This window comes from Streptomyces sp. NPDC012835 (genome assembly GCF_042900885.1).
Taxonomy (GTDB): Bacteria; Actinomycetota; Actinomycetes; order Streptomycetales; family Streptomycetaceae; genus Streptomyces.
On the sequence record NZ_JBIBBW010000005.1, the window covers coordinates 57672 to 112393 of the forward strand.

Consider the following 54722-nt stretch of genomic DNA (forward strand, 5'->3'; position numbering starts at 1 on the left):
CGAACAGCGCGGCCGGCACCATCGGGACCAGCAGCCAGGGCAGGAAGGCGAGCAACTGCGGTACGGGCGTGACGCCGTCGGTCCCCAGGACCCGGCAGCCGACGAGAACGGTGGCGCCGACGAGGAACAGGCCCGTGACGCCGGTCAGGAACCGCTCGTGGAGGGGGCGGGAGGTGGGGGCCCGGGCGGCGGGCTCCTGGGCGTCGGGCCCCTGGGCGTCGGGCCCCTGGGCGTCGGGCGGGGGCGTGGCGGGCGGCTGGCGGTCCTGGGCGTTCACGGGGATGTGCCTCTCGCTCGACGGCCTCGACGGCCTCGACGGGTCACGACGGGCCTCGTCGTGACCTCACATCGTCGTCCGGTCAGACGCCGTGCGGCGCGCGGCAGTTGTACGGGCGGGGCGGTGGCGGAAGACACATACGTACGCGCATACGGGGACAACGACAACGGCCGCTGTTCCCGTATGCGCGTACGTGTGGGTCGGTTAGGAGGGTTGGGGAGTTGGAGTTGGAGTTGGAGTGGGAGTGGATGCAGGGGTCGGAGTCGGCGTGGACTGTGGTCGGCGTCAGGTTCTGGCGCCGGATCGAAGTCCGCCCCGCTCCGAGGCCAGCGCCCAGATCATGAACGCCGACAGGGCCATGCCCACACCCGCCCAGACCGGCTGGTACGGCAGGTACATGAACTGCGCGACCAGGTTCAGCGCCGCGAGTCCTATACCGATGTACCGGGCCCAGCGGTGGCGGGTCGCGAGAAGCGCCAGACCCGTGACGGCGAGCAGGACGCCGATCCCGAGGTGAATCCAGCCCCACGAGGTGAGGTTGAACCGGTAGGCGTAGCCGGTGACGGTGTTGAGGAAGGCGTCGCTTCTGATGCCTGTGACGCCCTGGAGGATGTTTGTCGCCCCTGTGACCAGCAGCAGGACACCGGCAAGGATGCTGCCGCCGACTGCCCAGGCGGCCTTTCGCTCGGCATGCGAGCCGGTTCCCGCGCCGTAACCGGTGCCGGTACCGGACGTGCCCATGCCCCTTCCTGTGCCAGCGGTTGTGCCTGTGCCCATGCCCGTGCCTGATGTGGTGGGGGGCCTGTGTGCTGTGTTCTGGCTCATACCCACCATGGTGCTCCATATGGAACAAAAGGGATATTCGGTCGGGTGGTATCGGCATAAAGATTCAGTAAAGTCCGGCGCGTACGCTTCTCACCTGCGGATACGTCCGCCGCCCACCGCCCGCGTGGAGGAGCATCAGGCAGCGGACCGTCAGGCGCCGGGCCATCAGGCGCCGGGCCATCAGACAGCGGGCCATCAGGCGCCGGGCGTCCGGGGTCACCTGGGGCAGGGTCATCTGGAGCGGGGGTCACCTGGAGCGGGCATGCCACGCGCCCCGGAGCCGCCCGCTGAGCCACGTACCGACGGCCAGCACGAGCCCGGCGGCCAGCACGGACCAGGCCGTCATCCGGAGCGACGCGGTCAGCGCGTCGAAGATCGCGCGGGCCGCTGACCGGTCGCCGTTGTCCGGCAGGTCCGCGAGAACCGAGCCGCGTGCAGCGGCGACCGCGACGACCAACAGCCCGGCGCCGATGGCGCACGCCGTACCGACGCCGATCAGCGCCCGCGCCCGGCCGCCGCGCCCGGCGGCCAGCACGGCCACGGCCGCCGCCACCACCGTCCCGACGGCCGGCCAGATCCCGGCGGCGCGGAGCCCCCGCGCGACATCGCGCCAGACCCCGAGCCCGTTGGCCTCCAGGACGGTGATCTCGGCGTGCCGTACGGGGATGCGGTCGGAGAACGGCACGTTGTCCGCCATCAGTTGCTTCTTCACCTGTTCGGTGATGGGCGCCAGATCGATCGTCACCGTGTCGCCGCCGCTGCTCAGGACCTGCTCGGCGGCGGCGTGGGCGGCACGGACCGCCGTACGCCAGGCGTTCCTGAAGGCGTCGGTGGTCGCGAAGGAGAGCACGGCGTCGTGCAGGAGGTTGCGGACGCCCTGCTGGAGCGGGCCCACCTTGACCTCGGCCATGACCTCGTCGGTGATCCGGTCCGCGACCGCCTGCTGGACGTGGACGTCGGAGGCGAGCGGCGCCATGGTCGAGACGAAGCGTCCGGTGTCGCCGATCTCCAGATCGGACCAGGCGGCGACCGCGCTGACGGGCGTGAGGACGGCCAGCAGGACGATCAGGGTCGCCGAGAGGGCCGAGAGGACCCGGGACAGCGCGGAAGGGTGAGAGCGGGGAGAGGCAGGGGGGCGCGAGGGACCGGCAGGCGCCGGAGAGGACGAGGGAGACGAGGAGGACGAGGAGGACGAGGAAGAGGAGGACGACGGAGGAGTGGAGGCGAGGCGCGAGAGGCGAGAGATCCGAGAGGTGCGCACTCCTCTAGGGGATGGCGCGCGCACGGCCGACGCGAGCGGTGCTCCGCCGACCCGGTGAGCGCGCTGGGCGTTGGGGTTGACGTGCGTGACCGGCGGGTGTGCTCTGGAGAGAAGGGAAACGGGGTGAACGGGGGCAATGGGGGGACACCGGGGGGCGTAGGGAAGGAGTTCCCCACCATGGCCACACCCGTCCGGATGCCGCCGCGCCACCGCGCCTCCTGGCTCCGCGCTCCCCACCCGACGGCCGCCCCCGGGCGGCGCCGGACCGGCCCGCAGGGCGCTTCGCGGTACGACGCCTCGCGGGCCACGCGCGCCGCCTCCGCCCAGGGCGCCGCACCGGCCGTCGCGCACGGCACGGGCCGCCGGCTGTCACCGCTCGCGCTGGGCGTGCCGCTCGTCCTCGCCATCATCTACGGCGCGTACGCGGCGGCCATCGCCCGGGACGGCGGCCCGGCCACGAACGGCCAGCTCGTCCTGGCGCTCGTCGCGGGGGCGGCGCTGCTCGCGCTGCTGGTCGGCCTCCTCCTCGTACAGCACGCCCTGCCGCGCGAGATACGCGCCGCGGCCTGGGGCGCGGTGACCGGAGCCCCGATCGGTTTCCTCATGTGCCTCTCCGGGCACAGCGTCTTCTCGTCGTCCGGACTCGGACTCTTCATCGCGGCGTGCACCACGGCGGCGGTGTACTACATGCTGTACACGAGAGAACCCTGAGCAACGCCCCGCCCGGGGAACCTCGGGAACCTCCGGGGAACCCCGCCTGAGCCGGCCACGGGCAGATCCGTGGCCGGCCGCACGGGCATGACCGGAAGGCCACCGCTCCCGCTGACGTTCGGCACGTTCGCTCGGGGCTCGGGGCTCGGGCTCGGGCTCGGGCTCGGGCTCGGGCTAGGCGATGACCCGCCGTGTCGGTCCCGCGTCGGTCCGCGTCGGTCCCGCGTCGGTCGCCTGTCGGGGTGGTCGGTCGGCTGTCGGCGGCCTGTAGATGTGGTCTGGAACCTTGCGAGAGATCGCTGCCGGTGCCCATCCGGCAGGCGTCCACACGCGAGGAGCCACCATGACCACTTCCGAGGTCACGATCATCGGCGCCGGACTCGGCGGACTCACCCTGGCCCGTGTCCTGCACGTCCACGGCATCCCGGCCACCATCTACGAGGCGGAGCCCTCCCCCATGGCGCGTACGCAGGGCGGCATGCTCGACATCCACGACTACAACGGCCAGTTGGCCGTCGAGGCGGCGGATCTGATGGACGAGTTCCGCGCCATCATCCTGGAGGGCCGCCAGGCGCTGCGCATCCTCGACCGGGACGGGAACGTCCTGGCCGACAAGGCCGACGACGGTACGGGGGGACGCCCCGAGGTGCAGCGCGGCGAGCTGCGGCGCATCCTGATCGACTCGCTCCCGGCCGCCACCGTCCGCTGGGGCCACAAGGTCAGCGGTACGCGTGCCCTCGGCGAGGGCCGTCACGAGGTGACCTTCGCCGACGGCAGCACCGTCGTCACGGGCCTGCTGGTCGGCGCGGACGGCGCGTGGTCGCGGGTCAGGCCGCTGCTCTCGGACGCCACGCCCGAGTACACCGGTACCTCGTTCGTCGAGACCTATCTGTTCGACGCCGAGTCCCGGCATCCCGCCGCCGCGAAGGCGGTCGGCGGCGGGTCCATGTTCGCGGTCGACCCGGACGGGGGCGAGAGGTCGATCGGGGCTCACCGGGAGAGCGGCGAGACCCTCCACACCTACGTGGTGCTGCCCAGGCCCCTGGACTGGTTCGCCGCCGTCGACTTCACCGATAGGGCGGCGGCCACCGCGCGGATCGCCGAGGAGTTCGAGGGCTGGGCCCCCGAGCTGACCGCCCTGATCACCGACAGCGACACCGCGCCGGTCCTGCGCTCCCACCACGCGCTGCCGATCGAGCACCGCTGGGACCGGATACCGGGGGTGACCCTGCTCGGCGACGCCGCCCACCTCTCGCCCCCCAGCGGCGAGGGCGCCAACCTGGCCATGCAGGACGGCGCCGAACTCGGCCGGGCCATCGCCGCGCACCCCGGGGACATCGAGGCCGCGCTCACCGCGTACGAGCAGGCGCTGTTCCCCCGCAGTGCCTCGGCCGCCGCCGAAGCCATGGCCATGAACGACAGCTCACCGCAGGACATGGTGGACTTCTTCCTCCGAGAGGAGTGACCCTCACGGACCGCATGCCGTCCGCTCTCCGGCGGCCCTGGACCCCACCGGAGGGGCGGCTCGGGTCTCCGGCGGCCCTGGAGCCGCCGGAGCGGTTCAGCCCTTGGGCTGCGTGAAGCGGATGCGGTTGCCGAAGGGGTCGCGCAGGCCGCAGTCGATGCCGTACGGACGCTCGGTGGGCTCCTCGGTGAACTCCACACCCCGCCCCACCAGCGTCTCGTACGTCTTGCGGCAGTCGCTCGTGCTGAGGATGAGCCAGCCGCCCATCGCCCCCTTGGTCACCAGCTCGCGCACCTGCTCCGCCGTCTCCTCCGACATTGCCGGGGCGCCGGGCTTCTCCAGCAGGATCTGACGCTCGGGATGACCGGGAACGCTGACGGTCAGCCAGCGCATGAACCCGAGGTCGACATCAGCGGCGACCTCCAGGCCGAGCTTGCGGACGTAGAAGTCGTGGGCCTCGTCCTGGTCCAGGACATATATCTGTGACTGCGTGATGGCGTTGAACATGGACCTCACGTTACTGAGCGGCCGGCGCGAGAACTTATCCGAAACTGCTCAGTCGGCGAACGGCCGGGCGGACGGACGGACGGACGGGCGGACGGGCGGCTCGGTCAACCGGCCGGCCGGCCGAGTGCCTGAACCCGTGCCGGCCGAGCCGCCCGGCACGGGTTCAGGCACTCGGCCGGGTCCACGCCATCGTGAAGCACGTCGGCACGCCGGCTGCCGCCTCGGCTTCCTTGCGGTACGTACGCGGCGACCGGCCGACGATGTCGTGGAACGTACGGCTGAAGGTGCCGGGGCTGGTGAAGCCGACCTCGAAGCAGATGTCCGTCACGCTCCGGTCGGTGTCCCGCAGCAGGGTCATCGCCCGCTCGATACGGCGTCGTTGCAGATAGCGGTGCGGGGTCTCCCCGAACGTGGCCCGGAAGGTACGCGTGAAGTGCGCCGGTGACACATGAGCGATCCGCGCCAGGGCCGGAACGTCCAGCGGCCGCGCGTAATCGCGGTCCATCGCGTCGCGTGCCCGGAGCATACGGCGGTTGGTCTCTTCTGCGGCGCGGCTCACCGCGCCATCCCATCACGGCGCTCCCCCAACCGACATGCCTGATCCTCAGCGGGAGCCGGTGGCGGTCGATGGCGGCCGGCGGCGGCCGGCCGCGTTGGTGCGGGGATCGCGGGGGATCGCGGCAGACGGATGGCTGTCCGTGCCCCTGCTGTCGCGGCAGGACCGCGGGCTGTCGCGGCAGGACCGCGGGGCGACCTCAGCCGCCGGTCACCGCTGTACGGTCCGGCTCGGCGGACGCTCAGCCCGGCGGAGGCTCAGCCCGGCGGAGGCGGCGGAGGCTCGGTGGGGTCAGCGGCGAAGGTGCGCGTCCAGCATGCGCATCAACTCGCCAACTCTTCCGCCGCCCCCCGGCGCAGCCGGATAGCGCTTGAGCACATCAATGACAACCGGTGTCGCACGACGCCCCGCTCGCTCGACCTGTTCGGCACCCACGGTCCGGTCATCGCCCGCGACAAGCTCGGCGGCTCTGGCCGCGTGAGCGCCCGCCCCGAGGATGTGCTTGACCTGGGTGGCCTTGGCCAACGGATGCACGTAGGCGGCGCCTGCCGCGGCCATCGCCGCCCACGCCGCCTCGCGCGCGGCAGCCGTCTCCGTGTCCTTGGCCGCCTTGAGCGCCGCCCAGGCCGTGTCGCGCAGGGCTTTCCCCCGCTCGCCGCCCCGGGCGAAATCCCACGCGGCACCCATCGCGTCCCGTGGCCGCGGATCGTCCGGCTGATCGGCCTCGAATATCCCCAGCACCGTCGCCGCGCACCCTGCGGCGAACGCGCATACCTCACGAAGATCACTCTTGCTCAGAACGATCTCGGTCGATTCCCCATCCATGGGCCTATCCTCGCCTGCCGAACCCCACCCGCCTTCATCCAAAAGGGACTTGTTGCGCGGGCGGCGCCAACATTAGGTTTGCCTTACTTGGTCCGGAAGACTCCGGGCTGCCGTCAGGGAGGCCCCACCGTGCCCAGAACCTTCACCGGCCGCATCACCCTGGCCGCCGCCGTCGCCACCGTCACCACCGCACTCGCCGTCACGCTCACCGCGTGCGGCGGCGACCACGACTCCCCGGCCGCCAAGGGCGCCACCCCCGGCGGCGCGGGCAGCGCGGGAACGCACACCGTCAAGACGGCCATGGGCGACGTCCAGGTCAAGAACGCGCCCGAGCGGGTCGTCGTCCTGGACACCGACTCGCTGGACTCGGCCGTCACCCTGGGGATCACCCCGGTAGGGGCCACCACGGTCGCGGACAAGGCGCCCTTCTCCGCCTACCTCCCCGCCGGCAAGCTCAAGGACATCAAGCCCGTCGGGGTCATCGCCGCGCCGAACCTCGAAGCCATCAACGCGCTCAAGCCGGACCTGATCCTGAGCAGCAAGGTCCGCGACGAGAAGAACTACAAGTCGCTCTCCGCCATCGCCCCCACCGTCTTCTCCGAGACCACCGGCGGCCCGTGGCGCGCCAACTTCGAGCTGCACGCCGACGCCCTCGGCAAGAAGACCGAGGCGAAGCAGGTCGTCACCGACTACACCGCCCATGTGGAGCGGGTCACCGAGGCGCTGGGCGGACCGGCGAAGGCGGCACAGACCAAGGTCGGCTTCGTACGCTTCGTGGAAGGCGCCGACACGCGTCTCTATCTGAACGACACCTTCGTCGGCTCTCTCTTCAAGGACCTCCAGGTCGGCCGGCCGGCCAACCAGGACAAGGACGGCTTCTCGATCGACGTCAGCCCCGAGCAGATCGACCGGGCGAACGCCGACGTCCTCTTCTACTCCACCTACGGAGACGCGAAGAAGGCCAAGGAGACGGACACCATCGGCGGGCCGCTGTGGAAGAACCTCGGCGCCGTGCGGAAGAACAAGGCGTTCAAGGTGGACGACAACCTGTGGATGCTCGGCATCGGCTACACGGGCGCGGGCCAGATCCTGGACGCGATCGAGAAGGACCTGGCGTCGACGTCGTAGTACGGGGTCATAACCTGCCCCACCCACGACGGCACGGGAGTCGGGCCGCGCGTACGGTCACGAGGACCGGCGCGCGGTGGCAGCGGCAGGTGTACGAGTACGACGGGCCCGCCGCCTCGCCCCCCCCACCGGGCCGGACGCACACGGGGGTTCCTGCGTCACAGGGTGCGCGAAGCGGCACTGAGGACACACGAACCGTCCAACTGAGGACACACGAACCGTCCAGAGGGCCACTCACGTCATGTCCACCCGGCGGTCGACGCCGCTCTCGTAGCCGTCGAAGGCCGCCGCGTGTCGGCGAAGAGTTCCCCCGCAGGCGGCTCGACGCGGCGCGGCAGCCGGGAGGCTGTCCCGCGACTGCTGGAAGACCGTGCCTCGAAGAGGATGGGAGATTGAGGAACGATCGTTCTTGACTGATCGTTCCTCAACTGTCTACTCTCATGGCCATGGGCAGGCCGAGAGCATTTGACGAGGACGAAGCGGTGCGAGCCGCCGTGGGCCTGTTCGGCGAACGCGCGTATGACGGTGTGTCCGTCGACGATCTCGTCAGCCACCTCGGCGTGCACCGCAACAGCCTGTACAAGACGTTCGGCAGCAAGCGCGGCCTCTACCTGATCGCTCTGCGCCGCCATCTCACCGACGACGTCCGCCCTTTGCTCGACGCCCTCGCCGGCGCGTCGGATGCCACGGCCGCGCTGCGGCTCGTCACGTCGGCCGACCTCCGCCTGCTGCTGCTCGCGGCGATCGAACGCGCACCGGCCGACGAGGAGGTCGCCTGCGAGGTGAAGGCCGCGTTGGCCGCCGTCGACCGGGCGATCGCCGACGCCCTCGGCGTTCCCGCCGACCTGGCCGCCGCCCTCACCGCCGCCGCGCTGGGCATCCTCCTGCGTGGCAACCCCGACAACGCCACCACCGCGCTGACCCGACATCTCGACCCACTCCCCTGAAAATGGAGGCCGACATGGCACTGATACGTATCGACGGCGACGACCTCGTCGTCGTGATCGAGGGTCTCGACAAGCTCTGGTCCTTCAAGGGCAGCCTGACCATCCCGCTGGCCAATGTCCGTGGCGCGACCGCCGACCCCGGTATCGCCACCGGCCCCAAGGGAATCCGCGCGCAGGGCTCCCACGTACCCCGTGTGATCACCGCCGGCACCTTCCATCAGGATGGCGAGAAGGTCTTCTGGGACGTCAGAGATCCGTCGAAGGCGGTCGTGGTCGAACTCGCCGACGAGAAGTACGCACGCCTCGTCCTCCAAGTCGACGACCCGCGCGCCACTGTCGCCCTGGTCGAAAACGCCCTTGCCTGAAAACCCTTGCCTGAAAAAGGAGGTAGGCCCATGTTTCGCCACTTGGCAGCGGCTTTAATGGCCCTGGCCGTCGTCACCGCCACCCCGGCCGCGGCGACGCCCGCTCTCGTCCCTGCCGCCGACCGTGAGGTCGTCTTCACGGCCGACGGTACGACCGTGTACGGCACCCTGCACGTTCCCGAGCATCGTGCCGGGCAACGGCTGCGGGCGGCACTGCTGCTGCCCGGCAGCGGACCCACCGACCGCGACGGCAATCAACCGCCCGCGTACTCACCGGACACCCTGGCACAGGTGGCCGACGCGCTCGACGGGGACGGAATCGCCACGCTGCGGTTCGACAAGTACGGCACCGGCCGCACCGGACTCGGTGCCTACCAGGACCACCCGGAAAGGCTCGACTACCCGGCGTTCGTCCGCCAGGCACGGGCCGCCTACGCGTCGTTGCGCGATCAGCCGGAGACCGACCCGCGCGCGCTGCTGCTCGTCGGGCACAGCGAGGGCGCGATGACGGGGCTGCTGCTGGGTGGCACCGTCCGCCCGCGCCCGGTCGGCCTGGCGCTTCTGCAACCGCAGGCGATCCGCCTGCTGGACCTGGTCACGCTCCAGCTCAAGGCCCAGGTCGCCGAAGCGACCCGGCAGGGCCAGTTCACGCCGGAGCAGCAACGCGCGGTCAACACGGCCATCGATGCCGCCGTCATCTCCCTGCGCGAACGCCGACCGGTCGACACCACCGGCCTGCCCCCCGCGATCGCCCAGCTCTTCGAGGCATTCCAAGGCCCCAACGCCCGGTTCGTGCTGAGCGACGACGCGGTCTACCCACCGGACACCGCCGCCGCGCTCCGGCCGGGAACCAAGGTGCTGCTGACGTGCGGCACGAACGACGCCCAGGTCCCCTGCGCCACAACGAACGCCCTGACGACCGCCCTGCGTCACGCGCATACCGGTGGACCGGGCCGAGTGGTGCTGCCGGAAGTGGACCATCTGCTGCACGACGCCGACCACCCGGACACGCTCGCGCCGCCCGTACTCGACGCCCTGCGCCGGTTCGCCCGGCACTGACGCCAGCCGACTGCTCCTGACGCTACGTCGAGGCACACCAGGGCGTCCACGCACGACCGCGACTATGCGCGATGTTGCATAAACACGGGCCCTGGATCACTCTCACGGGCACCGCCGCGTATCCGCCTCCCGCAGCAGGAGAGCCACCGGCCCCATCCCGCGCGTCTCTCCAGCGGTCCGGCAGACCTTCACGGCCCTCGTCGGGCGCCGGTGGACCCGGTGTCCGGGCGTCACCGGAGGTTTCGGTGACGCCCGGACGTGTCGATCGGAACGGGAGCGGACTCAGTCGCGCTGCGCGTTCGCCGGGAGCTTGCGGAGCTTCATGTCCTTCGCGGCGTCCGAACCGAACCCGTAGTCCAGGATCTTCGCCGCGTCGCCGTACCGGTCGGTGCTGTTCAGGACCGTGCCGATGAGGGTCTTGTCGTCACGGGTGGCCGCGAAGACCAGGCATTCGCCCGCCGGGGTCGTCGTGCCGGTCTTGATGCCGATGACACCGTCGTACGAACCGAGCAGCTGGTTCGTGTTGTTCCAGGTGTAGTAGCGCGTACGGCCGTTGGCGGCCGGAGCCTCGGCCTTGTACTGCTTGGTCGCGACGACCGTACGGAAGGTGTCGTTCGTCATCGCGTACCGGGCCAGCTTCGCCAGCTCGGTCGGGGTGCTGGAGTCGGTGCCCACGCCGTCGAACGAGTCGAACTCGGTCTTCGGGAGGTACAGCTCGTCGGCCTTCGCGTTCATCTGGGAGACGAAGGACTCGGTCCGCTCCTCGGCGGTGTCACCGATGCCGAAGGTGTCGGCGAGGGCGTAGCCGGCGTCCGCGCCGGAGGGGAGCAGCGACGCGTACAGAAGCTGGCGGACGGTGAGCTTGTCACCGGTCTGGAGGTCCGCCGTGCTGGTGCTGTGCTCGGTGACGTAGTCGCGGTACTCCTGCTTGACGGGCACCTGGCGGTCCAGGTCGGCGCCCTTGTCGAGTACCACGTACGCGGTCATGATCTTCGCCGTGCTGGCCATGGGGCGGACGGTGTCCGCGTCCTTGCCGTAGAGCGTCTTCCCGCTGTCGCCGTCCATCAGGGCGGCGCCCTTGGCGGTGACGGTGGGTTCGGGCTGGGCGGCGGCCGCGGCGGTCTGGGTGACCAGTGGGGAGAGCGCGAGCAGCGCGCCACCGGCGAGGGCGGCTGCGGCCTTGCGCTTGGTCAGAGTTGTGGCAGTCAAGAGGTAGTGCTCCGTCTCTGCATTGCTTGGTGGAACTGTCCTACTGGGGGCTCGTGGGGTTTGGTGCCCCTTACATATAACGTTACGAGAGGCCCGGTTGGTTGCCTCGGACCTCGAAAAATGGGCGCTTCTGGATCTTTTCTCCAGGGGACCGCGCGGCCACCGAGGTAGCTGACGGAGCGTCGGACGCCGTGGGCAGGGGCCGGTGCGGGTCCCGCCGTGCCGCCGTACCCGCCGCTCCCCCTCGCCGGGCCTCGGCCCGGCCCACCCGTTCCCGCCGCGCCCCCGCGCCCGTTGGGCGTCCTCGCCGGGGCCGAGGTCAGCTCCCCCCGGCCCCGGCCCCGGCCCCGGCCTCGCCACCTTCCCCGCGCTCCCCGTCCACGGGCTTGTCCGGCATGGTGACGAAGCTGACGATGTGGCGGGTGCGGCCGTCGTCCGGGGTGTGGCGGGTGCGGCGGGTGATGGCGGTTTCGATCTCGTCCGCCAGCTCCCGGAACTCGTCGTCCGTGAGCCAGACCGCCCCCTGCCGGTAGAGGACGCCTTCCTGGGCGGGCTCGGCGTCGGCGCGGGAGACATAGCGGTCGAAGTCGGCCATCAGGCCGCCGGTGAAGACGGTGAAGGCCCGCAGGTGATCGTCCTTGGTCATCGCCGCGCGGGCGTCGGCGTCGACCAGGGCCCTGTCCTGGCGTACCCGGTAGCCGCGTTCGACCGTGCCGCGCACGGGCCTTTCGCTCACCACTTCCAGGACGCCGGCCCGGGTGAGCGCGGCGATGTGCCGGTACACCGTGGCCGGGGACACATCGGGCAGCCGGTCGCGGAGCTGGGCCGTGGTCATCTCGTCCGCGCCGAAAATGATTTGCACAATGCGCAGCCTGACGGGGTGCAGGAGGAGCTTCGAAGTCGACACGCCCCCTATGTTCTCACACCTGATAACGTTCTCGAAGTTGAGATCAATGAGAGCGAAAGGCAGCACCTTGCCCGACACCGGCACCGAACCCGGCACCGACCTGACGGTCACCACGGACGACGGAACCCCCCTGGCCGGTACGTTGACCCTGCCCGCCACTCCGGGCCCGCACCCCGCCGTCCTGCTCCTGCACGGCTCGGGCCCCCTGGACCGCGACGGCAACACCCCCAAGCTCCCCGTCGAGCTGGGCGGCCCGCTCGCCGCCCTCCTCGCGGCCGAGGGGATCGCCACCCTGCGCTACGACCGGCGCGGCACGGGAGCGAACCCGGGGAACTGGCGGACCGCCGGCTTCACCACCAACCGCGAGGACGCCTCCGCCGCCCTGCGCGCCCTGGCCGCCCATCCCGCCGTACGCCCCGACTCGCTCGGCGTCGTCGGCCACAGCGAGGGCGCCGTGCACGCCATGGCCCTCGCCGCACGCCACCCGGAGGTGCGGGCGGTGGTCCTGCTGGCCGGTTACGCCCGCCTCGGCGAGGACGCCCTGCGCTGGCAGGCCCGCTCGGTCGCCCAGGGGCTGCCCGCGCCCGTACGTCTGCTGCGGCGCCCGCTGGGCGCCCTGGGCAACCTGGCACTCGCCCGGATCAAGAAGACCCGCACGGATGTGGCGCGCATCGCCGGAGCCCCGATGAACGCCCGCTGGACGCGTGAGATGCTCGCCCACGACAGCCGTGACGACCTCGCGGGCATCCACGCGCCGGTGCTGGCCGTCACCGGCGACAAGGACATCCAGGTCGATCCCGCCGACCTGGACGAGATCCGCCGGCTGGTGCCGGGCAGCGCCGAGATCCACCGCGTCCCGGACCTCAACCACCTGCTGCGCCGCGACCCCGGGCGCCCCACCATGAGCTCGTACCGCCGTCTGCTGCGCGAACCGGTCGACGCGGACGTGCTCTCCCTCGTCACCACCTGGCTCAACCACCAACTGGTCCCGGCCGCGGGGGAGACGTCCGGCCGCGGGAGCACCGCCCTCCCGTCCTGACCTGCCGGGGGCCCGCGGCCTCCGGCCCTGCCGCCGCGTACGGCCCGCCCGTCAGACCCCCGGCGCTCCGAACGTCGTCCACGCCGCGCGCGCCGGCAGCCGCAGTACGGGGCGGCCGGCGAGCGCGTTCAGGATGGTCGCAGCGCGCCAGGCGCTCAGGGTCAGGTCGGGGGTGCCCACGCCGTGGGTGTGGAGTTCCGCGTTCTGTACGTAAAGGGCTCCGGTCACACGGGGGTTGAGGGAGACGCGGTAGTCGCCGTCGACCCGGTAGCGGCCCTGGTCGTCCCAGTCCACCAGCCCGGTGAGGGGTTCGAGGAAGGCGGGGCGGGTGGCCGCGTAGCCCGTGGCCGAGACGATGGCGGCGGTGCGGATCTCGAAGACCTTGTCCTGCTGGACGTGGCGGCAGGTCAGGACGTAGTCGTCGCCGGCGCCGTCGTGGCGGGCGCCCTCGATGGTGACGCCCGGGTGCAGGGCGGCGCGTGGTTCCGTACCGCCGACGGTCCGTTCGTACAGCTCGTCGTGGATGTCGGCGAGGGTCTCCTCGCTGACGCCCTTGTAGAGCTGCCACTGCTCGCGCACGAGGTGCTCGCGCCGTTCCTCGGGGAGGGCGCGGAAGTAGCGGATGTAGTCGGGGGTGAAGTGCTCCAGGCCGATCTTGGAGTACTCCATCGGCGCGAAGGCGGGGGTACGGGCCAGCCAGCGGACGTACGGGCCGCCCGCGCCGTCGCCGTCCTGGTGGCGGAGCAGGTCGAGGGCGACCTCGGCGCCGGACTGGCCGGCTCCGACGACCGTGACATCGGGGAGCGCGGCGAGCGCCGTGCGGTGGGCGCGGTAGTCGGCGCTGTGCAGGACCCGGCCCCGGTGGTCACCGGTCAGCAGGGGGCGCAGCGGTTTCGGTACGACCGGGTCCGTACCGACGCCCAGCACGACCTGCCGCGTCCATACGCGCGACACCGCGCCGTCCGCCGCCGACCGGTAGGTGACGGCGAACGCGTCGGACGTGTCGTCCCACGCCAGCTCCGTGACGCACGCGTCGAAGCGGCAGGACGGGAGGTGTTCGGCGACCCAGCGGCAGTAGTGGTCGTACTCGCGGCGCGGTATGTGGAAGCGCTCGGAGAAGAAGAAGGGGAACATCCGGTCGTGCTCGCGCAGGTAGTTCAGGTACGACCACGGGCTGGTCGGGTCGGCCATCGTCACCAGGTCGGCGAGGAAGGGGACTTGGAGAGTCGTTCCTTCCATGAGCAGTCCCGGATGCCAGGAGAAGGCGGGCTTCGCGTCGAGGAAGAGGGTACGGAGATCGGGAACGCCGTCGGAGAGCGCTGCCAGGGAGAGGTTGAAGGGACCGATCCCTATGCCGACCACGTCGTAGATCTGATGTCCGTCTTGGTGCTCGGTCGTCACCGGGAAGCCTCCGCCGGGGGTTGGGTGGGTCGTGTTCTGGGTGGGGGGATGCGTGTGTACGTGTACGGGGTGTGTGCCTGTACGGGGGGTGTGCCTGTACGGGGGCGCGGGGCGGGGCGTACGTCCAAGGGGACTGCCGGGGGCCGGGGGCCTGGGGCCGGGGGCGCGGCCCGTGTCCGCCCGTCCCCGGCCCCCGGCGGCACCGTCACCGCGCTGCCGCCGCCTCCTCCTCGGCCCGTCCCGCCGCCACCACCTCGAAGAGCAGCCGCTCCACCTCGTCGACGGTGGTGTGCGGGTTGAGCAGGGTGAGCTTGAGCCGTACGCGGCCGGGCCCTTCGCCCGGCAGCTCGGTGCGGCCGACCACGGCGCGGCCCTCGCGCAGCAGCCGTCGGCGGAGCCCGGCGTTGATGTCGTCGCTGCGCTGTTCGTCGTCGCCGTGTTTCTCGTCGGCGTCCGTCGGCCGGTAGCGGAAGACGAAGGCCGTCAGCACCGGGTCGGCGTGCAGCTCCAGGCAGGGGTGGCTCCGTACGGTACGGGCCCCGGCCAGGGCCAGTTCGTGGCAGGCGTCCACCAGCCGCCCGAGCCCCTCCCGGCCCAGGGTGCGCAGGGTCACCGCGATCTTGAAGGCGTCGGCGCGGCGGGTGGTGCGCAGCGAGAGGCCGAGCAGGCTCGGGTAGCCGGCCTCCTCGTCGTCGGCGGGGTTGAGGTAGACGGCCCGGCGGGCGAGCGAGGCGTACGTCTCGGACTCGGCCACCAGGAAGATCCCGGCGGCGGCGGGCTGCCAGCCGAGTTTGTGCCAGTCGAGGGAGACGGAGTCGGCGAGTTCGAGCCCGTCCAGGAGCGGCGCGAGCCGGTCGGAGAGCAGCGCGCCGCCGCCGTACGCCGCGTCCACGTGCAGCCAGGCGCCGTGCTCGGCGGCCAGGGCCGCGCAGGCGCGCAGCGGGTCGATCGAGCCGGTGTCGGTGGTGCCCGCCGTGGCCACGACGGCGATCGGCAGCTCGCCGCGTTCCGCGCAGCCGTCCAGCATCGCCGCCAACGCATTGGTGTCCATACGGAGTTGATGGTCGACCGGGACCGGCAGGACCGCGTTCTCACCGAGCCCGAGGAGCGCGGCGGCGCGCTGTACGGAGAAGTGCGCGACGGCGGAGGCGAGGATGCGGGGGCGGGGCTCGGGCCCCGGCCGGGCGCCCCTGGCCGGGTGCTCACCGGCGGCCGGGGGCTCAACGGCGGCCGGGTACTCGCCCACGGCCGGGTACTCGCCCACGACCTGGTACTCGCCCACGGCCGGGCCCCGGAGGCCGGTGAGTTCGATCTGCCGGCCGGACGCCGCGCCCAGGACGCGGTCCCTGGCCAGCATCAGCCCCATGAGGTTCGACTCCGTACCGCCGGAGGTGAGGACCCCGGCGGCCCGGTCGCGGTCGTAGCCGACCAGCCCCGCCAGCTCCTGGAGCAGCAGGGTCTCCAGGACGGTGGCGGCGGGTGCCTGGTCCCACGAGTCCTGGGAGGGGTTGAGCGCGCTGACGGCGAGGTCGGCGGCGACGGCGACGGCCAGCGGGGGGCAGTGCAGATGGGCGGCGCAGGAGGCGTCGGCGGGGTCGGCGCTGCCGTGGGCGAGGAGTTCGGTGAGCCGGTCCAGGGCGGCCGGGCCGGTGATGCCCCGGCCGGTCGCCCCGGAGCCGTGGAACGCCTCGGCCACGGCCGCCGCCGCTTCCTCCGGGCTGCCGGGGGCCACGGGGCCGCCCCGGGTCTTGGCGCCTTTGACGAGGGCGTCGAGCACGGTGGAGACCAGCGGGGCGAGCGCGTCGGGGCCCGCGACGCCGCCGGACAGCGCGGCGGCGGGATCGTGTGCGTCGCGCTGCGCGGGAAGGACGTGCTGCGCGGGCGCCTGCCGCGAAGAGGCGTGGCCCGGCGGGTGCCCGGCGGCCCACTCCCCTTCCTGCCCCGACGCCTGCGCGGGGACTCGTGGCTGCGTCTGCCTGGATTCCGTGGTCATGCCTGCCGTCCCTGCTTGTCCTGGCGACCGCCCGCCGAAGCGTGCGCGATGGCGTCCGTGAGCCGGTCGAGGACCGCCTCCGCCTGCTCGTCCGTGATGGTCAGCGGCGGGAGGAGACGGAGGGTCGCGTCGAAGCGTCCGCCCAACTCGATGATCAGGCCACGCTCCAGACAGGCCGCGCGGACCCGTACCGCCAGTTCGGGGGCGGCCGGGCGGGCGCCGCACGAGTCCACCGGGCCTTCGGGGTCGACCAGTTCGACACCGATCATCAGACCACGCCCCCGGACATCGCCGATCACGGGCAGTTCGTGGCGCAGCCCGTCCAGCCGCGCGGTCATCCGCGCGCCCACCGTCGCGGCGCGGTCGGCCAGGCCCTCCTCGGCCACGTACCGCAGCGTCGCCGCGCCCGTCGCCATGGCCAGCGTGTTCCCCCGGAACGTGCCGGTGTGGGCGCCGGGGAGCCACGCGTCGTAATCCTGGTCGTAGACGATCACGGCGAGCGGCAGACTGCCGCCGATCGCCTTCGACATCACCATCACGTCCGGGGTGACGCCGCTGTGCTCGACGGCCCAGAAGGCGCCCGTGCGCCCGACGCCCGTCTGCACCTCGTCCACGATCAGCGGGATTCCGCGCTCCGCCGTGATCCGCCGCATCTCGCGCAGCCAGGAGTCGGGCGCCGGCACCGCGCCGCCCTCGCCCTGCACCGCTTCGAGGATCATGGCCGCCGGGGGCGCGACACCGCCCACCGGGTCGTCGAGCAGCCGTCGCGCGTAGGTCGCGGCCAGCTCGGCGCCGCGCTCGCCGCCGACACCGAACGGGCAGCGGTACGGGTACGGATACGGCAGCCGGGTCACCTCGGCCACCCCCTCCGCCACCCGCTCCCTGGCCGAGACGCGGCCGGTCACCGCGAGTGCGCCCGCCGTCATGCCGTGGTACGCCCCGGTGAACGCGAGCACCCCGCGCCGCCCGGTCGCCGTCCGCGTCAGCTTCAGTGCCGCCTCGACCGCGTCCGTACCGGCGGGCCCGCAGAAGTGAATCCGGGCGCGGTCGGCGAAGTTCCCGGGGAGGGTGGCGAAGAGGGCGTCGGTGAAGTCGTCCTTCTCCGGCGTCGCGAGATCGAGGACGTGCAGCGGCGCGCCGCTCTCCATCGTGCGCCGTACGGCCTCCAGCACGACGGGGTGGTTGTGGCCGAGGGCGAGCGTGCCGGCGCCGGAGAGGCAGTCGAGGTAGCGGCGGCCGTCCGTCCCCTCGATCGTCATGCCCTTGGCGCGGGCCGGGACGATCGGGAACGAGCGGGCGTAGGTGCGTGCCGAGGACTCACGGGTGCGCTGGCGGCGCAGGATGCCGGCGGCGCGGGCGCCCGCGCCGGGAGCGGCGGCGGGAGCACGGTGGATGCTCGGCGCGTCCTGCACACGCGGGGCACCCGGGCCGTCGGCCGCCTCCGGCGCGCCCTCGGGGGGCCGTTCAGTCACGGGCGGGGAGATGGGGGGCACGGTCATGACACGGCTCCGGAGGAAGAGGAGGAAGGCTCAGAGCGGCGGGCGCTCGGCGGGGGGACGGCCGAGGACGGGCGGTACGGCCGGCTCCCGGCCGGAGGAGGACCCGTACGGGGCCCGGTGGAAAGGCCCCCAGGGGAGAACGACCAACTCGCCGACGCGTATTCGTTCGACCGGCGCGTCCCACGGAAGTGTGTCCACGGACCGGGCGCCGGGCGCGCCGAGGCGGATCGAGCCACGGGAGGCGGGCGGTGCGGGGTGGACGGACACGGCTGGCGCTACCTCGGGGTGGGGCGATATGGATCGGGCACATGCCAAGTAGCTTTCACCGCTGGGCCTTTGGTACGCATCCGGACGGGCGCCGCAGCGGCGGCGGGCCCTCTCGGCACACCCCCTCGACGGACCGACTTAGGCAACCCTAACCTAACGCTTCGTCCAGAAGGGCGCCAAGGAGGCGGGTGGCGAAGTGGCCGGCTCCGGAAAGCCCTGCGGGAGTTGGCTCCGGAGCCGCCCGCTTCGCGGCGGCAGGGCGGGTGTCGGAACCGCCGCCTACGCCTCCCGCGACGCCGCGACCGCCGCCTTCGCCGCCGCTTCCACGAGGGCGATCCCGGACTCCATGCTCGCGTTCCCCTGGGAGAGCACGGCCAGCAGATAGCCGTGCCCGTCGATCTCCGTCCGGCCGATGCTGTTGATGTCCCACAGGCCCGTGGCGCTGCGGGACAGCCAGCCGTTCTTCAGCCCCGTCGCGGTGCCCGCCGCCGACACGCCCCAGTCCTGGCCGTCCGCTATCCCGCCCATCAGGCCGCGCGCATAGCTCCGCGAGGCCGCACTGAGCGGGGACACGCCCTCGGCACCGTCGGCGTCCTCGGCGTCCTCGGCGCCCTCGGCGTCCTCGGCACCCGAACCGTCTCCGAACACGGCGGCCAGCAGGGTCAGTTGGTCCGGCGCGGTCGTCTGCGTGAGCCCCCACAAAGCGCCGCTGCCCGCCGTCGTATCCGTCAGCCCGAGCCGCCGGTTCGCCGCGTCCAGCCCGGCCGTCCCGCCGATGGTGCTCCACAGGGCGTCCGCCGAGGCGTTGTCGCTCACCTGGATCATCGCGGTGGCGTGGGTGCGTTCCGCCGCCGTGAGCACGCGGTCCTCGTCCTGCGCCATGAGCAGCAGCGCGGCCAGGATGTCGACCTTCACGATGCTGGCCGTGTCGTACGTCTCCCGCTCCCCCGCGCTGTAGCGCGCGGGAGCGCCCGCCTCCGCGAGGTCGAGTACGGCGACCTGGAGCGAGGCCGCCGGGTCCGCCGAGGACTTCATGACGGACGCGAGCCGCCCGGCCAGCACCTGATCGGCCTCTGTGGCGGTGGAGGTCGCGGACGGGGACGGGGACGGAGACACGGACGCCGGCACCGAGGGGGACGCGGAGGGTTCGGGTGAGGCCAGAGCCGCCCGCGAGGTCCGGGCCACGGTGTTCGCTCCCGACCCGGCGCCCTGCCCCGACCCCGCCCGCGTCACGGCCCACGCGGACAGCGCGAGCACCAGAAGCAGGGCGAGGCCCGTGAGAACGGGCGGCACGGCCCGGCGCCGGACGGCCCGGTGCGCGACAGAGCGGTCCGCGACGGACCGGTCCGCGACAGACCGGTGATGGACAGACCGATCCGCGACAGAGCGGTCCGCGACAGAGCCGTGCTGGACGGATCGGTGCGCGCGGGAGTCGAACCGGTGGCGTGGCATGGCGCGAGGCTAGGAACGGCGGCTGTGGCGGACCTGTGCGCCGGCTGGGCTCCGGCTGGGTCCCGGCGGAAAAGCAGCCGGGTCGCGGCACCCGGAGTACGCTGAGATCGCCGGGGACATTTCGGGCAGCCACTGCCACGCCCAGTGCCGTTCCCCGGCCGTCCCACGGCACCGGGTACGGGGTTCCGCCGGCGAACACGCCGAGGAGGCGGGTGCCGCATGAACAACTGGTGGGTCAGTGTGGTCGTGATCCTGGCTCTGATCGCGGTGGGCGCTCTGCTCATCCATCTGGTCAACGCGCACCACCGACAGGACATCGCCTCGTATCCGTACAGCCGGGGTCTGTGGGCTCCCGGCAGGAAGTCCCGGCGCGCGGACGCGCCACGAGCCGACGACGACAACCCCCACGGCACCCGTGGGGACGGGGAACGCCGCGACACCGACTGACACAGCGCGGCGGAGCGAAGAGGCGCGGAGAGGCGCGGCACGGAGAGGTGCGGAGAGGCGCGGCACAGAGAGGCGCGGAGAGGCGCCCGACCGCCCCGCCGCACGGTGGGTGCGCCGTCCCGCCCTGCCGATCGCCTTGTCGTAGGCATGACTTACTCTGCCCTCACCCTGACCGGTCTGACGGACAGGGGCTTTTCAGCGTGGGGGGTACAACTTCATCATGCGTACGCGCATACTTCCGGCCGCGACAGCTCTCGCGGTACTCGTCGGATCGGTGGTGCTCGCCTCGGGGACGGCGGCGGCCGACTCGGCGAAGATCCTGCCGGTGATGTCCACCGGGGACATCGTGGTGGACGGCGTCCACAAGAAGGTGTTCATCAGCGACCCGTCCCTGGGCAAGGTCGTCGCGACCAACTACGCCGGCACGGTGCTGGGCACTGTGACCGGTCTGCCCGGGGTGGACGGGCTCGCCCTGTCCGCCGACTCGGGGCAGCTGTACGCGGCGGTGCCCGGCGACGACTCCATCGTGTCCGTGGGGACGGACACGGTCACTCCGTCCGGCCGGTACCCGACCGGCGAGGGCACCGACCCGGAGCACCTGGCCGTCGCGGGCGGCAAGGTCTGGTTCGGCTACGGCACCGCGGGCGGCAACATCGGCTCGCTGGACCTGTCGGGCGACGAGCCCGTGGTGGCCCTCGGGCAGGACGACGAGACCGGCTGGCCGACCGCGCCCAGGCTCGCCGCCGCACCGGGCGCGCCGGACCTGCTGGCGGCCGGGGCCCCGACGTCCTCGACCATGGTCGGCGTGTACGACGTCGCCACCGGTGAGGCGACCCGTACCGCGCTGGCCGACAGCGGTCTCAGCAAGGACCTGGCGCTCACCCCGGACGGCGGGCTGCTGATCACGGCGGGCCGCGGCGACCACCACACCATCCTGCGCACCACGGACCTCGCCCGGGTGGGGACCTATCCCACCGCGTCCTACGCGAACGCCGTCGCCGTCCGGGCCGACGGGACGGTCGCCGCGGGGTCCGAATCCTGGTACGACAACGACGTCCACGTCTTCCTGCCCGGCTCCTCGAAGCCGGTCCGGCAGTACGACTTCCCCAACACCGGCACGCACAGCGGCAGCGACACCCTGGCCGCCGCCGGGCTGGCCTGGGAGCCGGGCGGCAGCCGGCTGTTCGCGGTCTCCAGCAACAGCCAGAACGCCTTCTCACTGCGCGTCCTCACCGAGCCCACCCGGTCGGTCACCACCCTGACGGCCACCGCGCCCGCCTCAGCGACCCGCGCCAAGGCGCTCACCGTCAAGGGCAAGCTCACCGCCTCCGTGGCGCTCCCCGCCGGGACGCCGCTGACCGTCACCCGGACCGACCTGGAGTCCCCGAAGGGCAAGTCGCTCGGGACGAAGAAGACCACCGACGCGAAGGGCACGTACTCCTTCTCCGACACACCGCCCGCCGGCGGCAAGGTCACCTACAAGGTCACGTACGCGGGCAGCGCCACGCACACCGCCGCCTCCGCGTCGGCCAAGGTCAACGTCTCGCGGGCCACGCCCAGCCTGAAGCTGGACCGCAACGGCAAGGTGTACGGATACGGCACCAAGGTCTCCTTCACCGCGCACCTCGGCACCACGTACAAGAACCGCACGGTCGCGATCTACGCCGACCCGTACGGCGCCGACAAGCCGAAGAAGCTGGTCAAGAGCGGCAAGGTCAACTCCAAGGGCAACTTCTCGGCGACGGTGAAGATGACCCGCAACACCACGGTCACCGCCACCTTCACCGGTGACGCGCGCTACGCCGCGAAGTCGGTGAAGTCCACGGCCCAGGCGAGGGCCAAGGTCTCCACCTCGGTCTCCCGTCACTACAAGACGGCCAAGATCGGCTCCACGAAGTACGCGTACTTCCACAAGAAGACCGACCCGCTGTTCACCACGACCATGACGTACCACAAGGGACGCTCGCAGCGGTTCACCATGGAGGTGTACTACGACGGCAGGTGGTACAGCCTCGGCGACGACTACTTCCCGCTGTCCGCCAACGGGAAGTCCGCCGTCCGGCTGACCGGCGGGCGGGACACCGGGCTGCGTGTCCGGATGCGCTCGTCGTACATCAAGGGCTCGTCGGGGGACAACGTGAACTACACGACGCACGGTGCGTGGAAGTACTTCATCTTCACGAAGTAGCGCGAGCAGCAGGTAACAGCACTGAGCAGCACAGGGCCGGCCGGGGCAGCAGCCCCGGCCGGCCTCGTGCTGTCCGGGACCCCCTGCCCGCGACCCCTGCCCGGGCCCGCTGCCCGGGACCCCTGCCCCGGGCCCGCTGCCCGGGACCCCTGCCCTGGGCCCGCCGCCCGGACGCGGCCTCGCGTTCCTCCCTCCGTCCGGGCGGGGCGGAATAGCGGGCGGGGGTCCACCGTTGTACAGTTCAGTTGAAGCTTCAACTAATACGGCCGAGAGCCGGCCGGGCCGGGCGGGAGCCCTACGGCCCAAGAGCGAGAGAAGTGGTGAGCGCGATGCAGTTCGGGATCTTCACCGTCGGCGATGTCACGACCGACCCGACCACCGGACGTACGCCGACCGAGCACGAGCGGATCAAGGCGATGGTGGCCATCGCCCGGAAGGCCGAGGAGGTCGGGCTCGACGTCTTCGCGACCGGTGAGCACCACAACCCGCCCTTCGTCCCGTCCTCCCCCACCACCATGCTCGGCCACATCGCGGCCACCACCGAGCGGCTGATCCTCTCCACCTCCACGACCCTGATCACCACCAACGACCCGGTGAAGATCGCCGAGGACTTCGCGATGCTCCAGCACCTGGCCGACGGGCGCGTCGACCTGATGATGGGGCGCGGGAACACCGGCCCGGTCTATCCGTGGTTCGGCGAGGACATCCGCAAGGGCATCCCGCTCGCCATCGAGAAGTACGCGCTGCTGCACAAGCTGTGGCGCGAGGACGTCGTGGACTGGGAGGGGCAGTTCCGTACGCCGCTCCAGGGCTTCACCGCGACACCGCGCCCGCTGGACGGCACCCCGCCGTTCGTCTGGCACGGCTCGATCCGCTCGCCCGAGATCGCCGAGCAGGCCGCCTACTACGGGGACGGCTTCTTCGCCAACAACATCTTCTGGCCGAAGGAGCACTTCCAGCAGCTGATCCGCCTCTACCGCAAGCGGTACGCGCACTACGGGCACGGCACCCCGGAACAGGCGATCGTCGGGCTGGGCGGCCAGGCGTTCATGCGGAAGAACTCGCAGGACGCGGTACGGGAGTTCCGGCCGTACTTCGACAACGCGCCGGTGTACGGGCACGGGCCCTCGCTGGAGGACTTCACCGAGCAGACCCCGCTGACCGTGGGCAGCCCGCAGGAGGTCATCGAGAAGACGCTGTCGTTCCGCGACTCCTTCGGCGACTACCAGCGCCAGCTGTTCCTGATGGACCACGCGGGGCTGCCGCTGAAGACGGTGCTGGAGCAGCTCGACCTGCTGGGCGAGGAGGTCGTCCCCGTCCTGCGCAAGGAGTTCGCCGCGCTGCGGCCGGCCGGAGTGCCGGACGGACCGGTGCACCCGGCGGCGGCCGCCGCTGCGGCGGCACGGAAGGAGGTCTGACCATGACCGGTCGGCTGAGGATCGTCACGGTCTCCGCGGGTCTGAGCAAGCCGTCATCGACCAGGCTGCTGGCCGACCGGCTGACGGAGGCGGCCGGCCGCGGGCTGGCCGCCGGGGACCGCAAGGCGGACATCACCGTCGTGGAGCTGCGCGACCTCGCGGTCGACATCGCGAACCACCTGGTCACCGGCTTCCCGGCGCCCGCGCTGCGGGACGCGCTCGCGGCGGTCGGCGGGGCGGACGGGCTGATCGTGGTGACGCCGGTCTTCGCGGCGTCCTACAGCGGCCTCTTCAAGTCCTTCTTCGACCTGGTCGAGCCGGACGCGCTGAGCGGTAAACCCGTCCTGCTCGCCGCGACCGGCGGTACCGCCCGCCACTCGCTCGTGGTGGAGCACGCGCTGCGCCCCCTCTTCTCGTACCTGCACGCGCTCACCCTCCCGACGGCCGTCTTCGCGGCCACCGACGACTGGGGCACCGGCGCGGACCGGCACGCGGGCGGGCTGCCGGCCCGGATCGAGCGGGCGGGCGGCGAGCTGGCGCGGCTGCTGAGCGGCGCGCCGGGGACGGGACACCCGTCCGGTGCCAGTACGCCTGAACCGGCGGTGGCGGGGCAGAAGGGGCGTGAGGGACGAGAGGCGGGAGAGCTGGACGACAGGGACGACACGGACGACGTCGTCCCGTTCGAACAGCTCCTCGCGAACGTCTCTGCGAACGGCCGGTAGCCCCGGCGACCAGCAAGGAAGTCGGAAGTCAGCGGGAGGAACGTCATGAGCAGCAGCACCATCGTGGTCGGCGTGGACGGCTCGGAGCCCTCGGTCGAGGCCCTGCACTGGGCCGTGGGGCAGGCGAAGCTGACCGGCGACCGGGTGGTGGCCGTGATCGGCTGGGAGTACCCGGCGACCGGCTGGGCGGGGATGATGCCGGGACAGGTGATCCCGGTCGACTTCGACGCCGAGAAGCTGGCCGGGCAGATCCTGGACGACACGCTCGCCAAGCACCTGGATCCCGAGACCGCCGCGTCGGTCGAGCGCCGCGTGGTGGACGGTCCCGCCGCCCAGGTGCTGATCGACAACGCCGAGGGCGCGTCCCTCCTGGTGGTCGGCGATCGAGGCCACAGCGGAGTCAAGGCGGTGCTGCTGGGCTCGGTCAGCGCCAACGTCACCCAGCACGCGACGTGCCCGGTGGTCGTGGTGCGCGGCGGGACCACCGCGGACTGACCGCGGGAACGGCCGGGGCCACGGGAACGGCCGGCCCGCTGTACGGCCGGGGCCACGGGAACGGCCGACCCGCTGTACGGCCGGGGCCACGGGAACGGCCGGCCCGCTGTACGGCCGGGGCCACGGGAACGGCCGACCCGCTGTACGGCCGGGGCCACGGGAACGACCGGCCCGCTGTACGGCCGGGGCCACGGGAACGGCCGGCCCGCTGTACGGCCGGGGCCGATCGGGCCGCCGGGACCGCCCGGCCCCCGACCGGGCCGCCGGGATCAGGAGCCCTGGAGCCGGTCCAGCTCCCTGCGGTCGCGCTTGGTGGGCCGGCCAGCGCCCCGGTCGCGGATCGCCACGGGCGCGGCGAGTTCGCGCGGCGGGGGCGGCGGGCTGTGGTCGGCGTAGCACTGCACCGCGACCGGCGGGCCCACCCGCTTGCGCACGGCGCGGGAGACCACCACCACCCTGTCCCGCCCGGCGTGGCGCAGCCGGACCTCGTCACCGGGCTTGACCGCGTACGCGGGCTTGACCCGGTCGCCGTTGACACGCACATGGCCCGCACGGCAGGCGGCGGCTGCCTGGGAGCGGGTCTTGGTGAGCCGTACGGACCAGATCCAGGTGTCGACCCGCGCGGACTCCGCGCCCGCGCCCGGGAACTCAGCAGCTGCCTCAGAAGCCATACGTCGAGGGTAAGCGCGGGCGGCCCGCCGTGGACATGGGCTGCGAGCGCGGCCACGACGCGGTACCGTCCACCGCACACGTGGGTCGCCCCTGCCGGAGTTCGCTCGTAGGGGCCGCTAACCTTACGTATCCGCCCTGGCCAGGAATGCGCGTTCCCCTGTGGCGGACACCGCACCCAACTCATCTGGAAGGGCTCGCCCATGGGCTTTCGGAGCTTGCTGCGCAAGGTGTTCGGACGCGACCGTGCGGAGGAGCGCAACGAGTCGGCGACAGCCTCCGTACCGGCGCAGACCGACCGTACGGATTCGGTGACGGATTCAGCGACGGATTCGGTGGAGGCGACGCCCGAGTCCGCTTCCACCCCCGCCACTTCCTCCTCTGCTTCCTCTACTTCCTCTTCCTCTTCCTCCTCGTCCTCTTCCTCCTCGTCCGCCACTGTCCCCGCGCCCGCGCGTGCGGAGAAGAAGGCGGAGCAGCCGGCGTCGGAGTCCTCCTCCTCGGCGCGTTCGAGTGTGAGCGTGCAGTCGCCGGCCGCGGCCGATCTGGTGGCGGAGGCGTTCGACCGGGCCCGTCCGTCCGAGTCGGAGCGCGGCGGGTCCTCGCAGGTGCCGAGGTCCCGCAACGGCGAGGAGCCGACCGCGCCCGCCTCCACGCCCTCGGTGCCCGCGCAGGCGAAGGCGGAGCCGAAGGCCGAGGCCGAGGTCAAGCCCGAAGCCGAGGTCAAGCCCGAAGCCGAGGCCGAGCCGGAGACCAAGCCCGTGGCCGAGGTAGCGGTCAAGGCCGAGCCCGAGCCCGAGCCGGCGGCCCAGGCGGACGTCGAGGCCGAAGCCAAGCCGGAGCCCGAGCCCGAGCCCGCGATCGAGCCGGCGGCCGAGCCCGAGCCCCGGCCCGCCGTGGCCGAAGCCACCCCCGAAGCCACCCCCGAAGCCACCCCCGCGCCCACGCCCGCCCCCATCCCGGAGACGGCTCCCGCGCCCAAGCCAGCCGCCGCCCGCCCCGCCTTCACCCTGGCCCGGGTCAAGTCCCGCGCCGCCGGGCTCGTGGAGCCCTACAAGGCCGCCGGGGCCGCCCTCAAGAAGGCCGGCCTCGCCGGGCAGCGGGCGACCGTCTACCTCGTCCTCGACCGGTCCCTGTCCATGCGGTCCTTCTACCAGGACGGCAGCGCCCAGCACCTCGGCGAGCGGGCTCTCGCGCTCGCCGCGCACCTGGACGGGAGCGGCACCGTCCCCGTCGTGTTCTTCTCGACCGACATCGACGGCGGCGGCGAACTCGCCCTCGACGCGTACGAGGGGAAGATCGGCGAACTGAACGGCGCCCTCGGCCGGATGGGCCGGACGAACTACCACCGCGCCGTCGAAGAGGTCGTGGAGCTGCACGAGAAGTCCGGCGCCACCGGTCCCGCGCTGGTGATCTTCCAGACGGACGGTGCGCCCAGCGCCGTACGCCTCGCCAAGCAGGCGTTCGCGGAGGCCGCGCGGCTGCCGCTGTTCTGGCAGTTCGTCGCCTTCGGCGAGCACGACGCCAAGGACTTCGACTTCGCCCGCAAGCTCGGCGCCGACGAGTCCGCAGCGAACGTCGGCTTCTGCCACGTGGGCCCGGCGCCGCGCGATGTGCCGGACGCCTCGTTCTACCGCGAGCTGCTCGCCACCTGGCAGCCCGCCCGCTGAAGCCGGCCCCGCCGCCCGCGCGGGACCACGTACCGGACAACCGCCGCCGCCGGCCCCCGTCGCCTCCCGACGCGGGCCGGCGGCGGTGTCATGTCACCCGTACGTCACTTCCCGCCCCGGGCCGGCGGCAGTGTCACGGTCACCGCGAGGCCGCCGCCGCCGTTCGGCGCCGCCGTGACCGTACCGCCGTGCGCCTCCGTGATCGAGCGGACGATGGAGAGACCGAGCCCGGCCCCCCGGCCCATCCGGTCGCGGCCCTCGCCCCGTCTGAACGGCTCGAACAGCACCGGGATGTCCGCCTCGGCCACCGCGGGCCCGGTGTTCCGCACCACGACAACGCATCCGTCGACCAGGACATGGACCGTCCCCGTACCGTCCGTCACGTTGTACCGCACCGCGTTGGCCAGCAGATTTCCCACCAACTGCCCGAGCAGCAGCCGGTTTCCCCGCACCACCCCGGCCTTCGTCACGGACAGGGACATCATCAGGGAGACGTCCCTGCGGCATCGCGCCGTCTCCTCCGACACCGCCTCGCCCAGATCGACCAGCTCCAGGTCCTCCACATCGCGCTCGCTGCGCGCCAGCACCAGCAGCCCTTCGATGAGCTGCTCGCTGCGCCGGTTGTTGTCGAGGAGGGTCTGTTTCGTCCGGGCCAGCTCCTCCGGCGAACCGAAGTCGTCCAACCCGACCTGGATCGCGGTGCGCTGGGTCGCCAGCGGGGTGCGCAGTTCGTGCGAGGCGTTGGCGATGAAGCGGCGCTGGCTGTCGAACGCCTTCTGGAGCCGCGCCAGCAGCGCGTCCAGAGTGTCGCCCAGCTCCTTCAACTCGTCGTCGGGGCCGGAAGCGCCGACCCGCTCGTGGAGATTGCGCTCGGAGAGCCGGCGCGCCTTCGCCGTCATCGCGTGCACGGGGCGCAGCACCCGCCCGGCCGTCCACCAGCCGACCCCGACCGCGCACGCCGTCATGGCCAGCAGCGCCACCAGGGACCAGAACAGCAGCTCGTTGGAGGCGACATCGGTGACGGTGTCGGTGAGCTGGTAGGCGGTGACCGGCGCGACCTGCTGTTCGGTGATCAGCCCGCTCACGGGGCCGGCGGGCAGCGTGGGCGCCACCTGGGCGGGCGTCACCCGGCCGGCGATCTGCTGGGCCTCGATCTGCGTACCGGCGCTGGAGAGCAGATTGACGATGGCCAGCAGCCCGCCGCCGAGGACGAGGAAGACGCCGCCGTAGATGAGGGCGATGCGGGTGCGGATGGTGGTGCCGCGCACCGGCAGGCCCCCCTCCGGCAGGCTCCGGCGCAGCACACCCAACGCCTGCGGCCCGCCGCGCTTCAGCCGTCGCTTGAGGCGGTGCCCGCACTCCTCGCAGCGACGCCCCACGAGGCGCGTCACGGTGCCCTTCACAGGGCGTACCCGGCGCCCTGCACCGTGCGGATCAGGGCCGGTTCGCCGAGTTTGGCGCGGAGTTTGCTCAGGCACACCCGGACGGCGCCGGTGAACGGGTCGGCGTGCGCGTCCCAGGCCCGTTCCAGCAGTTCTTCGGCCGAGACGGGCGCGCCGTCCGCCTCCAGCAGGATCTGGAGCACGGAGAACTCCTTGGGCGACAGGTCCAGCTCCACGCCGTCCCGCCAGGCCAGCCGGTGTACGGAGTCGAGCCGGACCCCGAGCCGCTCCAGCTGCGGCGGGACCGGCCTGGCGCTGCGCCGCCGCAGGGCGCGCACCCGGGAGACCAGCTCGGGGAAGTCGAAGGGCTTGCCCATGTAGTCGTCGGCGCCCAGGTCGAGCCCCTCGACGCGCTCCTCCATGGAGGCGGAGGCGGTGAGCATCAGGATGCGGGTACGGGAGGACTCGGCGACCAGCTTGCGGGCGACGTCGTCGCCGTGGACGCGGGGCAGGTCCCGGTCGAGGACGACCACGTCGTAGTCGTGCAGCCCCAGGTAGGCGAGGGCGGCGTCGCCGCTGTACACGGTGTCGACGGCGAACCCCGCCCGACGCAGCCCGGTGGCGACCAGCTCGGCCAGGACCTCTTCGTCCTCGGCGACCAGTACCCGCATGGTGTCGTCCCCTGCCCCTGTCCCGTGCCCCGTCCCGTTCCCGCTCGCGGCCCCCGCCGTCCCCGTCCCCGATTCGCGCCCCATTGCCTGCCCAGCCTCGTACATGATGCCCTTCTCCTCCCGGGATGGGCATGTCTACCGCGAAGGCTGTTTCCGAAAGCTCTCCTCACTCTCCCCACCCGGTGTTCCACGCCCCACCGCTCCCGTCGGCACCACTTGAGGGGGCGCTCCGTGCCGAGCGGGTCGGATACGATATTGACGTTCCGTAGACCAAATAATCACCCCGTGTAGCGACTTGGGAGCAGCCTGCAATGGCTCGACACCTCATCACCAGCGCCCTTCCGTACATCAACGGGATCAAGCACCTGGGCAACATGGTGGGGTCCATGCTCCCGGCGGACGTGTACTCCCGGTATCTCCGCCGGCGCGGTCACGAGGTGCTGTACATCTGCGCCACCGACGAGCACGGCACCCCGGCCGAACTCGCCGCGAAGGAGGCCGGCGTCCCGGTCGACGCCTTCTGCGCCGAGCAGCACGACGCCCAGAAGGCGATCTACGACGGCTTCGAGCTGTCCTTCGACTACTTCGGCCGCAGCTCGTCCGCGCAGAACCGCGAGATCACCCAGCACTTCGCGCGCAGGCTCCAGGAGAACGGCTTCATCGAGGAGCGCGCGATCCGGCAGGTCTTCTCGATCGCCGACGACCGCTTCCTGCCCGACCGCTACATCGTCGGCACCTGTCCGCACTGCGGCTACGACAAGGCGCGCGGCGACCAGTGCGAGAACTGCACCCGTGTGCTGGACCCGACGGACCTGATCGAGCCGCGCTCCGCGATCAGCGGCAGCGGCGATCTGGAGGTCCGCGAGACCAAGCACCTCTTCCTGCTCCAGTCGAAGCTGGCGGGCGAGGTCGAGGAGTGGATCGACGCGAACAGCGCGGAGTGGCCGCAGCTCGCCTCCTCCATCGCCCGCAAGTGGCTGACCGAGGGCCTGCACGACCGCTCGATCACCCGTGACCTGGACTGGGGCGTGCCGGTCCCGGCCGACACCTGGCCGGAGCTGGCGGCCGAGGGCAAGGTCTTCTACGTGTGGTTCGACGCCCCGGTCGAGTACATCGGCGCGACGAAGGAGTGGGCGGACCAGGACCCGGCGAACCGCGACTGGAAGTCGTGGTGGTACGAGGCCGAAGCCACCGTCCGCTACACCGAGTTCATGGCCAAGGACAACGTCCCGTTCCACACGGTGATGTTCCCCGCCACCCAGCTCGGCACCCGCGAGCCGTGGAAGAAGGTCGACTACGTCAAGGCGTTCAACTGGCTGAACTACTACGGCGGCAAGTTCTCCACGTCGCAGAAGCGGGGCGTCTTCACGGACGCCGCGCTGGAGCTGCTGCCCGCCGACTACTGGCGCTACTTCCTGATCGCCAACGCGCCCGAGTCGGACGACACGTCCTTCTCCTGGGAGCACTTCACGGCGACGGTCAACAAGGACCTCGCCGACACCCTCGGCAACTTCGTCAACCGCGTCCTGTCCTTCTCGCGCAAGCGCTTCGGCGACGACGTACCGGCGGGCGGCGCGCCCGGCGAGGCCGAGACGCGGCTCGGCGAGCAGACCGCGGAGCTGCTCGCGGAGTACGAGGGCCACATGGAGGCGCTCCAGTTCCGCAAGGCCGCCGCCGCGCTGCGCGCGCTGTGGTCGGCGGGCAACTCGTATCTGGAGGAGAAGGCCCCGTGGCTGGAGATCAAGACGGATGAGGCGGGCGCGGCGCTGACCCTGCGGACGGCGATGAACCTGATCCACCTGTACGCGGTGGTCTCCGAGCCGTTCATCCCGGCTTCGGCACGGGCGATGCGCGAGGCGTTCACGCTCGCCGAGGACACGGCGCAGTGGGTCACGGCGGACGAGGCGAAGGCGCTGGCCGCCGTTCCGGCCGGCACCCCCTTCACCGTTCCGCCGGTGCTTTTCGCGAAGATCACCGACGAGGATCTGGCGGCGTACAAGGAGCGCTTCGGCGGCGAGGAGAGCGCGGCGTAACGCGGGCCCGTCCCGGCGGGCAAGGGGCCCGGAGTCCGGCGGTGACCGCCGGGGCTCCGGGCCCCTGCTGTTCGGCCGGTACGGCCTGTTCGGCCGGCCGGGGTCAGAGGTACGTGCCGTCGTGGGTCTCGTCGGGGCCGTGCCGTCGTGGGTCTCGTCGGGGTCCACGCCCATGGTGAGGGAGCCGACGACGTGTTCCGCACGAGACGGCCGGAGCGGCCGGAGCGCGGGAGCCGCCGGAGCGCGGGAGCCGCCGGACGCCCCGCCCGGCCCGGCCCGGCCCGGTCAGTAGGACCCGGACACCCGGCCCGGCCCGGCCCGGTCAGTGGGACAGCGACTCCTCGTCGCCCATCACCACCACCGGCCGCTTGCGCGGGTCCAGGATGCGCAGCAGCTCCTTCATCCGCTCCTCCGGCACCGAGACGCACGCCTGGGTGGGGCCGCCGTGGTCCACGTGGATCCAGATGCCGCCGCCCTTCTCCGCGCCGAGCGGCCGGGTCCAGTCGAGCGGGGTGGTGCCCGCCTCCCGGTTGTAGTTGATCGCCACCACGTAGTCGAAGGAGCCTTCGAGGGGCTCGCCCTCGAACCCCTCGCCCGACACCGTGAAGGCGGGCCCCTGGTCGTACGGAAGCTTCGTGCCCGGGTCGGGCAGCCGGCCGCCGGCGTCGGTGAGCGCGAACACCCCGATGGGGGAGCGCAGGTCACCCTGTTCGTGGTCGTCCGTCCAGCCGTGCAGGGCGTTGTGGCCGGGCCAGGCGGCGGTGACGGGCACCCAGCCGTTGACCGGATCGCGTTCGTAGACCAGGACGGACGACTCGCTGGAGTCCCGGTCGGCGCCGGTCACCACGACGGCCTGGGTGGTCTCCGGGGAGATCTCGGAGCGGATCCTGCGGCCGAGGCCGGGGATCTCCAGCGGTACGACGGCCCGCGCCTCGGCCCCCGCCAGCCCCGCGCCGCCGACACCGCCCGAACCGCCGCCGTCACCACGGGACTCGGCGTTGGTGGAGCCCTTGTCGCTCACCGACGTGCCGCCGTGCGCGGACCCCGCCTTGTCGGCGGTCCCGGCGTCCTCCTCGGCGCCCCCGCAGCCGGTGAGCAGCAGACCGGTCGCCAGCAGCACGGCGGCCAGCGATCCTCCGCGGACAGGGCGGACAGAGCACACAGACATGGACGGACCTTTCATTTCGCGTTCCCGGGAGGGGTGGAGGTGGGGCCGTTGCGGGCGGGAGCGGTGGCCGCCTCGGAGGGGTTTCTGTCGGTTTCTGTCCCAAAGTCTGCGCTGGCGATCATCGTATGGACGTCCTCGACGGCCTCCGGCGCGTCGCCGGAGGCACAGAGGCTGACGGTCAGCTCCGCCGTGTCCGAGGGGCCGGCCAGCAGAGCCGTGTACTCCGCCACGCCGCCGGCACCCAGGCAGACCGGGGACAGGGCCTCCACCGGACGCAGCACGGGCGCGCCCGTGAGCACGACCGACCGGTCCTTCTCCGGGGCGGGCGCGAAGCCGACCAGGGCGCCGCCGGACAGCAGCGAGGCCATCGGCCCGCACCCCTCCCCCTCCCCTCCCTCGGCTTCTCCTCCGACGCACTCCGGGGAGCGGCCGGCGACCGGCCCGTTGACGAGAACGGTGTGGGAGTACGGGCCGGACCCCACGGCCTCGGGGTACTCCAGCGCCCGCCAGCCCGCGAGCAGCGGCAGGCTCACTCCGTTCAGCTCGGGGAAGTGGACGCGCCCGCCCTGTCCACCCGGCCGGGACGGGGCCGGCGAGGCATCGCGCCCGCCGTCGCCACGCCCACCGCCGCCGCCGTCAGGAGAATCCCCGTCGCCGCGTCCGTCTCCTTCGGGGTGGCTGAGGGAGGGCGCCGGGGCGGCGGGCGGTATCCGCTCGGAGCCGCCGCGCAGGGCACCGGGGAGGACCACCCCGGCCAGGACGAACGCGGTCACGGTGGCCGCCGCCGCCCCGACCGTACGGCGTCTGCGGCGGGCCCGTACGACGCGCTCCCGCACGTCCGCCCAGCGGCTCTCGGGGTCGGGCAGCCGGGGCACGGCCCGCTCCAGCAGAATCCGCAGCTCCTGTTCGTGGCGCTGGTCCGGGTCGCCCTCCCGCCCGTCCGGGGGGCCGGAGCCCGGTCGCGGCTCACCCACGGCGGTCACCGCCGTCCACCTGCGCGGGCAGCAGGGCCCGCAGCGTGCGCAGCGCCCGGGACGACTGGCTCTTGACCGTGCCGGTGGTACAGCCGAGCGTCGCCGCGGTGTCCTCCACGCTCAGGTCCTCGAAGTACCGCAGCACGACCACGGCCCGCTGCCGCACCGGCAGCGCCCGGACGGCCGCCGCCAGCGACTGTTCCAGGTCCACCCGCGCGTACGCGTCCACGGGTCCGGCCGTCTCCGGGACCTCGGCGTACGACAGTTCCCCGCGCCAGCGCCGCCGCCACCAGGAAGCGTGCAGATGCACCAGCGCCTTGCGGACGTACGCCTCGGGCCGGTCCCCCGATATGCGCGACCACTTCGGCCACACCTTCGCGAGCGCGCTCTGGAGCAGGTCCTCGGCCAGATACGGATCGCCGGTCAGCAGCCACGCCACCCGCAGCAGCCTGGCCCCCCGGGCGGCGACGAATGCCTCGAAGTCGGCGTCGCCCGGATTCATGTTCCCGTCCTCGCCAGTCTGTTCGGTTTGCCACGCCTGTGGAACGCGATGGGACCCGGATCGGGTTGCCCGCGCCCGGAAAATCATTCATGGACTCGACAAAGGGCCTGGTGAGGGGCTTACGAGTGGCCGGGCAACGGGCCGCCGGAACCAGGGCGGCACGACGGACGGCGCGACGGGCGGCACGACGGGCGGGCGGCCCGTCGGACCGCTTCACCGGGATTTGCTGTAACTTTCAAGTACAGCGTCCTTCACCCCCTCGTCCCCCTCGTCCCCGCACCCAGGAGAGAACGCCGTGATGTCCACCCCCACACGCACCGACGCCACCCCACCCACCACCGGACCCACCCGCCCGGACGGCCCCGACGCCCCGCACGCCGCCACACCGCAGGCGTACGACATCGGCCTGCTGCTGCTCCGCGTCGTGCTCGGGCTGACCATGGCCGCGCACGGCAGCCAGAAACTCTTCGGCTGGTTCGGCGGCGGCGGGATCGACGGCACGGGCGCGTTCTTCACCATGAGCGGCTACCCGTCCGGCAAGGCGCTGGCGGTCGTGGCCGGACTGAGCGAGACCCTGGGCGGCCTGGGCCTGGCGATCGGCCTGCTCACCCCGCTGGCGGGCGCGGCCGTGGTCGGCACCATGGTCAACGCCATCGCCGTGAAGGGCACCGGACACTTCTTCGCCCCGGCCGGCATCGAGTACGAGGTGCTCCTCACGGCCGGCGCCGCCGCCCTCGCCCTCACCGGTCCGGGCCGCATCGCCGTCGACCGCTTCCTCCCGTGGGTCAGGGCGCACCGCCTCGCCTACGGCGCGGCCGCCGTCCTCCTCGGCCTGGTGGTGGCGGGCGTCACCCTGCTGCTGCGCTCGTGACAGCGCCCCGGACCGGGACCCGGTCCGGGGCGTCTGACGTCGGCCCGCCGCTGGTCCGTCGCCGGTGCGGGCAGCTGCCTACCAGCGGTACCAGCGACCGCGACGGCCGCCGGCCCCGGCGGACGGCCGGATCAGGAAGCCGAGCAGCCAGAGGACGAAGATGACGACCGCGATCCACCAGAGGGCGTGCAGCACGAAGCCGAGCCCGAAGACGATCAGCACGATCAGAAGTACGAGAAGCAGTGCGGCCATGGCTACCAACTCCCAGCGAAATCAGCCCGGAGTGGGCACGGGCGTGCATACCGGGCATTTCTCACTTTACTCCGGCGCCCCCGCCACCTGACCGTTCCGCCACCGCCCACGAACGCGATCACCCGAGGCGGCCCAGGGCGGCCCGGAGCACGCGGAAACGGCCGAGGGGCCCGGGACTCTTCACAGTCCCGGGCCCCTCGGCCTTCGTCACCCTCGGCGCGGCTACTTCTCCGCCGGCTTCTCGGTCTGCTTCTCGGTCTGCTTCTCGCCGGACTTCGCCACCGGCTTGCGCAGCGCGATGTTCAGCTCGCGCAGCCGCGTCTCGTCCAGCTCCGTGGGCGCGCCCATCATCAGGTCCTGCGCGTTGCCGTTGAGCGGGAAGGCGATCGTCTCGCGGATGTTCGGCTCGTCGGCCAGCAGCATCACGATGCGGTCGACGCCCGGGGCGATGCCGCCGTGCGGCGGGGCGCCGAGCCGGAAGGCGCGCAGCATGCCCGCGAACTCGTGCTCGACGGTCTCGCGGTCGTAACCCGCGATCTCGAACGCCTTCAGCATCAGCTCGGGCTCGTGGTTGCGGATCGCGCCGGACGACAGCTCGATGCCGTTGCAGACGATGTCGTACTGCCAGGCCAGAATGTCCAGCGGGTCCTTCGTCTCCAGGTCGTCCAGTCCGCCCTGGGGCATCGAGAACGGGTTGTGCGAGAAGTCGATCTTCCCGGTCTCCTCGTCCTTCTCGTACATCGGGAAGTCGACGATCCAGCAGAACCGGAACACGCCCTCCTCGAAGTGCCCGGCGCGCTTGGCGGCCTCGACCCGGACCGCGCTCATGATCTTGGAGACCTCGTCGAACTCGCCCGCGCCGAAGAAGATCGCGTGGCCGGGGACGAGCGAGAGGCGCTCGGTGAGGACCTTGACGTTCTCCTCGGTGAGGAACTTGGCGATCGGGCCGCTCAGCGCGCCGTCCTCACCGACCCGCACCCAGGCCAGGCCCTTGGCGCCCTGCTCGACGGCGTAGTCGCCGAGTCCGTCGAAGAACTTGCGGGACTGGCCGGCGGTGTCCGGCACCGGCAGGGCGCGCACGTGCTTGCCGGCGAACGCCTTGAACCCGGAGTCCGCGAAGACGTCCGAGATGTCCACCAGCTCCAGCTTGGCCCGCAGGTCGGGCTTGTCGTTGCCGTACTTCAGCATCGACTCCCGGAACGGGATGCGCGGGAACGGCGAGGTGACGTGACGACCGCCGCCGAACTCCTCGAACAGCTCGGTCATCAGCTTCTCGATCGGCCGGAAGACGTCCTCCTGCTCGACGAAGCTCATCTCGACGTCGAGCTGGTAGAACTCGCCGGGCGAGCGGTCGGCGCGGGCGTCCTCGTCGCGGAAGCACGGCGCGATCTGGAAGTAGCGGTCGAAGCCCGAGATCATCAGCAGCTGCTTGAACTGCTGCGGGGCCTGCGGCAGCGCGTAGAACTTGCCGGGGTTCAGCCGGGACGGGACCACGAAGTCACGGGCGCCCTCGGGGGAGGTCGCGGTGAGGATCGGGGTGGCCATCTCGTTGAAGCCGAGCGCGGTCATCTTGTGCCGGATGGCCGAGATGACGGCCGTACGCAGCATGATGTTGCGGTGCATGCGCTCGCGGCGCAGGTCGAGGAAGCGGTACTCCAGACGCCGCTCCTCGTTGACGCCGTCCTCGGTGTTGATCGTGAACGGCAGCGGTCCCGCCGCGCCCAGGACCTCGACCTCGGAGACCTCGATCTCGATCTCGCCGGTCGGCAGCTCCGGGTTGACGTTCTCCGCACCGCGCGCGGAGACCTTGCCGTCGATACGGACGACGGTCTCCTTGGTGAGCTTGGACAGCTCCTCGTTGGCGGCGGTGCCGGGACGGGCGACGAGCTGCACCAGACCGTAGTGGTCGCGCAGATCGATGAAGAGGATGCCGCCCAGGTCTCGGCGATTGTGCAGCCAGCCGCTCAGCCGGACGTCGGTGCCGACGTCAGAGGCGCGCAGTTCGCCGCAGTTGTGGGACCTGTACCGATGCATCGTCGTTCATCCAGTCTTGGCAATCGAGGGGTGGGCCAGGAGACACAAGGTTAGCGCCCGGAGCCCCCGCCCCCTGCGGGCACCGGCCTCCGGCCCCCACGGTCCCGAGGCGCCGCCCGGTCCCGGCGCCTCGCCCTCCGGCCCGCGTACCGACCCGTTACATCCCCTCGGTGGCGTTTGGTATGCACATATTCATAAAGTGGGGCAATGCGCACCGAGGAAGTCCTGGCCGCCATCGCGACCGGACTGTGGTACTGGGACAACGCGACCGGTTCGGTCACCCTCGACGCGGAAGCGGCACGGCTGTTCGGGCTGCCCGCCGAATCCGCCGCGCTGACGGCGAGCGCGATGCGGTCCCACTTCCACCCCGTCGACTGGAACGAGATCTCCGGCATCGTCGGTCTCGCCGTCGCCGAGGACACCCTCGCCGAGGCCCGGCTGCGGATCGTGGACGACGGGGGCCGGGTGCTGCGCACCGTCCGGTCCCGCTGCAAGCCGACCGTCAAGACCCTGCCCGACGGCTCGCGGGACTTCGAGATGGTCGGCACCGTGCAGGAGGTGTCCGAGCCGCGCCCCGGTACGGCGGTCGAGGGCACCTCGATCACCGGCGACTGGCGCCGCTCCCGCGAGGCGTTCCTCCTGGACGCCGGCCGGGCGCTGGCCGAGGCCCGCTCCACCAACGAGGTGCTGCGGGTCGCCGCGTCCCTGTCCATGCCGGGCTTCTCGCCGGACGGCCTCGCCGTCTTCAGCGTCTCCGGCGACCGGCTGCGCATCATCGGGCACCACGGGCACGACGCCGGGGACGTCGGACCGTTCGAGGACATGCAGCTGAACACCGACTACCCGGCCGCCGAGGCGGTCAGGACCGGCCGGGCCGTCTATCTGCCCACCCCGGAGGCGTACGAGAGCCGCTATCCGACCACCTGGCAGTACGTGCAGCGCTTCGACCGCCACTCCTGGGCCTTCGTGCCGCTGGTCGTGGCGGGCCGCACCCTGGGCACCTGGATGGCCGCCTTCAAGCACCGGGTCGCCTTCTCCCCGGACGAGCGGTCCGTCCTGACGACGGTGGCGCGCATGCTGGCGCAGGCGCTGGCACGCGCCGGGGTCGCCGAGACCGAGCGCGAGCTGTCCCTCGGGCTCCAGCGCTCGATGATGCCGACGATCGGGCCCGCGATCCCCGGTATGACGGTCGCCGCGCGTTACGTACCGACCGGCGGCGGGCTCCAGGTCGGCGGCGACTGGTACGACATGATCCCGCTGCCCGGCGGTACGGCCCGCGCCTGCGGCCCGGAGGCGGGCAGCGGTCCGAGCGCGGCGGCGGGGCCGGCAGGTGCGGCGGGAACGAGCCGGTTCGCGCTGGTCATCGGGGACGTGCAGGGGCACGACGTACGGGCCGCCGGGCTCATGGGACAGCTGCGGATCGCGCTGCGGGCGTACGCCTCCGAGGGGCACCGGCCCGACGCGGTGCTCTCGCGGGCGTCCCGGTTCCTCGCCGGGCTCCAGCTGTACCCGGGACGGGACGGCGGGGTCATCGGCGGGGCGGAGGGGCACCTGGGAGCAGCGGCGGGCGGCGGTGGCGGCCCTGCCGGGAGCGATCCCGGCGACAGCGGCCCCGGCGGGAGCGGCGAGCTGACGGACGCGATGCGGGACGAGGAGGAGTACGCGGCCTCCGGACCGCGCTTCGCGACCTGCCTCTATCTGGAGATCGACACGGAGGCCGGCACGCTCGACATCGCCCGCGCGGGCCACCCCGACCCGGTGATCCTCGCGGTCGACGGGACGGCTGTCATCCGGCAGACGGCGGGCGGGCTGCCGCTCGGCATCGAGACGGACTCCGACTATCCGACGACCCGGCTGGACCTGGAGCCCGGCGAGACGCTGATGCTCTGCACGGACGGGCTGATCGAGACCGGCGGCCACGACCTGGCCACCGGCTGGGACCGGCTGCGGCCCGTCATGGAGGAGCACGGCGGCGGGTCCCTGGAGAAGCTGGCCGACGCCCTGATCGGGGCCGTGCACGGCCCCACCTCGCACTACACCACCGGTCCGCTGGCCGACCGGCGCGAGGACGACATCGCGCTGCTCCTGCTCGCCCGCGACCGCACCCCCGCCCGCGCCGCCCACCCGAAGGCCCGGCGCACCGCCCTGACCGTCGCCCAGGCGGAACCGGAACGGATCTCGGGCGCCCGGCGGCAGCTGCGCCAGCTGCTGCACGACTGGACGGACGCGGATCAGGTCGACGCGGCCGAGCTGATGGTCTCCGAGATGCTCACCAACGTCCTGGTCCACACGGACAACGACGCCCTCCTCGTCGCGGAGGCCAGGGGCGAGCCGGGCGGGCGGCAACTCCGGGTGGAGGTCGCCGACACCAGCGACGAACTGCCGCACCGCAGACGCCCGGGAGAGCTGGCGTCGAGCGGGCGGGGGCTGCTGCTGATGGAGATGCTGGCGCACGCGTGGGGGGTGGACCCGAGGGGCGACGGCAAGTCGATCTGGTTCGAGCTGTACGAGGGCGGGGACACGGACTCCTGACGGGACGGGATACGGGTACGGGTACGGGTCGGGTACGGGTACGGGTACGGGTACGGGTCGGGTACGGGTACGGGTACGGGTCACGCTCTCGCGGCCGTGCGGGCCTGGGAAGCGCGGGCGCGGACCTGCTCAGGCGAGAGGGGCACCGGATGCCGTACGGGCACGGCCAGCCCCCGGCACTCGCCGCACTCGCCGCCCACCAGCGCCTCGGGCCGCCCGGGAGCCCGGCACGTGGAGCACTCCAGGATGCGCAGGGGCGGCCGTACGACCACCTCGGGCCCGGGCGGCTCGGGCGGTCCGGTCGGCTCGGGAAGTTCGGGCGGGAGTTTGGCGGTGAGCCGGTTCCGGATCATTCCGGCGGGGTGGTGCACGACGGCGGGCAGCCCGTGCGTGAGCGCGCGCAGCACGTCGTCCTCGCGGGCACCGCGTACGAACCACTCGGCGGCCAGGGGCTCCAGCGCCGCGCAGTCGGCGGCGGACAGGGACACCGCCGGGTTCCTCCGTCCGACGGCGGCGAGCACGGTGTAGGCGCGGGAGCGCGATCCACTCCGGGCAGGTGTCGGCACGGGAGGCGCACAGCGGGCCCCGGCGCCCCCGGCGCCCCCGGCCCCGGCGCCCTCGCCCCCGGCGCCCTCGGCCGCGTCGCCGGGGACATCACCGGCGGCCTCGCCCGAGACCTCGCCCGAGACCTCACCGGAGCGCTCACCGGCGACGAAGGAGGCCCACCAGGAGTCGTCGCGGGCGGTGCGCGAGAACCACGTACGGGTGACCCACCGCGCGGCACCGACGGTCACCAGATGCTCGCGCCCCCGCCTCAAGTGGCCCGTCCGCTGAAGGTGGTTGAGGGCGGTACGCAGCGCGCACTGCCCGTAGTCCAGCACCTTGGCCAGGGCCTTCACGGAAATGTCGGCGCCCTCGGGCAGCCGGTCGATGAACCCGGCGATGGAGGCTTCACGCGCGGGCAGACCCGCGAAGTCATCGCCCGGCGGCCCGGATCGGCCGGGCACGGACCGTTTGCCGTAACCGGGGCTTGCCATGGGATGGCGGGATACGTGCGCGGAGCGCGGAGCACTACTAAAGTGGCTGTCAGCCATGGGGATCGCCGTTTTCGATCTCGGTGGTCAGGCCCTCGCCGGTGCTGCTAACACCGGGCGGGGGCCATTTGCGTCAGGTTGTGTCAGATATGTCTGAGGGCACGCTAGACCGCACTTACCCAAAGTCGCAACCCGGTAGCAGCACGTCACCCGACGCCCCGCCGGGCGCGGTAGGGAGGGTGGGTGGGTTCACGTACCAACCGATCCTTGAAAACAGGGCTCGCCCCTCGAAGCTCAAACCCCAAGCCTGCTCCCCACCCCAAACCCCCAGCTCAGCAGGGCCCCTTCACCCCACCCGAGCCCCGAGCGCCAAGCGCCGAACTCCGAGTCACGGTTCACGGAACCGGGACATTCCGCGAAATGCGACGGCGACTTGGTACGTTCCGGCGTATGACGCTGCGTTCGGTGGATCTGCGCAAGGAGCCCGTGGAAGCCGTACTCGACCGTGTGGAGCGATCGCTGGAAGTGCGCCTGGACCGGGAGCCACTGGTGCGCAAGCGCCGGTCTCTGGGCGCACGGACGAATCGCGGCACCTGGGTCCGCATCGAGCGGCGCGGGCTCGACCGAATCGGGGTTCAAGGAGGGGACGGCACCGCGTCCGCCGAGGCCCTGCTCGGGATCGCGAAACCGGCCTGGCTCGCCGGCGTGGCGTGGCGGGACGAGAGCGAGCCGGTGGTGTGGCGGGCGGACGAGACGGATCTGCTGCCTGGGGCGCCTGTAGGCAATGCGGTGGTGACGGAGGATCCACAGCTGTCCGAGAGGTGGTGGGCCGCGATGAACGCCTCTCTGGACGCCCTCGCCGCGCAGCACACCAACCGGATCGCCACACCGGATACCGAGCCCCTCACCCAGGAGCTGGTCACGGGAACGATCCACCGCGTCTTCCCCGGCATCGATACGACCGTAGGCGAATGGCGTCCGGCCCACGCGGATTTCAACTGGGCGAATGTGACGGCGCCCGTGTTCTGCGTGTTCGACTGGGAGGACTGGGGCATGGCCCCACGCGGCCTGGACGCGGCAAACCTGTGGGGCGCCTCCCTCGCGGTCCCGACTCTGGCCGGCCGAGTCCGCGGTGAGCGGCATGACGATCTGGAGAGCCGGGACGGCAAGCTGATGACGCTGTTCGTCGCCGCGAAGATCCTCGGACCTCACGCAGACCCGGACGACCCCCGGCCAGGGGCTGCCCGAGAGACGGCGGAGCGAGTGGTGGCGGAACTTCAGACGCGTTGACGGCGGGCCTTGAGGAGCTGGCGGTACTCCAGGACCACCTGGTCGTCGACCTCGTACACCAGGGCGCCGACCAGCTCCCGCAGGTGATCGACGTTGCTCGTACCGACCGCGACCGCGTCGACTCGGGGCAGGCCATAGGCGGAGCGGAACGCCGCCTGGACCCTCGTCACCGGCGGGGAACTCCGCAGAAAGATCCGCGGGTCGAACTTTCCCCACACCTCCTCGGTCGTACTGCCGCCGAAGGGGCTCATGCCCCACACCTGCGACGGCCGCCATCGCGTCACAAGGGCCTCGGCAGCTTCAAGGACGTCCGCACCCACGAGCAGTCCTGACCGGACCATGAGGACGTCAGGGCGGGGTGCGCCCAGGCCCACGAGCGGGCGTGGATCCCAGCTCGATACACCCCATCCCCCGCACAGTCCCGTCTTCGCGGCGTCGGCCAAGACCGCGCACGCCTGCGCCAACGTGTCGGCGTCGGGGTGGGAGTGCTCGGGATTGTGGAGGAGCACCGTGTCCGGCTCCCGTCCCAGATCATTCGCCGCGTGCTCGACGCCGACGCGCAGCCGGGCGGGAGCGAGCGAGTGTTCCCCCGGGAAATACCCGACCTTGGTGGAGACTGAGAAATTCGGCATGTCCGGGAAATCGCGCTGTACTCGTCGTGGCTGGCGCAGGCATACGTGGACGCCAACGAAATCGACGAGGCCACCGCGGTCGCCTCCCGGGTGTACGACCTGGCCGCCGCCTCGGACTCACCGCGAGCCGTCCGGCGCCTGGCCACCGTCCTGGACGCACTCGCACCACACCGGGACGCTCCTGCGGTGCGCGATCTTCTGGAACGCGCCATACGACGAAGCCCCGTCACTCCTGGACATCCGTGACGGGGCCCGAGCCGCTCTGAGGCGGAGGTCAGGATGCGTCGAACCGCCCCTGACGGACGGCGCCGACGAAGGACGAGAACGCCCCTGCCGGGACGAGCAGTACAGGCCCTTGGGGGACCTTCGAGTCACGGACCGGGACTGTGCCGGTGGCGGTCGCGTGCGCCGGGGCCCACTCGACGCAGGAACCGCCGCTGCCGCTGTAGGAGGACTTGAGCCAGAGGAAGGTTTCGTTCGTCACGGGATGCCCTTCGGTCAGACGGTGCCGAACTCTCCTGACTTGATACCCGTCACGAAAGACGCGAACACGCGAGTCGGGACAGTCAGCACCGGGCCGCGCGGGTCCTTCGAATCACGGACCGGGACTATGCCGGTGACGGTCGCGTGCGCCGGGGCCCACTCGACGCAGTCTCCGCCGTTGTTGCTGTAAGAGGACTTGAGCCAGAGGGGGATTTCGTTCGTCACGGGACGCCCTTCGGTCAGACGGTACCGAACCCTCCTGACTTGATACCCGTCACGAAGGAGGCGAACGCGCGAGTCGGGACAGTCAGCACCGGGCCGCGCGGGTCCTTCGAGTCACGGACCGGGACTATGCCGGTGGCGGTCGCGTGAGCCGGGGCCCACTCGACGCAGGTGCCGCCGTTGCCGCTGTAGGAGGACTTGAGCCAGGGGGAGGAGGGAGCGTCGGTCATCACGGGGTGCCCTTTCGTGCCTCGTTGATCATGGCCACGGATGCCGCCTGGGAGAGCGCTTCGGCCTGTAGTTGATGGTAGGCCCTCACCAGCGGCAGTACGGAAGTGATCTCCCGGTCCAGGTGCCCGTTGGTCTGGGACTCCACGTAGGACATGACGGAGCGGTCGGGCAGGGTCAGCAGATTCACCGCTCGGTTGAACGGGCAGCGCTCACCTATGGCGAAGGGGGCCAACTGGAGTACGGTATCCGGCTGTTCGGCGAACTCGACCAGATGGTCCAACTGCCGCTCCATGACCCCGCCTCCTCCGATCCGGCGACGGATGCAGCTCTCGTCCAGGACCACGATCACCATGGGCGCGATGCGACGCACCAGAGCCGCTTGCCGTTCCGCCAGGGACTCGACCCGCTCAGCGGCTTGTTCGGCGGTGAGCGTGCCCCGCCTGACGTTGCCCTCTTCCATGGCTCTGGCGTACTCCGAGGTCTGAAGCAGTCCGGGAATCGCCCCTACTTCGAATAGCCGGATCTCCGCCGCGCGGGCCTCCTGCCCCAGGTACTCCGGGAAGCCTTCCAGCAGACTGCCGTTCCGGATCTCTCCCCAAGCCCGTTCGAACGACTCAGCGGTACCCGTGAGTCCGAGGGCCGTATCCACGCTGCGCGAAAAACGAAGAGTCGGAGGCTTACGGCCGGTTTCGATTGCTGAGATGTGTCTGCCCGAGTAGCCGCTCAGCTCGGCCAGATCGTCCTGTTTCCAGTTGTGCGCTTCGCGACAACTGCGCAGGCGGGCGCCAAACGCCGCTTGCGGGCTCGCTTCGGGGTTCAACTCCTTGAGGTTTACCAACGTGCTCTCCGTCTCGGGAACGTTGAAGGCTGCTCAACCGTAGGTCACTCTGGTCGCCCTGGGTAGTGATTTCGCTACGGATAGGAGTGATCGTGCCCGGAAAGAGCGTTCTTGCCAAGCGGCGGGAACCCCACCCCCTCAGCGGCACCCACGAGCTTCACACGCTGGTCAGCGCCGGGGGCCTCCACCGGCTGACCCCCAACTGGTGGCCGGATCAGGATCAGTTCGCGACGCCCGACCGTCCCCTTCTCCTGCGGGTAGAGGCAGCACTCAAGGCGAGGTTGACCGATGGACAGTGAAGACAGGAGCGAGGCACGGGAGTTGTTGTCCCGGCTCTCCGACGCGTTCAGTGGGAACGGCGTTTTCGTGGTCAGCAAAGGGCCCGGAAGCGAAGGCGCGGACCTGGCCCCAAGCTCCGCCCTCACATGGCCCAAGTGCGAGTGCGGCAGGCCGGTTTGCCCGGACTACGACCCCGAGAAGTCGACGGATACCGAGCTTGCCGAAGACCCGATGAAGACCAAGCTCGCCGACCGCAACAGGCGCAGCAGCCGGGGTGGACTGTGACTCGGGTGCGACGGTGGTTCCGGGACAAGGCCGCGTCGCTGGACCTGTGGTGGGGGCTGTACGGCCGGTTCTCCGCGCCCGTACTTCTCCTGAGCCCGCGCCGCCGGCTCGCCGCCCGGGAGAACAGGGCGCGGCGCGCCGACCACGAGGACGTTCTGCGGCTCCTCCAGAACATCCGGCGGCGGGTCGCGTTGGTGCGGCAGTACGACGCGACGGTTGACCGACTGGGGAAGCGGCGGCAGGAGATGGTCGCGACGGAACTGCGCATGCTGGACGACGGCGTGATGTTTGAACGTATCTTCAAGCGCCCGCCGGAAAAGCAGCCGGACGAATGACCGGACCGGCGACCGGATGGCGACCGGACGGATCACCGGACGGATCACCGGATGAAGGGCCGATGAAGGAGTCGCCCACCGGTCGCCACCCGCCGGAGCCCAGCACCCAGGAGCCCCGGCCCCCGGAGCCCCAGCACCCCGGAGCCCCGGCGCCCCAGCGCCTGCCTACGGGCGAACCTCCCCGTCCGTACCCGGCTCACCCGTACCCGGCTCACCCGTACGCCGCTCCCCCGGCCCCTCCCCCGCGCCGTACCGCTCCCTCAGCTCGGAGAGCACACCGAAAGCAGCCGCCGTCAGGGGCACGGCGAGCAGCATGCCCAGAATCCCGGCGACGCTCGCGCCCGCCGTGATCGCCAGCATCACCACGGCCGGGTGCATCTGGACCGTACGGCTCTGGATCATCGGCTGGAGCACATGCCCCTCCAGCACCTGTACGGCGAGCACCACCCCGAGCGCCCAGAGGCCGATGATCCAGCCCCGGTCGGCGAGGGCGACCAGCACCGCCACCGCGCCGGAGATGAAGGCGCCGAGGTACGGGATGTACGCGCCGACGAAGACCAGCGCGCCCAGTCCGACGGCGCCGGGCACCCGCAGGATCAGCAGGCCCACGGTGATGCAGACGGCGTCGATCAGGGCGATGAGCGTCGTCCCGCGCATGAACCCCTCGACGGCCCCGAAGGCGCGCCGGGCCATCGCCTCGACGCTGTCGCCGGTCGAGGCGGGGGCAAGCGACCGGAGCCAGCGGGCCACCCGGTCGGAGTCGCGGAGGAAGAAGAACATCAGCAGCAGCGCGAGGACGGCGGTGGCGATCAGCTCGCCGACGACGCTGATCCCGGTGAGCACGCCGGAGGCGGCGGTGGCGCCGAACTTCCCGAGCAGGCTCTTGGCGTTCTTCGCGAGGTCGTCGAGCGAGGTCCCGGCGGCGCCGAAGTGCTTCGACAGCTCGTTCGCGGCCTGCCGGAGCGAGGAGACGATCTGGTCGCCGCTGTCGACGAGCGCGTTGACGACGATGTACCCGGCGCCGCCGACCACGGCCACCACGGCGACGCAGGTCAGCCCGGCGGACAGTGACTTGTTCAGCCGGGCGCCCGCGACGAGCCGCCGGTGGAGCGGCCGGAGCAGGGCGGTGCCGAGGACGGCGAGCAGTACGGGGGTGACGGCCGTCTTGAAGGTGACGCACAGCCAGATCGCCACCGCGCCGACGCCGGAGACCAGCAACAGCACCCCGCACCACGCGCCGAGGCGCCGGGCACTCTCGGGCAGGAGGGAGGGCGTCGACGGCGTCTGCACGTCTCCACCCGAGCACGCCCGCCCGGCGCTGTCCCGCCGGAGGCCGCCGCGCGGGTGACGCGCGGGGTCCGCCGGCGCCGGGGATCAGGCGTGGATCAGGCGTGGATCAGGCGTGGATCAGACGTGGATCAGACGCGCGGCGGGCGTGCGCCGCCGGTGCCCGGAGTCAGGCGTGCGCCGCCGGGACCGTGCCGAGGCGGCCGGCCTGGAAGTCGTCGAACGCCTGCTTGAGCTCGGCGTGGCTGTTCATCACGAAGGGCCCGTAGTGCGCCATCGGCTCGCGGATCGGCCGGCCGCCGAGCAGGACGACCTCCAGGTCGGGCGTGTGCGCGTCCTGCTTCTCGTCGGCGCGTACGGTCAGGGTCCCGCCGGCGCCGAACACGGCCGTCTGGCCGGTGTGGACCGGGCGGCGGTCGGTGCCCGCCGTACCGCGGCCGGCCAGCACGTAGGCGAGGCCGTTGAAGTCCTCGCGCCAGGGCAGGGTGACCTCGGCGCCGGGACGCACGGTGGCGTGGATCATCGTGATGGGGGTGTGGGTGATGCCGGGGCCCTCGTGACCGTCGAGTTCGCCCGCGATCACGCGCAGCAGCGCGCCGCCGTCGGGTGAGGTCAGGAGCTGCACCTGGCCGCCGCGGATGTCCTGGTAGCGCGGGTCCATCATCTTGTCGGACGCCGGGAGGTTCACCCACAGCTGGAGGCCGTGGAACAGCCCGCCGGACATGACCAGCGCCTCCGGCGGCGCCTCGATGTGCAGCAGACCGGAGCCGGCCGTCATCCACTGCGTGTCACCGTTCTGGATGGTCCCGCCGCCACCGTTGCTGTCCTGGTGGATGAAGCTTCCGTCGATCAGATACGTGACGGTCTCGAAGCCGCGGTGCGGGTGCCAGGGGGTGCCCTTCGGCTCGCCCGGCGCGTAATCCACCTCACCCATCTGGTCCATCATGATGAACGGGTCGAGGTGCTCGTACCGTATCCCCGCGAACGCGCGGCGTACCGGGAAGCCCTCGCCCTCGAACCCGCTGGGCGCGGTCGTGACGGCGAGCACGGGGCGGGCCACGGCGCCGGCCGGAGCCGCCACCCGGGGCAGGGTCAGCGGGTTTTCGACAGTCACTGCGGGCATGGAGAGCCTCCTCGGAAGTTTCGTCCAATTTAGTTGAACAGTGAACATCCTGCAAGGCGGCCCGCATTCCCGCGCGCCGGGCCCCGGCGCGCGGCCGGGGCCCGTACCGATACGACAGGTACGGGCCCCGGAGGCGCGATCAGGCGAAACAGTTATGAGAAGGCGGGCCGACGACGGTCGGCCGTACAGGTCGGCCGAGCAGGTCAGCGCGCAGGTCAGCCGTACATACGGCGCATCGCGAAGTCCACCATCTGCTCGACCGCCTTCGCGTCGAACACCATCCGGTGGTCCCCCTCCATGTCGAGCACGAAGCCGTATCCCGTCGGCAGCAGATCGATCACCTCAGCGCCCGTGATCACGAAGTACTTGGACTCCTTGCCCGCGTACCGCCGCAACTCCTTGAGCGTGGAGAACATGGGGATCACCGGCTGCTGGGTGTTGTGCAGCGCCAGAAAGCCCGGATTGTCACCGCGCGGGCAGTAGACCTTCGACGTCGCGAAGATCTGCTGGAAGTCCTCGGCCTGGAGCGACCCCGTGGTGAACGCGCGTACGGCATCGCCCAGCGACGGAGGAGACGGTTCCGGATACAGCGGCTGCTCGGCGTAGCCACCCGCGGCGACGCCGCCCATCGGCCCCTGCGCCTGATGCGACTGATGTGGCTGGTGTGACTGATGCGGCGGCTGCGCGTACTGCTGCTGGGCGCCAGGATTCTGGTCGTAGCCGTACATGAGCGCAAGAGTACTGAGGAATGGCGCCCCCGCGAGCCGCGCCCGCCCCCTCGTTCACCTCGTCACAGAAACCCGGCCGGGGTTGCATCTTATTACCGATGGGTAGCATCATCGTAGCTACTTGCCGGTACCTGCTGGCGCTCGCCGGCAGGTACGAGGAAACCGCCTTCCCGATCCATACGGAGTCGTCGCCATGGGGCACTACAAGTCGAATCTCCGCGACATCGAGTTCAACCTCTTCGAGGTCCTCGGGCGCGACAAGCTGTACGGCACGGGTCCCTTCGCGGACATGGACGTGGAGACCGCGAAGAGCATCCTCGACGAGGTCGTACGCCTCGCGGAGAAGGACCTCGCCGAGTCGTTCGCGGAGGCGGACCGCAACCCTCCGGTCTTCGACCCGGAGACCAACACCGCACCCGTACCGGCCGCCTTCAAGAAGAGCTACCAGTCCTACATGGACTCCGAGTACTGGCGGCTCGGCCTGCCCGAGGAGATCGGCGGCACCCCCTCGCCCCGCTCCCTGATCTGGGCCTACGCGGAGCTGCTCCTCGGCGCGAACCCCGCCGTGTGGATGTACGCGTCGGGCCCGGCCTTCGCCGGCATCCTCTTCGAGGAGGGCAACGAGGCGCAGAAGAAGGCCGCAGCCATCGCCGTCGAGAAGCAGTGGGGCTCCACGATGGTCCTCACCGAGCCCGACGCCGGCTCGGACGTGGGCGCGGGCCGCACGAAGGCCGTCGAGCAGGCGGACGGCACCTGGCACATCGAGGGCGTGAAGCGCTTCATCACTTCCGGTGAGCACGACATGTCGGAGAACATCCTCCACTACGTCCTCGCCCGCCCCGAGGGCGCCGGTCCCGGCACGAAGGGCCTGTCGCTCTTCCTCGTCCCGAAGTACGAGTTCGACTGGGAGACCGGCGAGCTGGGCGCGCGCAACGGCGTCTACGCCACGAACGTCGAGCACAAGATGGGCCTCAAGGCGTCCAACACGTGCGAGATGACCTTCGGCGACCGCCACCCCGCGAAGGGCTGGCTGGTCGGCGACAAGCACGAGGGCATCCGCCAGATGTTCCGGATCATCGAGTTCGCCCGGATGATGGTCGGCACGAAGGCCATCGCCACCCTCTCCACCGGCTACCTCAACGCGCTGGAGTACGCCAAGGAGCGCGTCCAGGGCCCCGACCTGGCGCAGTTCACCGACAAGGCCGCGCCCAAGGTCACCATCACGCACCACCCCGATGTGCGCCGCTCGCTGATGACGCAGAAGGCGTACGCGGAGGGCATGCGCGCCCTCGTCATGTACACCGCGTGCGTCCAGGACGAGATCGCCGTCAAGGAGGCCGAGGGCGAGAACGTCAAGGCGCTGCACGGGCTGAACGACCTGCTGCTGCCGATCGTCAAGGGCTACGGCTCCGAGCGGTCGTACGAGCAGCTCGCCCAGTCGCTCCAGACCTTCGGCGGCTCGGGCTACCTCCAGGAGTACCCGGTCGAGCAGTACATCCGGGACGCCAAGATCGACACCCTCTACGAGGGCACCACGGCGATCCAGGGCCAGGACTTCTTCTTCCGCAAGGTGGTCCGCGACCAGGGGCAGGCGCTGAACACCGTCTCCGAGGAGATCAAGAAGTTCCTCGCGGTCGGCACCGGCGGCACCGAGCTGGCCCCGGCCCGCGAGTCGCTCGCCAAGGCGGCCGGCGACCTGGAGGCGATCGTCGCCCGGATGTTGACGGACCTGACCGCCACCGGTGAGGACGTCAAGAACATCTACAAGGTCGGGCTCAACACGACGCGGCTGCTCATGGCCTCCGGCGATGTGATCGTCGGCTATCTGCTGCTGCGCGGCGCCGCCGTGGCCGCGGAGAAGCTGGAGACGGCCGCGGCGAAGGACGTGGCGTTCTACCAGGGCAAGATCGCGGCGGCGAAGTTCTTCGCGGCGAACGTGCTGCCGGGGGTCGCGACGGAGCGGGTGCTCGCGGAGTCGGTGGACAACTCGCTGATGGAGCTGGACGAGGCGGCGTTCTAGGACGGGACCGAGGCGGGGCGACGGAACCCAGGCCGGACGGGGGCGAGGCGGGACGGGGGCCGGACCGCCGACACCGGGAGCCGGACCGCCGAGACCGGGAGCCGGACCGCCGGCACCGGGGCCGGACCGCCGAGACCGGGGGCCGGACCGCCGACACCGGGTGCGGGCACTTCTCACGGGGTGCCCGCACCTGGTGCGTTGTCCGCCCCTCCGTTCGCCTCCCCGCCTCCCCCTTCGTTCGCCTCCCCGTCCGCCCCTCCGTTCGCCTCCCCGTCCGCGCGACCCCTCGTTCGTGCCCCGCTCCCTCCCCCGCCCCTCTCAGGGCCTGATCCACCCATGTGCGGAGCTTGTCCGGTCCTTGACACACCCCGTTGCAACCGGCGCGCGGCCCGTCCTCGGAGCCCGTCGTTATGGTGAACCCCATGAGCACTTCCGTCCGCTTCGACCGCGGCCACACCGACGACCTCATGTCCTTCCTCGCGGCCAGTCCCTCGCCGTACCACGCCGTGGCCAACGCCGGCGAGCGCCTGGAGAAGGCCGGATTCCGGCAGGTGCGGGAGACGGACGCCTGGGACGGGTCGGCGGGCGGACGGTACGTCCTGCGCGGCGGAGCGCTCATCGCCTGGTTCGTGCCGGAGGGCGCCGAGCCGCACACCCCCTTCCGGATCATCGGCGCGCACACGGACTCGCCCAATCTGCGGGTGAAGCCGCTGCCCGACACCGGGTCCTTCGGCTGGCGCCAGATCGCCGTCGAGATCTACGGCGGGACGCTCCTCAACACCTGGCTCGACCGCGACCTGGGGCTCGCGGGCCGGATCAGCCTGCGCGACGGCTCGCACCGGCTGGTCAACATCGACCGTCCGCTGCTGCGCGTGCCGCAGCTGGCCGTGCACCTGGACCGCTCGGTGAACACGGACGGGCTGAAGCTGGACCGGCAGCGCCACATGCAGCCGATCTGGGGGCTCGGGGAGCCCGAGGAAGGCGACCTGATCCGCTTCGTGGCGCAGGAGGTGGGCGTCGAAGCGGCGGACATCACCGGCTGGGACCTGATGCCGCACGCCATCGAGCCGCCCGCCTATCTCGGCCGCGACCGCGAGCTGCTGGCCGGGCCCCGGATGGACAACCTGCTGTCGGTGCACGCGGGCACGGCGGCGCTGGCCGGTGTCGTCACGGCCGCCGAGGGCGGCTCCCTCCCGTACATCCCGGTCCTGGCCGCCTTCGACCACGAGGAGAACGGCTCGCAGTCCGACACGGGCGCCGACGGGCCGCTGCTCGGTACGGTGCTGGAGCGCTCGGTGCTCTCGCGCGGCGGTACGTTCGAGGACCGCGCGCGGGCCTTCGCCGGCACGACCTGCCTCTCGTCGGACACCGGCCACGCCGTGCACCCGAACTACGTCGACCGGCACGACCCCACGCACCACCCGCGCGCCAACGGCGGCCCGATCCTCAAGGTCAACGTCAACATGCGGTACGCGACGGACGGCAGCGGCCGGGCCGTGTTCGCCGCCGCCTGCGAGAAGGCGGGCGTGCCGTGGCAGTCGTTCGTCTCCAACAACTCGATGCCGTGCGGCACGACGATCGGGCCCATCACGGCGGCACGGCACGGCATCCGGACCGTCGACGTCGGGGTGGCGATCCTGTCGATGCACAGCGCGCGCGAGCTGTGCGGGGCGGACGACCCGTATCTGCTGGCGAACGCGCTGGTGGCGTTCCTGGAGGGCTGACCGCCCGCCGCCCGCACCGGGCGGGCCCAGGAGGGGCCGGGCCCGCGGCCGATGGCACCGCCGGGCGCCGAAGTCCCGCCGCCGGCATGAGTGTTGCGTACCGGGGTACCCGATCGAACGGCCCGGTACGGCCACCACTCTTCTTCAGGAGGCGGGATCCATGGGCATCGGCGGCTGCATTCTTCTCATCGCGGTGGGTGCGATCCTCACGTTCGCGGTCGACTGGGAGGTCGACAGCGTCAACCTCGATCTGGTCGGCGTGATCATGATCGCGGTCGGCATCATCGGCATCGCCACCTTCGTCAGCATCGCCCGGCGCCGGCGGGCCATCGTCTCCCCGGTCGCCCCGACGGTGGTGGAGCGGGACGACCGTACGGGCTTCTGACCGGCGGACGCAGGCCCGCCGGCCTCGGGCTCGGACGCTTCGGCCGGGTCGGGCGCCGGGTGAGGAATCCCGTCAGGCGTCCGGTCGGGCGCCGGGTCAGGCGTCGAGTCCGGCCAGGACGAGCCCCAGCCGGGACGTCCCCGCCTCCGTCACGTGAACGGGGACGCCCCAGTCCTGCTGATGCATGTGGCAGGCCGGGTACTCGTTCAACGGGTCGTCGTCGCAGGACGCCGCCATCGCGGAGACGTGCAGCACGCCCTCCGTGACACCGCTGTCCGGGGCGGCCAGCACCAGCTCCCGGCTCAGCTCCGTACCGGCGCCCGCGCCGTCCGCCAGCAGCTCGGGCGGGGTGGCGGAGACGAGCAGCCGGGTCGAGGGACCGTAACGGGTGTCGAGCTTCTGGCCGATCGGCGCGGTGAAGACGACATCCAGCCGCAGCGCGCCGGGGGCGACCTCGGTCGCGGCCCGCTGGGTGCGGTGGGCGACGGACTCGACGCGCACCGCCTCGTCCGGCAGCCGCAGCCGGGTCAGCCGGTGGCGGGCGGACTCGACCACCACGATGTCCTCGCCGACGAGCACGGCGTCGCTCGGCTCCCGCAGATCGGTCGCGAGCGTGGTCACCTCACCGGTCGCCGGGTCGAAGCGGCGCAGCGCGTGGTTGTACGTGTCGGAGACGGCGACCGAGCCGTCCGGCAGCGCGGTGACGCCCAGCGGGTGCTGGAACAGGGCCTGCTCCGCCGCGCCGTCGCGGTGGCCGAAGTCGAAGAGGCCGGTGCCGACGGCGGTGCGGACGACGAACCCGTCGCCCTCGCCGTCGCGCTCCACCCACCGCAGCGAGCTGGTCTCCGAGTCGGCCACCCACAGCCGGTCGCCCGCCGCGCTCACCGCGAGCCCGGACGGCTGGGCGAACCACGCGGCGTCGGCGACCCCGTCGACCAGGCCCTCGTTGGTCGTACCGGCCGCGACCCGCACCGTCCCGGTCGCCGGGTCGTACGTCCACAGCTGGTGCACCCCGGCCATCGCGATCCACACCCGGTCCGCCCACCAGGCGACGTCCCACGGCGAGGAGAGGTCCACCTCCAGCGCGGGTCCCGAGGTCGGCGACCCCTGCCACCACTGCCGTCCGGTCCCCGCGACGGTCTCGATCGCGCCGTCGGCCGGGTCGTACGTCCGCAGCGCGTGGTTGACGGTGTCCGCGACGATCACCTTGCCGTCCGGCAGCAGCGCGAGCCCCTGCGGCTCGCTGAACGCGTCGGCGCCGAAGCCGCGCTCACCGCCGCCGATCCGCCGTACGACACGCTCGCCGTCCGGCGCCAGCTCGACCAGCTGGTGGCGGGTGGAGTCCGAGACGAGGAGGTTGCCGCCCGGCAGCACCAGCGCCTTCCCCGGGAACCGCAGATCGCTCGCCACGGCCTCCGGCTCCACGTACGGCCCGTCCCCGCGCCGCAGCGTCCCCTTCGCCGCGTGCTCCGCCTCCAGCTCGGTGACGAGCCTCTCGATGGCGTGCGCGTGCCCCTCGCCCGCGTGCTGGGCGACGACGTACCCCTCGGGGTCGATCACCACCAGCGTGGGCCAGGCCCGTACGGCGTACTGCTTCCAGGTCGCCAGCTCGGGGTCGTCGAGGACGGGGTGGTGCACCTGGTAGCGCTCGACGGCGTCCACGACCGCCTGGTGCTCGGCCTCGTGCACGAACTTCGGCGAGTGCACACCGATGATCACCACCGTGTCCCGGTGCTTCTCCTCCAGCTCGCGCAGCTCGTCCAGAACATGCAGGCAGTTGATGCAGCAAAAGGTCCAAAAATCGAGAATCACGATGCGTCCCCGCAGGTCAGCGAGGGTGTAGGCGGTGTCACCCGTATTGAGCCAGCCGCCCTTGCCGGTCAGTTCGGGGGCGCGCACGCGGGCGCGACGGGCGGGGGCGGGAGTCGCATCGTTCATGAATCAAGGGTGCCACTCCGCCGGGGCTGCCCGTGCGGGAGGTGCGCCTGCGGGAGGTGGGACCGCGGGGGCACCCGTACGCGTGCACCTGTACCCGTACAGTCATCGGACCGCCTCGCCGGGGTAGGCGTCCGGCATGAAATATCTCGTGCGCGACAAGATCTTCG

The 54722-nt window shown here is 71.8% G+C and carries 54 protein-coding genes (2 of these 54 cut by a window edge); 24 read left to right on the plus strand and 30 right to left on the minus strand.

Features of this window, described 5'->3' with window-relative positions:
* From ACFY6S_RS21660 to ACFY6S_RS21670, 3 genes are all read right to left on the minus strand, one after another.
* On the minus strand, positions 1-277 hold the 5' portion of the coding sequence (locus ACFY6S_RS21660; protein WP_388823980.1) for an endonuclease/exonuclease/phosphatase family protein. The gene continues 908 nt to the left of window position 1, outside the view; 277 of the gene's 1185 nt are visible here — the first part of the coding sequence; its start codon is at positions 275-277; its stop codon lies beyond the left edge, outside the window.
* A 285-nt stretch (positions 278-562) separates the two neighbouring features.
* Positions 563-1018, minus strand: a complete 456-nt coding sequence (locus ACFY6S_RS21665; RefSeq protein ID WP_388823982.1) for a hypothetical protein — start codon at positions 1016-1018, stop codon at positions 563-565.
* A gap of 331 nt (positions 1019-1349) precedes the next feature.
* Complete coding sequence (locus tag ACFY6S_RS21670; RefSeq protein ID WP_388823984.1) at positions 1350-2363, minus strand: hypothetical protein; 1014 nt, start codon at positions 2361-2363, stop codon at positions 1350-1352.
* 177 nt (positions 2364-2540) lie between these two features.
* On the opposite strand from ACFY6S_RS21670, the gene ACFY6S_RS21675 reads away from it, so the two are divergent.
* Both ACFY6S_RS21675 and ACFY6S_RS21680 read left to right on the plus strand, forming a co-directional pair.
* A complete protein-coding gene (locus ACFY6S_RS21675; protein WP_388823986.1) occupies positions 2541-3074 on the plus strand; it encodes a hypothetical protein in 534 nt (177 codons plus the stop codon).
* 343 nt (positions 3075-3417) lie between these two features.
* A complete protein-coding gene (locus ACFY6S_RS21680; protein ID WP_388823988.1) occupies positions 3418-4539 on the plus strand; it encodes an FAD-dependent oxidoreductase in 1122 nt (373 codons plus the stop codon).
* Positions 4540-4635: 96 nt separating this feature from the next.
* On the opposite strand, the gene ACFY6S_RS21685 is transcribed toward ACFY6S_RS21680, so the two are convergent.
* The 3 genes from ACFY6S_RS21685 to ACFY6S_RS21695 form a co-directional block, all read right to left on the minus strand.
* On the minus strand, positions 4636-5046 hold the full coding sequence (locus tag ACFY6S_RS21685) for a VOC family protein (RefSeq protein ID WP_388823990.1): 411 nt from the start codon (positions 5044-5046) through the stop codon (positions 4636-4638).
* 163 nt (positions 5047-5209) lie between these two features.
* The gene (locus ACFY6S_RS21690) at positions 5210-5605 is read right to left on the minus strand and encodes a helix-turn-helix domain-containing protein (protein WP_388823992.1); all 396 of its coding nucleotides are present in this window, start codon (positions 5603-5605) and stop codon (positions 5210-5212) included.
* 288 nt (positions 5606-5893) lie between these two features.
* Positions 5894-6427: a putative immunity protein gene (locus ACFY6S_RS21695; protein ID WP_388823994.1), complete on the minus strand. Its 534-nt coding sequence runs from the start codon at positions 6425-6427 to the stop codon at positions 5894-5896.
* 129 nt (positions 6428-6556) lie between these two features.
* On the opposite strand from ACFY6S_RS21695, the gene ACFY6S_RS21700 reads away from it, so the two are divergent.
* The 4 genes from ACFY6S_RS21700 (at position 6557) to ACFY6S_RS21715 (ending at position 9926) form a co-directional block, all read left to right on the plus strand.
* Positions 6557-7555, plus strand: a complete 999-nt coding sequence (locus ACFY6S_RS21700) for an ABC transporter substrate-binding protein (protein ID WP_388823996.1) — start codon at positions 6557-6559, stop codon at positions 7553-7555.
* Positions 7556-8001: 446 nt separating this feature from the next.
* Complete coding sequence (locus tag ACFY6S_RS21705; RefSeq protein ID WP_388823998.1) at positions 8002-8502, plus strand: TetR/AcrR family transcriptional regulator; 501 nt, start codon at positions 8002-8004, stop codon at positions 8500-8502.
* A gap of 14 nt (positions 8503-8516) precedes the next feature.
* On the plus strand, positions 8517-8867 hold the full coding sequence (locus ACFY6S_RS21710; protein WP_388824000.1) for a hypothetical protein: 351 nt from the start codon (positions 8517-8519) through the stop codon (positions 8865-8867).
* 30 nt (positions 8868-8897) lie between these two features.
* Positions 8898-9926 carry an alpha/beta hydrolase family protein gene (locus tag ACFY6S_RS21715; protein WP_388824002.1) on the plus strand — a complete coding sequence of 343 codons (1029 nt, stop codon included), beginning with the start codon at positions 8898-8900 and terminating at the stop codon, positions 9924-9926.
* A 282-nt stretch (positions 9927-10208) separates the two neighbouring features.
* Here ACFY6S_RS21715 and ACFY6S_RS21720 read toward each other — a convergent pair whose 3' ends face one another.
* Both ACFY6S_RS21720 and ACFY6S_RS21725 read right to left on the minus strand, forming a co-directional pair.
* Entirely contained in the window at positions 10209-11135 is a 927-nt protein-coding gene (locus tag ACFY6S_RS21720; RefSeq protein ID WP_388824004.1) for a D-alanyl-D-alanine carboxypeptidase family protein, read from the minus strand.
* A gap of 319 nt (positions 11136-11454) precedes the next feature.
* Complete coding sequence (locus ACFY6S_RS21725) at positions 11455-12042, minus strand: helix-turn-helix domain-containing protein (RefSeq protein WP_388824006.1); 588 nt, start codon at positions 12040-12042, stop codon at positions 11455-11457.
* A 46-nt stretch (positions 12043-12088) separates the two neighbouring features.
* Between ACFY6S_RS21725 and ACFY6S_RS21730 the strand changes: the two genes are divergently transcribed.
* A complete protein-coding gene (locus ACFY6S_RS21730; RefSeq protein ID WP_388824008.1) occupies positions 12089-13081 on the plus strand; it encodes an alpha/beta hydrolase in 993 nt (330 codons plus the stop codon).
* 51 nt (positions 13082-13132) lie between these two features.
* Here the strand turns inward: ACFY6S_RS21730 and ACFY6S_RS21735 are convergent, their stop codons facing one another.
* From ACFY6S_RS21735 to ACFY6S_RS21750, 4 genes are all read right to left on the minus strand, one after another.
* Positions 13133-14482, minus strand: coding sequence for a lysine N(6)-hydroxylase/L-ornithine N(5)-oxygenase family protein (locus tag ACFY6S_RS21735; RefSeq protein ID WP_388824010.1), 1350 nt, complete (start codon positions 14480-14482; stop codon positions 13133-13135).
* A gap of 205 nt (positions 14483-14687) precedes the next feature.
* Complete coding sequence (locus ACFY6S_RS21740) at positions 14688-16475, minus strand: pyridoxal phosphate-dependent decarboxylase family protein (RefSeq protein WP_388824012.1); 1788 nt, start codon at positions 16473-16475, stop codon at positions 14688-14690.
* Complete coding sequence (locus ACFY6S_RS21745) at positions 16472-17974, minus strand: diaminobutyrate--2-oxoglutarate transaminase (protein WP_388824014.1); 1503 nt, start codon at positions 17972-17974, stop codon at positions 16472-16474. The genes ACFY6S_RS21740 and ACFY6S_RS21745 overlap by 4 nt, the downstream gene beginning before the upstream one ends.
* Positions 17975-18520: 546 nt before the next feature.
* A complete protein-coding gene (locus tag ACFY6S_RS21750) occupies positions 18521-19534 on the minus strand; it encodes a hypothetical protein (RefSeq protein ID WP_388824016.1) in 1014 nt (337 codons plus the stop codon).
* Positions 19535-19912: 378 nt separating this feature from the next.
* Between ACFY6S_RS21750 and ACFY6S_RS21755 the strand changes: the two genes are divergently transcribed.
* The 5 genes from ACFY6S_RS21755 to ACFY6S_RS21775 all read left to right on the plus strand — a co-directional run bounded on the left by ACFY6S_RS21755 (position 19913) and on the right by ACFY6S_RS21775 (position 24963).
* The gene (locus ACFY6S_RS21755) at positions 19913-20140 is read left to right on the plus strand and encodes a hypothetical protein (protein WP_388824018.1); all 228 of its coding nucleotides are present in this window, start codon (positions 19913-19915) and stop codon (positions 20138-20140) included.
* A 220-nt stretch (positions 20141-20360) separates the two neighbouring features.
* Positions 20361-22328, plus strand: a complete 1968-nt coding sequence (locus tag ACFY6S_RS21760) for an Ig-like domain repeat protein (RefSeq protein ID WP_388824020.1) — start codon at positions 20361-20363, stop codon at positions 22326-22328.
* A gap of 329 nt (positions 22329-22657) precedes the next feature.
* Positions 22658-23746, plus strand: a complete 1089-nt coding sequence (locus tag ACFY6S_RS21765) for an LLM class flavin-dependent oxidoreductase (protein ID WP_388824832.1) — start codon at positions 22658-22660, stop codon at positions 23744-23746.
* Positions 23743-24468 carry an FMN reductase gene (locus ACFY6S_RS21770; RefSeq protein ID WP_388824835.1) on the plus strand — a complete coding sequence of 242 codons (726 nt, stop codon included), beginning with the start codon at positions 23743-23745 and terminating at the stop codon, positions 24466-24468. Before ACFY6S_RS21765 ends, ACFY6S_RS21770 begins: the two co-directional genes overlap by 4 nt.
* A 45-nt stretch (positions 24469-24513) precedes the next feature.
* On the plus strand, positions 24514-24963 hold the full coding sequence (locus tag ACFY6S_RS21775) for a universal stress protein (protein ID WP_388824022.1): 450 nt from the start codon (positions 24514-24516) through the stop codon (positions 24961-24963).
* Between the two features lie 269 nt (positions 24964-25232).
* Here ACFY6S_RS21775 and ACFY6S_RS21780 read toward each other — a convergent pair whose 3' ends face one another.
* Positions 25233-25634 (minus strand): RNA-binding S4 domain-containing protein, encoded by a 402-nt coding sequence (locus ACFY6S_RS21780; protein WP_388824024.1) that lies wholly within the window; start codon positions 25632-25634, stop codon positions 25233-25235.
* Positions 25635-25835: 201 nt separating this feature from the next.
* Between ACFY6S_RS21780 and ACFY6S_RS21785 the strand changes: the two genes are divergently transcribed.
* Entirely contained in the window at positions 25836-27302 is a 1467-nt protein-coding gene (locus tag ACFY6S_RS21785; RefSeq protein WP_388824026.1) for a VWA domain-containing protein, read from the plus strand.
* Positions 27303-27406: 104 nt separating this feature from the next.
* Here the strand turns inward: ACFY6S_RS21785 and ACFY6S_RS21790 are convergent, their stop codons facing one another.
* Both ACFY6S_RS21790 and ACFY6S_RS21795 read right to left on the minus strand, forming a co-directional pair.
* Entirely contained in the window at positions 27407-28612 is a 1206-nt protein-coding gene (locus tag ACFY6S_RS21790) for a sensor histidine kinase (RefSeq protein WP_388824838.1), read from the minus strand.
* Positions 28613-28701: 89 nt separating this feature from the next.
* Complete coding sequence (locus tag ACFY6S_RS21795; RefSeq protein ID WP_388824028.1) at positions 28702-29355, minus strand: response regulator transcription factor; 654 nt, start codon at positions 29353-29355, stop codon at positions 28702-28704.
* 311 nt (positions 29356-29666) lie between these two features.
* Between ACFY6S_RS21795 and metG the strand changes: the two genes are divergently transcribed.
* Entirely contained in the window at positions 29667-31388 is a 1722-nt protein-coding gene (gene metG, locus ACFY6S_RS21800) for a methionine--tRNA ligase (protein ID WP_388824030.1), read from the plus strand.
* A 322-nt stretch (positions 31389-31710) separates the two neighbouring features.
* Here metG and ACFY6S_RS21805 read toward each other — a convergent pair whose 3' ends face one another.
* The 3 genes from ACFY6S_RS21805 to ACFY6S_RS21815 are packed head-to-tail and all read right to left on the minus strand — an operon-like array spanning position 31711 to position 34032.
* Positions 31711-32556, minus strand: coding sequence for a hypothetical protein (locus ACFY6S_RS21805; protein WP_388824032.1), 846 nt, complete (start codon positions 32554-32556; stop codon positions 31711-31713).
* An 11-nt stretch (positions 32557-32567) separates the two neighbouring features.
* Positions 32568-33539 (minus strand): hypothetical protein, encoded by a 972-nt coding sequence (locus tag ACFY6S_RS21810; protein WP_388824034.1) that lies wholly within the window; start codon positions 33537-33539, stop codon positions 32568-32570.
* A complete protein-coding gene (locus tag ACFY6S_RS21815; RefSeq protein WP_388824035.1) occupies positions 33523-34032 on the minus strand; it encodes a SigE family RNA polymerase sigma factor in 510 nt (169 codons plus the stop codon). Before ACFY6S_RS21815 ends, ACFY6S_RS21810 begins: the two co-directional genes overlap by 17 nt.
* Before the next feature lie 298 nt (positions 34033-34330).
* Here ACFY6S_RS21815 and ACFY6S_RS21820 point away from each other — a divergent pair, with 298 nt between their 5' ends.
* Positions 34331-34903 carry a DoxX family membrane protein gene (locus tag ACFY6S_RS21820; RefSeq protein WP_388824036.1) on the plus strand — a complete coding sequence of 191 codons (573 nt, stop codon included), beginning with the start codon at positions 34331-34333 and terminating at the stop codon, positions 34901-34903.
* Between the two features lie 78 nt (positions 34904-34981).
* Here the strand turns inward: ACFY6S_RS21820 and ACFY6S_RS21825 are convergent, their stop codons facing one another.
* Both ACFY6S_RS21825 and aspS read right to left on the minus strand, forming a co-directional pair.
* Positions 34982-35155 carry a hydrophobic protein gene (locus ACFY6S_RS21825; protein WP_388824037.1) on the minus strand — a complete coding sequence of 58 codons (174 nt, stop codon included), beginning with the start codon at positions 35153-35155 and terminating at the stop codon, positions 34982-34984.
* A 222-nt stretch (positions 35156-35377) separates the two neighbouring features.
* Positions 35378-37189, minus strand: coding sequence for an aspartate--tRNA ligase (gene aspS, locus ACFY6S_RS21830; protein WP_388824038.1), 1812 nt, complete (start codon positions 37187-37189; stop codon positions 35378-35380).
* A 207-nt stretch (positions 37190-37396) separates the two neighbouring features.
* Between aspS and ACFY6S_RS21835 the strand changes: the two genes are divergently transcribed.
* Positions 37397-39721 carry a SpoIIE family protein phosphatase gene (locus tag ACFY6S_RS21835; RefSeq protein WP_388824040.1) on the plus strand — a complete coding sequence of 775 codons (2325 nt, stop codon included), beginning with the start codon at positions 37397-37399 and terminating at the stop codon, positions 39719-39721.
* A gap of 80 nt (positions 39722-39801) precedes the next feature.
* On the opposite strand, the gene ACFY6S_RS21840 is transcribed toward ACFY6S_RS21835, so the two are convergent.
* Positions 39802-40758 (minus strand): hypothetical protein, encoded by a 957-nt coding sequence (locus ACFY6S_RS21840; protein ID WP_388824042.1) that lies wholly within the window; start codon positions 40756-40758, stop codon positions 39802-39804.
* A 447-nt stretch (positions 40759-41205) separates the two neighbouring features.
* Here ACFY6S_RS21840 and ACFY6S_RS21845 point away from each other — a divergent pair, with 447 nt between their 5' ends.
* Entirely contained in the window at positions 41206-42045 is an 840-nt protein-coding gene (locus ACFY6S_RS21845; protein WP_388824044.1) for a hypothetical protein, read from the plus strand.
* Here the strand turns inward: ACFY6S_RS21845 and ACFY6S_RS21850 are convergent.
* Entirely contained in the window at positions 42033-42677 is a 645-nt protein-coding gene (locus tag ACFY6S_RS21850) for an aldo/keto reductase (protein WP_388824046.1), read from the minus strand. The two genes, ACFY6S_RS21845 and ACFY6S_RS21850, sit on opposite strands and share 13 nt — an antisense overlap.
* A 45-nt stretch (positions 42678-42722) precedes the next feature.
* Here ACFY6S_RS21850 and ACFY6S_RS21855 point away from each other — a divergent pair, with 45 nt between their 5' ends.
* Positions 42723-42923, plus strand: a complete 201-nt coding sequence (locus ACFY6S_RS21855) for a hypothetical protein (RefSeq protein ID WP_388824048.1) — start codon at positions 42723-42725, stop codon at positions 42921-42923.
* A gap of 28 nt (positions 42924-42951) precedes the next feature.
* On the opposite strand, the gene ACFY6S_RS21860 is transcribed toward ACFY6S_RS21855, so the two are convergent.
* From ACFY6S_RS21860 to ACFY6S_RS21875, 4 genes are read right to left on the minus strand one after another with little or no spacing between them, the layout of a single operon-like run.
* Positions 42952-43161: a DUF397 domain-containing protein gene (locus ACFY6S_RS21860; protein ID WP_388824050.1), complete on the minus strand. Its 210-nt coding sequence runs from the start codon at positions 43159-43161 to the stop codon at positions 42952-42954.
* A 14-nt stretch (positions 43162-43175) separates the two neighbouring features.
* Positions 43176-43385 (minus strand): DUF397 domain-containing protein, encoded by a 210-nt coding sequence (locus ACFY6S_RS21865; RefSeq protein WP_388824052.1) that lies wholly within the window; start codon positions 43383-43385, stop codon positions 43176-43178.
* A gap of 14 nt (positions 43386-43399) precedes the next feature.
* Positions 43400-43612: a DUF397 domain-containing protein gene (locus tag ACFY6S_RS21870; protein ID WP_388824054.1), complete on the minus strand. Its 213-nt coding sequence runs from the start codon at positions 43610-43612 to the stop codon at positions 43400-43402.
* On the minus strand, positions 43612-44451 hold the full coding sequence (locus ACFY6S_RS21875) for a helix-turn-helix domain-containing protein (protein ID WP_388824056.1): 840 nt from the start codon (positions 44449-44451) through the stop codon (positions 43612-43614). Before ACFY6S_RS21875 ends, ACFY6S_RS21870 begins: the two co-directional genes overlap by 1 nt.
* Before the next feature lie 288 nt (positions 44452-44739).
* Here ACFY6S_RS21875 and ACFY6S_RS21880 point away from each other — a divergent pair, with 288 nt between their 5' ends.
* Entirely contained in the window at positions 44740-45015 is a 276-nt protein-coding gene (locus ACFY6S_RS21880) for a hypothetical protein (RefSeq protein ID WP_388824058.1), read from the plus strand.
* A 5-nt stretch (positions 45016-45020) separates the two neighbouring features.
* Positions 45021-45350 (plus strand): hypothetical protein, encoded by a 330-nt coding sequence (locus tag ACFY6S_RS21885; protein WP_388824060.1) that lies wholly within the window; start codon positions 45021-45023, stop codon positions 45348-45350.
* A 165-nt stretch (positions 45351-45515) separates the two neighbouring features.
* On the opposite strand, the gene ACFY6S_RS21890 is transcribed toward ACFY6S_RS21885, so the two are convergent.
* From ACFY6S_RS21890 to ACFY6S_RS21900, 3 genes are all read right to left on the minus strand, one after another.
* Positions 45516-46640, minus strand: coding sequence for an AI-2E family transporter (locus ACFY6S_RS21890; RefSeq protein ID WP_388824062.1), 1125 nt, complete (start codon positions 46638-46640; stop codon positions 45516-45518).
* A 166-nt stretch (positions 46641-46806) separates the two neighbouring features.
* Positions 46807-47760, minus strand: a complete 954-nt coding sequence (locus ACFY6S_RS21895) for a pirin family protein (RefSeq protein ID WP_388824064.1) — start codon at positions 47758-47760, stop codon at positions 46807-46809.
* Positions 47761-47975: 215 nt separating this feature from the next.
* Positions 47976-48488, minus strand: a complete 513-nt coding sequence (locus ACFY6S_RS21900) for an SseB family protein (RefSeq protein ID WP_388824066.1) — start codon at positions 48486-48488, stop codon at positions 47976-47978.
* 193 nt (positions 48489-48681) lie between these two features.
* Between ACFY6S_RS21900 and ACFY6S_RS21905 the strand changes: the two genes are divergently transcribed.
* The 3 genes from ACFY6S_RS21905 to ACFY6S_RS21915 all read left to right on the plus strand — a co-directional run bounded on the left by ACFY6S_RS21905 (position 48682) and on the right by ACFY6S_RS21915 (position 52617).
* Positions 48682-50508 (plus strand): acyl-CoA dehydrogenase, encoded by a 1827-nt coding sequence (locus tag ACFY6S_RS21905; RefSeq protein WP_388824068.1) that lies wholly within the window; start codon positions 48682-48684, stop codon positions 50506-50508.
* A 422-nt stretch (positions 50509-50930) separates the two neighbouring features.
* Positions 50931-52232, plus strand: a complete 1302-nt coding sequence (locus ACFY6S_RS21910) for a M18 family aminopeptidase (RefSeq protein ID WP_388824070.1) — start codon at positions 50931-50933, stop codon at positions 52230-52232.
* A gap of 160 nt (positions 52233-52392) precedes the next feature.
* Complete coding sequence (locus ACFY6S_RS21915; RefSeq protein WP_388824072.1) at positions 52393-52617, plus strand: DUF6458 family protein; 225 nt, start codon at positions 52393-52395, stop codon at positions 52615-52617.
* Positions 52618-52713: 96 nt separating this feature from the next.
* On the opposite strand, the gene ACFY6S_RS21920 is transcribed toward ACFY6S_RS21915, so the two are convergent.
* Positions 52714-54555: an NHL domain-containing thioredoxin family protein gene (locus ACFY6S_RS21920; RefSeq protein ID WP_388824074.1), complete on the minus strand. Its 1842-nt coding sequence runs from the start codon at positions 54553-54555 to the stop codon at positions 52714-52716.
* 136 nt (positions 54556-54691) lie between these two features.
* On the opposite strand from ACFY6S_RS21920, the gene ACFY6S_RS21925 reads away from it, so the two are divergent.
* A protein-coding gene (locus ACFY6S_RS21925; RefSeq protein WP_388824076.1) for an LURP-one-related/scramblase family protein crosses the window boundary here: on the plus strand, positions 54692-54722 show its 5' portion. It continues 464 nt past the right edge of the window; the window shows 31 of its 495 coding nt (coding positions 1-31); its start codon is at positions 54692-54694; its stop codon lies beyond the right edge, outside the window.

Excerpts from the sequence above, each read along its gene's own strand:
- ACFY6S_RS21765 (WP_388824832.1), top strand. The coding sequence starts at position 22,658 with ATGCAGTTCGGGATCTTCACCGTCGGCGATGTCACGACCGACCCGACC.
- ACFY6S_RS21835 (WP_388824040.1), top strand. The coding sequence starts at position 37,397 with ATGCGCACCGAGGAAGTCCTGGCCGCCATCGCGACCGGACTGTGGTAC.
- ACFY6S_RS21715 (WP_388824002.1), top strand. The coding sequence starts at position 8,898 with ATGTTTCGCCACTTGGCAGCGGCTTTAATGGCCCTGGCCGTCGTCACC.
- ACFY6S_RS21665 (WP_388823982.1), bottom strand. The coding sequence starts at position 1,018 with ATGGGCACGTCCGGTACCGGCACCGGTTACGGCGCGGGAACCGGCTCG.
- metG (WP_388824030.1), top strand. The coding sequence starts at position 29,667 with ATGGCTCGACACCTCATCACCAGCGCCCTTCCGTACATCAACGGGATC.
- ACFY6S_RS21780 (WP_388824024.1), bottom strand. The coding sequence starts at position 25,634 with ATGGCTTCTGAGGCAGCTGCTGAGTTCCCGGGCGCGGGCGCGGAGTCC.
- ACFY6S_RS21805 (WP_388824032.1), bottom strand. The coding sequence starts at position 32,556 with ATGTCTGTGTGCTCTGTCCGCCCTGTCCGCGGAGGATCGCTGGCCGCC.
- ACFY6S_RS21895 (WP_388824064.1), bottom strand. The coding sequence starts at position 47,760 with ATGCCCGCAGTGACTGTCGAAAACCCGCTGACCCTGCCCCGGGTGGCG.
- ACFY6S_RS21705 (WP_388823998.1), top strand. The coding sequence starts at position 8,002 with ATGGGCAGGCCGAGAGCATTTGACGAGGACGAAGCGGTGCGAGCCGCC.
- ACFY6S_RS21825 (WP_388824037.1), bottom strand. The coding sequence starts at position 35,155 with ATGGCCGCACTGCTTCTCGTACTTCTGATCGTGCTGATCGTCTTCGGG.
- ACFY6S_RS21775 (WP_388824022.1), top strand. The coding sequence starts at position 24,514 with ATGAGCAGCAGCACCATCGTGGTCGGCGTGGACGGCTCGGAGCCCTCG.
- ACFY6S_RS21845 (WP_388824044.1), top strand. The coding sequence starts at position 41,206 with ATGACGCTGCGTTCGGTGGATCTGCGCAAGGAGCCCGTGGAAGCCGTA.
- ACFY6S_RS21785 (WP_388824026.1), top strand. The coding sequence starts at position 25,836 with ATGGGCTTTCGGAGCTTGCTGCGCAAGGTGTTCGGACGCGACCGTGCG.
- ACFY6S_RS21680 (WP_388823988.1), top strand. The coding sequence starts at position 3,418 with ATGACCACTTCCGAGGTCACGATCATCGGCGCCGGACTCGGCGGACTC.
- ACFY6S_RS21760 (WP_388824020.1), top strand. The coding sequence starts at position 20,361 with ATGCGTACGCGCATACTTCCGGCCGCGACAGCTCTCGCGGTACTCGTC.
- ACFY6S_RS21920 (WP_388824074.1), bottom strand. The coding sequence starts at position 54,555 with ATGAACGATGCGACTCCCGCCCCCGCCCGTCGCGCCCGCGTGCGCGCC.
- ACFY6S_RS21850 (WP_388824046.1), bottom strand. The coding sequence starts at position 42,677 with ATGCCGAATTTCTCAGTCTCCACCAAGGTCGGGTATTTCCCGGGGGAA.
- ACFY6S_RS21745 (WP_388824014.1), bottom strand. The coding sequence starts at position 17,974 with ATGACCGTGCCCCCCATCTCCCCGCCCGTGACTGAACGGCCCCCCGAG.
- ACFY6S_RS21815 (WP_388824035.1), bottom strand. The coding sequence starts at position 34,032 with ATGAATCCGGGCGACGCCGACTTCGAGGCATTCGTCGCCGCCCGGGGG.
- ACFY6S_RS21905 (WP_388824068.1), top strand. The coding sequence starts at position 48,682 with ATGGGGCACTACAAGTCGAATCTCCGCGACATCGAGTTCAACCTCTTC.
- ACFY6S_RS21675 (WP_388823986.1), top strand. The coding sequence starts at position 2,541 with ATGGCCACACCCGTCCGGATGCCGCCGCGCCACCGCGCCTCCTGGCTC.
- ACFY6S_RS21685 (WP_388823990.1), bottom strand. The coding sequence starts at position 5,046 with ATGTTCAACGCCATCACGCAGTCACAGATATATGTCCTGGACCAGGAC.
- ACFY6S_RS21900 (WP_388824066.1), bottom strand. The coding sequence starts at position 48,488 with ATGTACGGCTACGACCAGAATCCTGGCGCCCAGCAGCAGTACGCGCAG.
- ACFY6S_RS21870 (WP_388824054.1), bottom strand. The coding sequence starts at position 43,612 with ATGACCGACGCTCCCTCCTCCCCCTGGCTCAAGTCCTCCTACAGCGGC.
- aspS (WP_388824038.1), bottom strand. The coding sequence starts at position 37,189 with ATGCATCGGTACAGGTCCCACAACTGCGGCGAACTGCGCGCCTCTGAC.
- ACFY6S_RS21710 (WP_388824000.1), top strand. The coding sequence starts at position 8,517 with ATGGCACTGATACGTATCGACGGCGACGACCTCGTCGTCGTGATCGAG.
- ACFY6S_RS21795 (WP_388824028.1), bottom strand. The coding sequence starts at position 29,355 with ATGCGGGTACTGGTCGCCGAGGACGAAGAGGTCCTGGCCGAGCTGGTC.
- ACFY6S_RS21820 (WP_388824036.1), top strand. The coding sequence starts at position 34,331 with ATGTCCACCCCCACACGCACCGACGCCACCCCACCCACCACCGGACCC.
- ACFY6S_RS21695 (WP_388823994.1), bottom strand. The coding sequence starts at position 6,427 with ATGGATGGGGAATCGACCGAGATCGTTCTGAGCAAGAGTGATCTTCGT.
- ACFY6S_RS21915 (WP_388824072.1), top strand. The coding sequence starts at position 52,393 with ATGGGCATCGGCGGCTGCATTCTTCTCATCGCGGTGGGTGCGATCCTC.
- ACFY6S_RS21740 (WP_388824012.1), bottom strand. The coding sequence starts at position 16,475 with ATGACCACGGAATCCAGGCAGACGCAGCCACGAGTCCCCGCGCAGGCG.
- ACFY6S_RS21840 (WP_388824042.1), bottom strand. The coding sequence starts at position 40,758 with ATGGCAAGCCCCGGTTACGGCAAACGGTCCGTGCCCGGCCGATCCGGG.
- ACFY6S_RS21755 (WP_388824018.1), top strand. The coding sequence starts at position 19,913 with ATGAACAACTGGTGGGTCAGTGTGGTCGTGATCCTGGCTCTGATCGCG.
- ACFY6S_RS21730 (WP_388824008.1), top strand. The coding sequence starts at position 12,089 with ATGAGAGCGAAAGGCAGCACCTTGCCCGACACCGGCACCGAACCCGGC.
- ACFY6S_RS21880 (WP_388824058.1), top strand. The coding sequence starts at position 44,740 with ATGGACAGTGAAGACAGGAGCGAGGCACGGGAGTTGTTGTCCCGGCTC.
- ACFY6S_RS21910 (WP_388824070.1), top strand. The coding sequence starts at position 50,931 with ATGAGCACTTCCGTCCGCTTCGACCGCGGCCACACCGACGACCTCATG.